This is a genomic window from Ensifer sp. ENS06 (assembly GCF_014852205.1).
Lineage (GTDB): Bacteria > Pseudomonadota > Alphaproteobacteria > Rhizobiales > Rhizobiaceae > Ensifer > Ensifer adhaerens.
Map to the genome: position 1 here is coordinate 173014 of NZ_JACVBC010000010.1, position 57443 is coordinate 230456.

The 57443-nt window shown below is 61.6% G+C and carries 49 protein-coding genes and 1 pseudogene (2 of these 50 only partly in view); 32 read left to right on the top strand and 18 right to left on the bottom strand.

What is annotated here, in order from left to right; translation table 11 throughout:
- Together IB279_RS27525 and IB279_RS27530 are read left to right on the top strand one after the other, a co-directional pair.
- Positions 1-1172 carry the 3' portion of an HlyD family type I secretion periplasmic adaptor subunit gene (locus tag IB279_RS27525; protein WP_090299846.1) on the top strand. 109 nt of this gene lie to the left of the window's left edge, so 1172 of the gene's 1281 nt are visible here — the last part of the coding sequence; the start codon falls outside the window, past its left edge; the stop codon is at positions 1170-1172.
- A 3-nt stretch (positions 1173-1175) separates the two neighbouring features.
- A complete protein-coding gene (locus IB279_RS27530) occupies positions 1176-1784 on the top strand; it encodes a ribbon-helix-helix domain-containing protein (RefSeq protein ID WP_034794673.1) in 609 nt (202 codons plus the stop codon).
- Between the two features lie 60 nt (positions 1785-1844).
- On the opposite strand, the gene IB279_RS27535 is transcribed toward IB279_RS27530, so the two are convergent.
- On the bottom strand, positions 1845-2771 hold the full coding sequence (locus IB279_RS27535) for a transglutaminase-like cysteine peptidase (RefSeq protein ID WP_244546834.1): 927 nt from the start codon (positions 2769-2771) through the stop codon (positions 1845-1847).
- 489 nt (positions 2772-3260) lie between these two features.
- On the opposite strand from IB279_RS27535, the gene IB279_RS27540 reads away from it, so the two are divergent.
- From IB279_RS27540 to IB279_RS27550, 3 genes are all read left to right on the top strand, one after another.
- Positions 3261-10388: a VCBS domain-containing protein gene (locus IB279_RS27540; RefSeq protein ID WP_192340052.1), complete on the top strand. Its 7128-nt coding sequence runs from the start codon at positions 3261-3263 to the stop codon at positions 10386-10388.
- Between the two features lie 71 nt (positions 10389-10459).
- A complete protein-coding gene (locus IB279_RS27545; protein ID WP_060607741.1) occupies positions 10460-10825 on the top strand; it encodes a hypothetical protein in 366 nt (121 codons plus the stop codon).
- Positions 10826-10835: 10 nt separating this feature from the next.
- The gene (locus IB279_RS27550) at positions 10836-12053 is read left to right on the top strand and encodes an ABC transporter substrate-binding protein (RefSeq protein ID WP_113504486.1); all 1218 of its coding nucleotides are present in this window, start codon (positions 10836-10838) and stop codon (positions 12051-12053) included.
- A gap of 87 nt (positions 12054-12140) precedes the next feature.
- On the opposite strand, the gene IB279_RS37415 is transcribed toward IB279_RS27550, so the two are convergent.
- On the bottom strand, positions 12141-12548 hold the full coding sequence (locus IB279_RS37415) for a GNAT family N-acetyltransferase (protein ID WP_234798823.1): 408 nt from the start codon (positions 12546-12548) through the stop codon (positions 12141-12143).
- On the opposite strand from IB279_RS37415, the gene IB279_RS37420 reads away from it, so the two are divergent.
- The 11 genes from IB279_RS37420 to IB279_RS27605 all read left to right on the top strand — a co-directional run bounded on the left by IB279_RS37420 (position 12529) and on the right by IB279_RS27605 (position 26695).
- On the top strand, positions 12529-12843 hold the full coding sequence (locus tag IB279_RS37420; protein ID WP_234798824.1) for a hypothetical protein: 315 nt from the start codon (positions 12529-12531) through the stop codon (positions 12841-12843). The genes IB279_RS37415 and IB279_RS37420 overlap by 20 nt on opposite strands.
- A 202-nt stretch (positions 12844-13045) precedes the next feature.
- Entirely contained in the window at positions 13046-14095 is a 1050-nt protein-coding gene (locus IB279_RS27560; RefSeq protein ID WP_034798087.1) for a LacI family DNA-binding transcriptional regulator, read from the top strand.
- A gap of 38 nt (positions 14096-14133) precedes the next feature.
- Positions 14134-15063: a sugar ABC transporter permease gene (locus IB279_RS27565; RefSeq protein WP_246802151.1), complete on the top strand. Its 930-nt coding sequence runs from the start codon at positions 14134-14136 to the stop codon at positions 15061-15063.
- Positions 15063-15965, top strand: a complete 903-nt coding sequence (locus tag IB279_RS27570) for a carbohydrate ABC transporter permease (protein ID WP_034798191.1) — start codon at positions 15063-15065, stop codon at positions 15963-15965. Before IB279_RS27565 ends, IB279_RS27570 begins: the two co-directional genes overlap by 1 nt.
- Before the next feature lie 49 nt (positions 15966-16014).
- On the top strand, positions 16015-17436 hold the full coding sequence (locus IB279_RS27575) for an extracellular solute-binding protein (RefSeq protein WP_113189164.1): 1422 nt from the start codon (positions 16015-16017) through the stop codon (positions 17434-17436).
- Positions 17426-18631 (top strand): ADP-ribosylglycohydrolase family protein, encoded by a 1206-nt coding sequence (locus IB279_RS27580; RefSeq protein WP_192340056.1) that lies wholly within the window; start codon positions 17426-17428, stop codon positions 18629-18631. Before IB279_RS27575 ends, IB279_RS27580 begins: the two co-directional genes overlap by 11 nt.
- A gap of 16 nt (positions 18632-18647) precedes the next feature.
- Positions 18648-20747 carry an ADP-ribosylglycohydrolase family protein gene (locus tag IB279_RS27585; protein ID WP_192340058.1) on the top strand — a complete coding sequence of 700 codons (2100 nt, stop codon included), beginning with the start codon at positions 18648-18650 and terminating at the stop codon, positions 20745-20747.
- Positions 20748-20777: 30 nt separating this feature from the next.
- Positions 20778-21827 (top strand): ABC transporter ATP-binding protein, encoded by a 1050-nt coding sequence (locus IB279_RS27590; RefSeq protein ID WP_034798094.1) that lies wholly within the window; start codon positions 20778-20780, stop codon positions 21825-21827.
- Positions 21824-23041, top strand: a complete 1218-nt coding sequence (locus IB279_RS27595) for a CaiB/BaiF CoA-transferase family protein (RefSeq protein WP_113189166.1) — start codon at positions 21824-21826, stop codon at positions 23039-23041. The genes IB279_RS27590 and IB279_RS27595 overlap by 4 nt, the downstream gene beginning before the upstream one ends.
- Positions 23038-23889, top strand: a complete 852-nt coding sequence (locus IB279_RS27600; RefSeq protein WP_060520307.1) for a CoA ester lyase — start codon at positions 23038-23040, stop codon at positions 23887-23889. Before IB279_RS27595 ends, IB279_RS27600 begins: the two co-directional genes overlap by 4 nt.
- A 235-nt stretch (positions 23890-24124) precedes the next feature.
- The gene (locus tag IB279_RS27605) at positions 24125-26695 is read left to right on the top strand and encodes an SH3 domain-containing protein (RefSeq protein ID WP_192340060.1); all 2571 of its coding nucleotides are present in this window, start codon (positions 24125-24127) and stop codon (positions 26693-26695) included.
- A 198-nt stretch (positions 26696-26893) separates the two neighbouring features.
- Here the strand turns inward: IB279_RS27605 and IB279_RS27610 are convergent, their stop codons facing one another.
- Positions 26894-28084 carry a DUF882 domain-containing protein gene (locus IB279_RS27610; protein ID WP_060530521.1) on the bottom strand — a complete coding sequence of 397 codons (1191 nt, stop codon included), beginning with the start codon at positions 28082-28084 and terminating at the stop codon, positions 26894-26896.
- Positions 28085-28493: 409 nt separating this feature from the next.
- Here IB279_RS27610 and IB279_RS27615 point away from each other — a divergent pair, with 409 nt between their 5' ends.
- On the top strand, positions 28494-28826 hold the full coding sequence (locus IB279_RS27615; protein ID WP_034798100.1) for a hypothetical protein: 333 nt from the start codon (positions 28494-28496) through the stop codon (positions 28824-28826).
- A 110-nt stretch (positions 28827-28936) separates the two neighbouring features.
- Here the strand turns inward: IB279_RS27615 and IB279_RS37725 are convergent, their stop codons facing one another.
- Positions 28937-29059: a hypothetical protein gene (locus tag IB279_RS37725; RefSeq protein WP_255382254.1), complete on the bottom strand. Its 123-nt coding sequence runs from the start codon at positions 29057-29059 to the stop codon at positions 28937-28939.
- A 262-nt stretch (positions 29060-29321) separates the two neighbouring features.
- Between IB279_RS37725 and IB279_RS27620 the strand changes: the two genes are divergently transcribed.
- The gene (locus IB279_RS27620; RefSeq protein WP_034798107.1) at positions 29322-29993 is read left to right on the top strand and encodes a response regulator transcription factor; all 672 of its coding nucleotides are present in this window, start codon (positions 29322-29324) and stop codon (positions 29991-29993) included.
- Between the two features lie 4 nt (positions 29994-29997).
- Here IB279_RS27620 and IB279_RS37425 read toward each other — a convergent pair whose 3' ends face one another.
- Positions 29998-30135, bottom strand: a complete 138-nt coding sequence (locus IB279_RS37425) for a hypothetical protein (protein WP_244496901.1) — start codon at positions 30133-30135, stop codon at positions 29998-30000.
- On the opposite strand from IB279_RS37425, the gene IB279_RS27625 reads away from it, so the two are divergent.
- Positions 30134-31330, top strand: a complete 1197-nt coding sequence (locus IB279_RS27625) for a HAMP domain-containing sensor histidine kinase (RefSeq protein WP_246802154.1) — start codon at positions 30134-30136, stop codon at positions 31328-31330. The genes IB279_RS37425 and IB279_RS27625 overlap by 2 nt on opposite strands.
- A 178-nt stretch (positions 31331-31508) precedes the next feature.
- Positions 31509-32396 (top strand): DUF3313 domain-containing protein, encoded by an 888-nt coding sequence (locus tag IB279_RS27630; protein ID WP_060643688.1) that lies wholly within the window; start codon positions 31509-31511, stop codon positions 32394-32396.
- 17 nt (positions 32397-32413) lie between these two features.
- Here IB279_RS27630 and IB279_RS27635 read toward each other — a convergent pair whose 3' ends face one another.
- From IB279_RS27635 to IB279_RS27655, 5 genes are all read right to left on the bottom strand, one after another.
- Positions 32414-33229, bottom strand: a complete 816-nt coding sequence (locus IB279_RS27635) for a carbohydrate ABC transporter permease (RefSeq protein WP_060643670.1) — start codon at positions 33227-33229, stop codon at positions 32414-32416.
- Complete coding sequence (locus tag IB279_RS27640) at positions 33226-34170, bottom strand: carbohydrate ABC transporter permease (RefSeq protein WP_034798110.1); 945 nt, start codon at positions 34168-34170, stop codon at positions 33226-33228. The genes IB279_RS27635 and IB279_RS27640 overlap by 4 nt, the downstream gene beginning before the upstream one ends.
- Complete coding sequence (locus IB279_RS27645; protein ID WP_192340062.1) at positions 34167-35198, bottom strand: aldo/keto reductase; 1032 nt, start codon at positions 35196-35198, stop codon at positions 34167-34169. The genes IB279_RS27640 and IB279_RS27645 overlap by 4 nt, the downstream gene beginning before the upstream one ends.
- A 67-nt stretch (positions 35199-35265) precedes the next feature.
- The gene (locus IB279_RS27650) at positions 35266-36606 is read right to left on the bottom strand and encodes a sugar ABC transporter substrate-binding protein (protein WP_034798115.1); all 1341 of its coding nucleotides are present in this window, start codon (positions 36604-36606) and stop codon (positions 35266-35268) included.
- Between the two features lie 291 nt (positions 36607-36897).
- Entirely contained in the window at positions 36898-38103 is a 1206-nt protein-coding gene (locus IB279_RS27655; protein ID WP_090427187.1) for an MFS transporter, read from the bottom strand.
- 166 nt (positions 38104-38269) lie between these two features.
- On the opposite strand from IB279_RS27655, the gene IB279_RS27660 reads away from it, so the two are divergent.
- Both IB279_RS27660 and IB279_RS27665 read left to right on the top strand, forming a co-directional pair.
- Positions 38270-39172: a LysR family transcriptional regulator gene (locus tag IB279_RS27660; RefSeq protein WP_060520301.1), complete on the top strand. Its 903-nt coding sequence runs from the start codon at positions 38270-38272 to the stop codon at positions 39170-39172.
- 116 nt (positions 39173-39288) lie between these two features.
- Positions 39289-39723, top strand: coding sequence for a helix-turn-helix domain-containing protein (locus IB279_RS27665; protein WP_113504509.1), 435 nt, complete (start codon positions 39289-39291; stop codon positions 39721-39723).
- A 30-nt stretch (positions 39724-39753) separates the two neighbouring features.
- On the opposite strand, the gene IB279_RS27670 is transcribed toward IB279_RS27665, so the two are convergent.
- A complete protein-coding gene (locus IB279_RS27670; protein ID WP_034798119.1) occupies positions 39754-40383 on the bottom strand; it encodes a flavodoxin family protein in 630 nt (209 codons plus the stop codon).
- A gap of 665 nt (positions 40384-41048) precedes the next feature.
- Between IB279_RS27670 and IB279_RS27675 the strand changes: the two genes are divergently transcribed.
- Positions 41049-41549, top strand: a complete 501-nt coding sequence (locus tag IB279_RS27675; RefSeq protein ID WP_034798121.1) for a DUF1801 domain-containing protein — start codon at positions 41049-41051, stop codon at positions 41547-41549.
- A gap of 102 nt (positions 41550-41651) precedes the next feature.
- Here IB279_RS27675 and IB279_RS27680 read toward each other — a convergent pair whose 3' ends face one another.
- Complete coding sequence (locus tag IB279_RS27680; RefSeq protein WP_192340064.1) at positions 41652-43130, bottom strand: hypothetical protein; 1479 nt, start codon at positions 43128-43130, stop codon at positions 41652-41654.
- A 200-nt stretch (positions 43131-43330) separates the two neighbouring features.
- Entirely contained in the window at positions 43331-44032 is a 702-nt protein-coding gene (locus IB279_RS27685) for a DUF899 domain-containing protein (protein ID WP_034798126.1), read from the bottom strand.
- A 175-nt stretch (positions 44033-44207) separates the two neighbouring features.
- On the opposite strand from IB279_RS27685, the pseudogene IB279_RS37430 reads away from it, so the two are divergent.
- From IB279_RS37430 to IB279_RS27710, 6 genes and pseudogenes are all read left to right on the top strand, one after another.
- Positions 44208-44474 (top strand): annotated as a pseudogene (locus tag IB279_RS37430) (ArsR/SmtB family transcription factor); the annotation flags it as partial.
- 63 nt (positions 44475-44537) lie between these two features.
- Complete coding sequence (locus tag IB279_RS37435) at positions 44538-44834, top strand: helix-turn-helix transcriptional regulator (RefSeq protein ID WP_234852832.1); 297 nt, start codon at positions 44538-44540, stop codon at positions 44832-44834.
- Positions 44835-44963: 129 nt separating this feature from the next.
- The gene (locus tag IB279_RS27695) at positions 44964-47081 is read left to right on the top strand and encodes a carboxy terminal-processing peptidase (RefSeq protein WP_034798128.1); all 2118 of its coding nucleotides are present in this window, start codon (positions 44964-44966) and stop codon (positions 47079-47081) included.
- A gap of 398 nt (positions 47082-47479) precedes the next feature.
- Complete coding sequence (locus tag IB279_RS27700) at positions 47480-48403, top strand: DUF3313 domain-containing protein (protein WP_192340075.1); 924 nt, start codon at positions 47480-47482, stop codon at positions 48401-48403.
- 436 nt (positions 48404-48839) lie between these two features.
- Positions 48840-49511 (top strand): response regulator transcription factor, encoded by a 672-nt coding sequence (locus tag IB279_RS27705; protein WP_034798131.1) that lies wholly within the window; start codon positions 48840-48842, stop codon positions 49509-49511.
- Positions 49511-50896, top strand: a complete 1386-nt coding sequence (locus tag IB279_RS27710; RefSeq protein ID WP_051659399.1) for a HAMP domain-containing sensor histidine kinase — start codon at positions 49511-49513, stop codon at positions 50894-50896. The genes IB279_RS27705 and IB279_RS27710 overlap by 1 nt, the downstream gene beginning before the upstream one ends.
- Before the next feature lie 52 nt (positions 50897-50948).
- Here IB279_RS27710 and IB279_RS27715 read toward each other — a convergent pair whose 3' ends face one another.
- Both IB279_RS27715 and IB279_RS27720 read right to left on the bottom strand, forming a co-directional pair.
- Positions 50949-51467 (bottom strand): RNA polymerase sigma factor, encoded by a 519-nt coding sequence (locus IB279_RS27715; protein WP_034798132.1) that lies wholly within the window; start codon positions 51465-51467, stop codon positions 50949-50951.
- Positions 51464-51673: a DUF2892 domain-containing protein gene (locus IB279_RS27720; RefSeq protein ID WP_034798134.1), complete on the bottom strand. Its 210-nt coding sequence runs from the start codon at positions 51671-51673 to the stop codon at positions 51464-51466. Before IB279_RS27720 ends, IB279_RS27715 begins: the two co-directional genes overlap by 4 nt.
- 314 nt (positions 51674-51987) lie before the next feature.
- On the opposite strand from IB279_RS27720, the gene IB279_RS27725 reads away from it, so the two are divergent.
- On the top strand, positions 51988-53238 hold the full coding sequence (locus IB279_RS27725) for a TolC family outer membrane protein (protein WP_256386708.1): 1251 nt from the start codon (positions 51988-51990) through the stop codon (positions 53236-53238).
- Positions 53239-53319: 81 nt separating this feature from the next.
- On the opposite strand, the gene IB279_RS27730 is transcribed toward IB279_RS27725, so the two are convergent.
- Positions 53320-53670 carry a GFA family protein gene (locus tag IB279_RS27730; RefSeq protein WP_244546865.1) on the bottom strand — a complete coding sequence of 117 codons (351 nt, stop codon included), beginning with the start codon at positions 53668-53670 and terminating at the stop codon, positions 53320-53322.
- A 337-nt stretch (positions 53671-54007) separates the two neighbouring features.
- Between IB279_RS27730 and IB279_RS27735 the strand changes: the two genes are divergently transcribed.
- Positions 54008-54370 (top strand): helix-turn-helix domain-containing protein, encoded by a 363-nt coding sequence (locus IB279_RS27735; protein WP_034798136.1) that lies wholly within the window; start codon positions 54008-54010, stop codon positions 54368-54370.
- Positions 54371-54537: 167 nt separating this feature from the next.
- Here IB279_RS27735 and IB279_RS27740 read toward each other — a convergent pair whose 3' ends face one another.
- The gene (locus IB279_RS27740) at positions 54538-54837 is read right to left on the bottom strand and encodes a PRC-barrel domain-containing protein (protein WP_034798138.1); all 300 of its coding nucleotides are present in this window, start codon (positions 54835-54837) and stop codon (positions 54538-54540) included.
- A 116-nt stretch (positions 54838-54953) separates the two neighbouring features.
- Positions 54954-55976 carry a LacI family DNA-binding transcriptional regulator gene (locus IB279_RS27745; protein ID WP_060530505.1) on the bottom strand — a complete coding sequence of 341 codons (1023 nt, stop codon included), beginning with the start codon at positions 55974-55976 and terminating at the stop codon, positions 54954-54956.
- Positions 55977-56138: 162 nt separating this feature from the next.
- Here IB279_RS27745 and IB279_RS27750 point away from each other — a divergent pair, with 162 nt between their 5' ends.
- Positions 56139-57443, top strand: partial view of a sugar ABC transporter ATP-binding protein gene (locus IB279_RS27750; RefSeq protein WP_034798142.1) — the 5' portion only. The gene runs 222 nt beyond the window's last position; the window shows 1305 of its 1527 coding nt (coding positions 1-1305); its start codon is at positions 56139-56141; its stop codon lies beyond the right edge, outside the window.

The following is a 57443-nucleotide window of genomic DNA, read 5'->3' on the forward strand; positions in this document are numbered from 1 at the left end:
GCGGCGAAGGCAAGGTCATTCCCGTCTCGAAAACGCAGATCATTCAATCGAGCGAGCCCGGTATCGTGCGCGAGATCGCCGTGCAGCCCGGCCAGGTCGTGCGCCGCGGCGACCTGATCCTTCGCCTCGATGATACGGCAAGCGGCTCGTCGCTCGGCGAGCTCGAAGCCAAGGCCCGCTCGCTGCGGGCGCAGATCGCACGGCTGGAACTCGAGGAGACCGGGGCCTACGACAGCAAGTACATCTGCCCCGAGGATATCGCCAAGGTTGCCCCGGCAATCTGCGCCAACGAGGAACAGTTGCTTCAGGCCAAGGCCGGAAACTTCAACAACAAGCTGTCGGTGATGCAGGCCCGTGAGGGACAGCGCCAGCAGGAATTGGCGGAAGCGGAGGCCAACATCACCCGGCTGAGCGAGAGCATGCAGGTGACCGAGCGCGAGCAGGAGCTGCTCGCGCCGATGGGCAAGCGCAAGCTCGTCGCGCAAACCGAACTGCTTCGGGTCGAGAAGGAACTGACCGACACCAGAGGACAGCTCGCACTCTGGAAAGAATCGGTCGGCAAACTCGAGGCGGCGCTCAGGGAGGCGTCGCTGCAGGTGACGGAGCTCTCGCTGCAACTGAAGCAGGAGGCGCTGGCCGAAAAAACCGAGGCGCTTTCGCAGCTTTCGGTGATCGATGAGACCATTCGCGGCGCCACAAGCCGGGTTGCCAATACCGACATTCGCTCGCCGGTCGATGGCATCATCAATACGCTCGATGTCAACACCGTCGGCGCCTATGTGACGCCCGGAGCGGTGATCGGCGGCGTCGTTCCGACGTCGGAGACGCTGCTTGTCGAGGCGCGGCTTTCTCCGCGGGATGTCGCCTTCGTTCGCACCGGACAGGCGGCGCTGATCAAGATTTCTGCCTATGATTTCTCGATCTATGGGGGGCTCGGCGGAATTGTCGAGACCGTCAGCGCTGACAGCCTCGTCGACCAGAGCAACGGTGAGACCTACTATCTCGTGCGCGTCAAAACCGACATGGCCGCCCTCGTGAAGGACGGGCGCGAATACGCGATCATGCCGGGCATGATTGCCTCGGTCGACATCATGACCGGCAAGAAGACGATTCTTGCCTACCTGATGAAGCCGATCAACAAGGCCCGCGAGGAAGCGCTGCGGGAGCGCTGACCGATGAACGAGACGCCGCCTCTGGCAGATGAAGAGGACATGAGTGCGCTTCGGTTCCGCGTCGTTACCGTCGGCGGTCAACGCCGCGGCATCAAGCTCGAGGAAATCTACTGGCACTGTCTGGGCGAGCTTGCCGCACGGAATGGCTGTCGGCTTGCCGATATCGTTGCGTCCTGCGAAAGGGAACTCGAAGGCGACGGCAATCTGACCGCACGTCTGCGCTATGTCGCGACCCGCCACCTTCGTGATCAGCTTGAGACGGCCAGAAAGCGCGGCAGCCTGGCGGCCGTCGCCAGCCAGGTACGCGCCAGCCCGTCGCCAGCTTTTGCGCTCACGGGCAGCAAGCACATCGTCGCCTACAACGCGGCCTTCCTCTCCTTCGTTCAGACGCGCGTATTGCGCTCCCAGCAGCCGCAGGCGGCGCGTGGCTTGAGGCTTTCGTTCGACGTTCAGTTCGTCGATCTGGTCCAGCGCTTGAAAGCGGCTCCGGGCGAGCCGCAGCCGGCGGGCTTCACCATCGGGGTGCAGGGGCAGGTTACGCGCGGCAAGCTCAATGCTGCACTCGCCCCGCTCGTGGATCAGGACGTGATCATCGGCTTCATTCTCGGTTGACTGAGTAGTGGTCGCTGCTAACCACAAGGCCGTCAGCCAAGTCGAGCCTGGCGGGCACAGTCAGCGAACGGCGATGCCTTCTCCGGGCATGACGTCGGCAAGCGGTGCGGTGGAGGCGACCTTGTCGCCGGTGCTCTTGATGCCGTGGATCCAGGAACGCTCGGCGCTGACCGAAAACAGCGGCTGATAGCTCGGCAAGGCGGTATCGAGCTTCACCTCGTCGCTGAGGTTATCGAGGATGAAGTGGCCCTGGCTCGTCGTGATCGCGAGGACCGCGTGATATAGGTTGCGCCTGACGTCACGCAGAACCACGATCGACATCGCCTCCGACGGCAGTCCCGCCGCCTTCAACGCGGCCATCTTCAAAATGGCATAGTCTTCGCAGTCGCCCTTGCCTCGGGCAAGAATTTCGTCCGGCGTCGCCCAATAATCCTTGGCCCCGTAGTTTTCCGCGTCCGGCTGGTAGCGAACGATCCGGTTCACAGTCCGGTTGATGCCGCTGATCTTCTGGCGAAAGGCAAGACCATCAGCGTTTTCGATCGCCTGGCCGAGAATGTCGCGGGCGGCGCAACCGCTCTTTTGTGCGCAATCGTTGAAGTCCGCAGCCACCACTGCCGGGTAGACGGTCTTCCACTTGCGGGCGACCGGGATCGCTGACACCCGGAACGCAACCGAGTGGAAAACGGCGGATGGTTCCGACTGTGCGGACGACTGGGGCCGGAGATCAGGGCGGGTCGCCAGCGCCACTTGCTGCACGTTCTGGCGCCGGAGGGCTTCGGAAGCCTGCTTTGACCAGGTGTCGATGGTCTGCGTTGCGATGGCGGCGAGCGGGCTTGCCAGGCTCACCATCTGATGCAACAGGCCGGGGCCGAGCACGGCCGGTTGGCCAGCCTGCGTAGGTGTCGTTGCGAAAAGCGACGCAAGGCCGATCGCGAAGACCGAAGTCTTCAGGTATTTCCTGCCGTGCTTCCAATGCGTCTTATTCATCGCCGTGTCTCTCGGTTTCTTGAGGACACTGTACGAACGAAAAGAAAAATGCCGGTAAAGCGGTATGTATTATTTAGAGTGTTTCGAAGAGATACGTTTTATCTAAAATTTTATTCAAATTTTATACTTGTGTATTCTTTCGGCTCAAGCCACTTCTATATCGGGGACGCCGTGGACTTGCTGACCTTGCTGATGAGGACGGTGGCCGATCACATTCGCCTGTCTCGGAAAAGGCTTGCGCTGGCACCTGGCGATATAGACGTCCACGTCATTGAATGACGCACGTTTTGCCGTGGCAGCATCGCGGCGCTGATCCAAAAGCAGGGTTGGTTTCCGAACGATGACCAGAAATACTAAATTTGTACTAACGTCACCAATTTTGGGTATTAGCATAATATAGTATGCTGTTTTAGGTGAGGCTCTTCAGTGCCGATTGCGCTCTCGCAGGGTTGATGTTTTCGTCGCCCGCAAAGGTCGAGGGGTATTTCCATGGCAACCGAAGGCACCGCAATTTCCAACGACGCCGCAGCTCTGTCGGCAGAGGCAATCGAATTCCGCAACGCGCCCGACGGCAAGGCTGACCGCCTGGTTGCGCAGGCCGCTCCCGCAGGCGAGCCGGAACTCATCGACCCCGCGACGGGCGCTCCCGTGAAAGGCGCCGAAACCGTGCCCCAGACAGCGCCCATGCCGACGGAAATCAGCGCCGATGCTTCGAATATCGTGCATTTGCCTGTGGGCGCGTCGATCGAAAAGATCAAGGTCGTTGGCAGCGATATCGTTTTGGAACAGCCTGACGGCTCCACGATCACCATTCACAACGCGGCATTGAAGGTCCCGACCTTCCTGATCGGTGACGCCGAAATCCCGCGCGAAACCCTCGTGGCGGTGCTCGGAGAAAACGGCATCAACGTCGCGGCCGGCCCGGACGGCAGCATCAGCGTCGTTTCGAACCAGAGCAGCGGCGGCGACTTCGCAGGGGCTAATGGCGATATCGGCGAGGCCGGACCGGTCATCAACTTGCTGGCGCCGACCGCGCTGCAGTTTCCGACGCTTGAGACGACCGAGCTTCTGCCGCCGACCCTCGATCCCAACGACGCACCGTCGATCATTCCCGACGGCAGCAGCGGCCCCGGCGGCATCTTTGTCAGCGACCGGCAGGTCGATGAAGCGGGCCTCGCCAGCGGTTCGCGCGCCGGTGACGGCAGCGCGTCGGTCAAGGGCATCTTCACCATTTCCGATCCGGATGGTGCCGGCGATATCGCCAGCCTGACGATCAACGGCCGGACCTTTCCCATCGGCGGCCTGGTCGGCCAGCCGGTTGCGGGCCAGTTCGGCGTGCTCACCATCACGGCCTACGATCCCGCGACCGGTGTCGCGCAGTATACCTATGAACTGACGAGCGCCATCACCAGTTCGGGCGTCAACCCTGGTGCCAATGTCGAGCAGGACCGGGATATCTTCACCCTTACGGTCACCGACGGTGACGGCGCGACCGGCACGGCCACGCTGCGCGTGGATGTCGTTGACGACATTCCTGTAATCGGCATCACGAATCCCGAGACGGCTCAAGTTGCCGAAGGGCAGACACTTTCCGGCAACTGGACGCTGACGGGAGGTGCCGACGGCGTCGGCACGGTGGACGTGACGGTTGGCGACACCACGCAGACGCTGACGTTGACCGCAGGCCAGAAGGTGGACTTCACGCTCGCCGAGGGTACGCTGACGGTCAATGCGGACAAGACCTGGTCGTTCACGGCAGCAAGCAATCTTAACAATGCCGGCGGTCTCGACGTGACGTTCTCGCTGTCGGCCAGGGACGGCGACAACGATGCAACGAGCGACAGCCAGACGATCAAGGTGGTGGACGGCGCAGGTCCGTCGGTTGATCCGCTTGCCGCGTCCGCAGCGCTGACGCTCGATGACCAGAACCTTGCCAATGGCTCGACGCCGGTCGGTGGCGCCGAGACGAGCAGCGGCACGATTGGCTTTGTCGCGGGTTCGGATGCGATCGCGACGATTGCGTTCGGTGACACCAGCGGGCTGACTGGCGTGCTGGTCTGGGACCGTGTTTCCGATACGCAGATCGTTGGCCGGGCCGGCGGTGCGACGCTTGTCACGCTCGACCTGGTTCGCGCAGGCGACAGCGCCACGGTAACGGCGACTTTGAACGGCAACTACGCCAGCCATCCCGGCATCAATTCCGACGACCTTGCGAATCTTGGCCAGGTCAAGGTGGTTGCGACCGATATCGACGGCGACAGGGCCGAAGGCACGGTGACGGTCGCGGTCTCTGACGACATGCCGGTCGCTGCCGCCGACACGGACAGCGTGTCCGAAGATGGCGCCGTCTTTGCAGATGGCAACGTGCTGACCGGTTCGGGAGGTGCGGATGAGAACGGCACGGACGGTGTCAAGGATATCGCAGGGGCAGACGGCGTATCGGTGACGTCCGTTTCATTCGGGAGCACAACAGGTCTGGTCGGCGGTTCGACGGCAGGTCAGTTCGGCACGTTGGTGCTGAATTCCGATGGCAGCTATACCTACACGCTCAACAACGCGACGGCCGGTGTGCAAAGTCTCGCCGCGGGCCAGATGGTGACGGATACGTTCACCTACGAGATCACTGACGGAGATGGTGATAGGTCGTCGACGACCGTCACAATCACAATCACCGGCACGAACGATGCCCCGGTCATCACGACGGGCCCGCAGAGCGGCAAGGTCGCGGAGATTGGCGACAATGCCGCTGGCGAGAACACGGTTACGCACACGCAGGGCGGCGCGGTCGGCTTTTCCGACGTCGATACGCTGGATCAGCACAGCGCCAGCTTCACGGCAGGTGGCGACGGCTATCTCGGCACCTTCTCGCTCGGGACGGTCGATCAGGCCGGTGACAAGGTTGGCTGGAATTTCGAGATTGCCGACAGCGTTCTCGACTCGCTTCAGGCCGGCCAGATCCTGACCCAGACCTATGACGTGACCGTCGATGATGGCAACGGGGGGACGGCGACCCAGACCGTGACGATCGTGATCACCGGCACCAACGACGCACCGGTCATCACTTCGGGCGTGCAGAGCGGTTCTGTGACGGAGATCACCGACAAGGCGACGGGTGAGAACACGGTCACACACACGCAGGGCGGTGCGGTTGGCTTTAGCGATGTCGATACGCTCGACACCCACAGCGCCAGCTTCAAGGCGAACGGCGAAGGCTATCTCGGCAAGTTCGCGCTCGACCCGGTCAGCCAGTCGGGCAACTCGGTCGGCTGGACCTTCAAGGTTGCTGACGGTGTCATCGACTCGCTGCAGGCCGGCCAGTCGCTGACGCAGACCTATGATGTGACCATCAGTGACGGTCATGGCGGCACGGCGACCCAGACCGTGACGATCGTGATCACCGGCACCAACGACGCACCGGTCATCACTTCGGGCGTGCAGAGCGGTTCTGTGACGGAGATCGCCGACAAGGCGACGGGTGAGAACACGGTCACGCACACGCAGGGCGGCACGATCGGCTTTTCCGACGTCGATACGCTGGATGAGCACAGCGCTAGCTTCACGGCGAACGGCAACGGCTATCTCGGCACCTTCGCGCTCGACCCGCTGAACCAGGCAACCGATCAGGTCGGCTGGAGCTTCAAGGTTGCCGACAGCGTGCTCGACTCGCTGCAGGCTGGCCAAAAGCTGACGCAGACCTATGACGTCACCGTCGATGACGGCCACGGCGGCACGGCGACCCAGACGGTGACGATCACGATCACCGGTACCAACGATGCCCCGGTCATCACCTCGGACGCCCAAGGCGGTGTGGTAACGGAGATCGCCGACAAGGCGACGGGCGAGAACACGGCCACGCACACGCAGGGCGGCACGATCGGCTTTTCCGACGTCGATACGCTGGATGAGCACAGCGCTAGCTTCACGGCGAACGGCAACGGCTATCTCGGTACCTTTGCGCTCGATCCGCTGAACCAGGCAACCGACAAGGTCGGCTGGAGCTTCAACGTCGCCGACAGCGTGCTCGACTCGCTGCAGGCTGGTCAGACCCTGACGCAGGCCTATGACGTCACCGTCGATGACGGCAAGGGCGGCACGGCAACCCAGACGGTCACGATCACGATCACCGGTACCAACGATGCGCCCATCATTACCTCGGGTACTCAGAGCGGCTCTGTGACGGAGATCGCCGACAAGGCGACGGGCGAGACCACGGCCACGCACACCCAGGGCGGCACGATCGGCTTTTCCGACGTCGATACGCTGGATGAGCACAACGTTAGCTTCACGGCGAACGACAACGGCTATCTCGGTACCTTCGCGCTCGATCCCGTCGATCAGGCGGGCGACAAGGTCGGCTGGACCTTCAAGGTTGCTGACGGTGTCATCGACTCGTTGCAGGCCGGCCAGTCGCTGACGCAGACCTATGATGTGACCATCGACGACGGTCATGGCGGCACGGCGACGCAAACTGTGACGATTACGATCACCGGTACCAACGATGCGCCCATCATTACCTCGGGTACCCAGAGCGGTTCTGTGACGGAGATCGCCGACAAGGCGACGGGCGAGAACACGGCCATGCACACACAGGGCGGCACGATCGGCTTTTCCGACGTCGACACGCTGGATACCCACAGCGCCAGTTTCACGGCGAACGGCAACGGCTACCTCGGGACCTTTGCGCTCGATCCGCTGAACCAGACAACCGACAAGGTCGGCTGGAGCTTCAACGTCGCCGACAGCGTGCTCGACTCGCTGCAGGCTGGTCAGACCCTGACGCAGGCCTATGACGTCACCGTCGATGACGGCAAGGGCGGCACGGCAACCCAGACCGTGACGATCACAATCACCGGTACCAACGACGTCCCGATCATCACCTCGGGCACCCAGAGCGGTTCTGTGACGGAGATCGCCGACAAGGCGACGGGCGAGAACACGGCCACGCACACGCACGGCGGCACGATCGGCTTTTCCGACGTCGACACGCTGGATGAGCACGGCGCCAGCTTCACGGCGAACGGCAACGGCTACCTCGGTACCTTTGCACTCGGGACGCTCGATCAGGCCGGCAACGCGGTTGGCTGGAGCTTCAACGTCGTCGACAGCGTGCTCGACTCGCTGCAGTCCGGCCAGAAGCTGACCCAGACCTATGACGTCACCGTCGATGACGGCAAGGGCGGCAAGGCGACCCAGACGGTGACCATCACGATCACCGGCACGAACGATGCTCCGGTAATCACCTCGGTCTCACAAGGCGGTGCGGTGACGGAGATCGCCGACGGAGCGACCGGTGAGAATACGGCCACGCACACGCACGGCGGCACGATCGGCTTTTCCGACGTCGACACGCTGGATACCCACAGCGCCAGTTTCACGGCGCAGGGCGGTGGCTATCTCGGCACTTTCTCGCTCGGCTCGCTGAACCAGTCGACCGACTCGGTTGGCTGGAGCTTCCAGGTGGCCGACAACGTGCTGGATTCGCTGAATGCTGGTGAGACGCTGACGCAGAAGTACGATGTGACGATCGATGACGGCCATGGCGGCACGGCGGTACAGACGGTAACGATCACGATCACTGGCACTGATGATGGCGTGAGCGTCAACGGGCTGTCGTCCAGCGCCGAAGAGACGGTTTACGAGAAAAATCTCTCGGATGGTTCTTCGCCGAATGTGGCTGCACTTACGCAGACCGGCAGCTTCTCCGTGACGACGCCGGACGGACTCGCCGGCCTGAAGATTAATGGTACTTCGGTCGTGACGGGGGGCGCCTACGCCGTAGGAACCACGGTGGACACGGCACTTGGACTTCTGACGATCACCGGCTACACGCCAACGACGGTCAACGGTACGGTGACGGGCGCAACCTTCACCTACAGCTATCTGCTGCAGGACAACAGCTTGGCGCATACTGCGGCTGGAGCCGATAGCGGGGTCTTCGATAACTTCGTCGTCGCCGTGACAGATGAAGATGGTTCGACGAGCAATGCCACGCTCAACATCCGGATCGTCGACGATGTCCCGACCGTCCAATCCATCAGCAGCGCCTACATGGGCAACGGTACCGGTGCGCTGGAAGGTGTCATCAATGCGACGCCAGGCGCCGACGGCATCAAAGTTTACAAGATCGACAGCGTGGGCGGGCTGCCTACTGGCTGGACCACAACGGGAACGGGCACCGGGCAGGTGCTCGTGAAGGACAACTTCGGTACCGACATCTATCGCCTGACAACGAACGCGGACGGGACCTATCAACTGGAACAGTTGAAGGAACGTCCTGGAACGCAGGTAACCATTGATGCGGCGAACGATTTCCCCAATAGCCCAACGAAGACCTACGATTTCGGCTTCGCCAAGTTTACAGCACTTGCATCCTCCTCGGGGCAAGTGACCTTCAATGCCAACACGGCGTCAGGCGGTGGAAACGAGTTCGGGATCGGCAATCCGGCCTTCTCTACTGGGGAGAAGTTCAAGATTGAATTCGATAAGGATGTATCGTCGGTTACCTTGCGTTTCGGGACGGTTAAAGATCCAGGATCGATTGAGTTCACGGTAAGGGATGGCAATTCCACGCCATACACCTTTTCCAAGACTGTCGTCGCGGGGCAGACGAGTGTTACAATTCTTCCGAGCGATGTCGGATTCAAGTTCGATTACATCGAAGTTCTTGGCAAGAACGGCATCAATGTCTCCTTCACGACGGTAGGTTACACCGAAACCGTCGCCGCTTCGGATTTGACGCTGACTTTTGGCGTCACCGGAGAAGACAGGGATGGCGATTTGTCGAATTCCTCGACGCTCACCTTCGTGTCCGACGGATCCACAACCACGGCAAATGAAATCAGCGGCAGTGCGGGGCATGATGTCATCCATGGCGGAGCTGGCGACGACACGCTCAACGGAGGTGACGGCAACGACATCATCTATGCGAGCGCGGGCGACGACGACATTAATGGCGGAGCAGGCGTGGACCTGCTCAACTTTTCAGATGCGACCGGTCCCGTCACGTTTACGCTGGTACAGAGCAGTTGGGAGGATGATGTAGATCTTTCCAGCGTCGGCCTGGGAGAGGAAGACTACAGGAATATAGAAGGTGTCATTGGCTCCGACTTCAATGACAAGCTTTACGGTAGCAGTTATGGCGACATTCTGGCCGGGGGCGAGGGCAACGATACGCTTTCGGGCAATGGCGGAGCCGACAAGCTCTACGGCGATGCCGGCAATGATACGCTGGTTGGCGGTTCCGGCAACGACACGCTGTATGGCGGGACGGGCGTCGACAAGCTGACTGGTGGCTCAGGCGACGACACCTTCGTTCTCGATGCGAAAGACCTGCAACTCGACATCGCCGACGTCATCACCGACTACGACGGCGACGACGACTCTGTCGACTTGTCGGCTTTGCTCGGTAACCTGCCTTCGGGAACGACGCTTGATGGCGACTATCTCCAGGTGGTTCAGGATGGGCAGAACGCCAACCTGCAAGTGGACACCGAAGGTAACGCCGGTAGTGGTGGCTGGCATACGGTTGCCGTGTTGGAGAACTTCAATGTCTCGACGGAAGTGGTGAAGGTGCTGTTCAACGAAAACGGGACGAAAACATCGCAGGACGTGCACTAACGCCGGGTTGATCTCGACAGTTCAGCGGTTCTCGGCAATCATCCGGGAACCGCATATTGAGGGGAACTTTCATGAACAGAAGCATGCTGGCGGGGGTGATGCTCGCACTGATGCCCATATCCAGTTTCGCGGCCGACCTTATCGGCGACTATGCGCCGGCGGCCCGGCAATGCACCGAGATCAGCCAGTCCGCGCTGACGGTCGATCAGGACGTGGCGACGCTGACCAAGGAAGTCGTGGCGCGCATGGACGAGGCGATTGCCGTTGCCGACGATCCGCGCTGGATCGCTTCGACGCGGCCGGCCTTCGTCTGGGCGTCCGAGACCAAGGTCGCCTGCGGCAAGGCCTATGGTTACCTGCAATCGAGCTGGCGTGACGAGGACTACATTGCCAAGTGCGATTGCTTCTACGCCAAAATGCGGCACTTCATGAATTGAGACAGCCGGTATGATCGACATGCCCCACGTTGTGGTTTCCCCGGCACGGCGCGTGTCGTCGTGCCGACAATGGCTGGCACTCGGCGTGCTCGCGCTTGGCGTTCTCGCCGGTTGTCAGGGCGCTCCCACCGCCCCTGAGGTGCTCGACGTCGAATCGCCGCAGGCAAGGCATGCCCGGCGCGCATCCGAGCATGCGGTGAAGTCGCAGGAGGCCTTCGGAACCGGCGCAACGCGTGTCGGGCTTATCACTGCACTGATGGCGCCGTCGGGCGAAACGGTGCGCGAACGCGACATCCGCGACGGGGCGTCGCTCGCCGTGGACGAGGTGGGTGGTGGCCAGCTTTCGCTTTTGGTCGAAAATACCGACGGTTCGCCGCAGCAAGTCCAGGACGCCGCCAAGCGTCTCGCGGGCCAGAACGCGGCGTTGATTGCGCTGTCGGTTGCGGACGTGCCTGTCAGCACCGTCCGCCAGGGACTTGGCTCTGCCCGCGCGCCACTTCTCGCGTTGCGCGGCAACGGCGCCGAGCGGCCGGCCGGCACCTTCGCCTTCGTTTCTGACCGCATCGATAGCGCTGTCGAGGGCGCTTCCTATGCTTTTGCCTCCGGCCGCAAGCGGCTGATCGTGCTTTTGCCCAGCGATGTCTCTGCCGCCGAACGGCAAAGGCTGGATCGCGGTCTTGCGGGCTATGGCATCAAGCCGGCGCTTGTCGCCGTGACCGGCATCACGACATTTTCCGGTGACGCGGCCGCCAAGGCAAAGCTAAAGGATATTGATGCGGTTCTCCTCATCGGATCGGAAGGGGGGGAGGTCGGTTCTCTGTCGCAACTCAAGGCCAACGGCTATCTGAAACCGAATGCAATGGTCGTCGGAACTTCCGGTTGGACGAATGCCGCCTACAAGCGACCCGAATTTTCCGGAAGCCACCTCTGTCTCTTCGGCCCGGAAAACGGCTCGCGGATGACGTCGCGCTTCCTCGATCGCTACGATCGTGCGGCAAGTGCGGACGCGGCTTATGGGTTCGACGTCATCGCCCTTGCGGCTGGTCTCGTGCGGTCCCAGGGGGAAGGCGCCATCAATCAGGAAAGCATCCGCGCGCCAAACGGTTTCGTCGGTGCGGCGGCCACCTTCCGGTTCACAAAGGACGGCTCGGTAGAGCGAACCTGCGCCATCTATCAGGTGACCGCCGGCAGCGTGAAGCTTCTGGATCCCGCGCCCCGCTCGTTCTGACCGAAGCGTTATTGACCAAAAACCGATGCGGCGAGCGACCGCGCTGCATTCGGTGTAGAGAAGCGGGCGAGGGCACGGCAGCTAAGCTCACGTTATCCGCAAGCTCGCGCCGTGATGCCGGAGGCCAAGGCGGGAGGCGACACGCTTCGACGAGGCGTTGTCTCGATCGGTACTGTAAAACAAGGTGCGAGAGCGAAGCGTCGGCAGCCGCGACCAACCAGCCGTCGCAGCAGCGCCGAAACCGCGTCCTCGAAACGCCTTGGCGGTCACAAGCCCGAGTTCGGCGCCGGAATCGGTGAGCCGCGCCGCACATGCCAGGGAGGCGACTTCACCGTCGACAATGGCAGCGCACCAGGGCGACCAGAAGTCGGCAACGCCGTGGAAGCCAAGATCGAACCAGGACTCCGGAACCCCATCCGTCGCCTTCTTCGGGGTCGTTGCGAACGAGCCGCGCATCGCCTTGGTGAGGAGTGTCGTGCTGCAACTCAAAGACAAGGCCGCAATCGTATTCGGCAGGCCCATCATCACCAAGCAGCGACAGATAGCACTCAAGGTTCACAGGCGTGCTGGGATGAACGAAGGGCGGTTCGGTTGCGGCAAGTCCTTCCAGCTCCGCGACCAGACCGCCCGGCAGGTCCGCGCGTGCTTCGCACAGGTTTCCCTCCGCGCATCCGGCGAGCCAGAAGCGCGGGCCCGGTGCCTGATCCGGATCGGCGCGTGTTCGAAACAATGTGTGGAAGTCTATTTTCAGCCAATGGCTTGCTGGTATCATGAGGCGATCGCTCAATAATATCCCCGCATCCGTCGAGTACGTTCCTGGCGTGAGGGGGCAAGATGCCCACGGCGAGATCGGTCGCGCGCAATCGGCGACAAAGGAGCCTTGCGTTAAGGCGGGATTTTCATGTCTTGCCAATGCGTGAACTCCCATGGTAACGTTCCCACGAGCTTGAGGCCTGTCACCTTTGATGATGGCTTCCGGCCCGGGAGGAAACATGAAGAACGGACCCCGGCAACGGGCCACCATTATCGACGTCGCGGAGCGGGCAGGGGTCTCGAAGAGCACGGTTGCACGTGTTCTGGCGGGTTCTGCCAGCATTTCCGACGAAGCCCGCGACCGCGTGCTGAAGGCCGTTGCAGCCACCGGCTACGAGCGCAATCATCTGGCCGTCGGCATGCGTTCGGGGCGCAGCGGCATGCTCGGCCTGGTCATTCCCGATATCACCAACCCCTTCTGGGCCGAAGTCGCCCGCGGCGCCCAGGATCGCGCCGCCAAGGACGACATTTCGCTTCTCGTCTTCTCGTCGGACTGGGATGCCGGCACGGAGGCGACGCATCTTCGCGCCCTGCGGCGCGCCCGTGTCGATGGCGCGATCATCAATCCGGTCGCCGACAATTTCGATGATCTCGATCGCTTCGGCTTACCCTTCGTTTTCATCGGATCGAGCGCCGAGCGTTTTCCGGATACCTTGAGCGTCGGATCGGATATCGCCCAGGCTGTCCGTCTCGGCATGGATATCCTCGTTGAGCGCGGACACCCGGCGCCGGCCCTGATGCTCGGCCCGCGGTCGCGTCTTGCGCGCGCCCGGTTCCTGCGCGCCGTGCACGAGCATTGCATCGCGCGCGACATCGACCCCGACATCTTGCTGGTGGAAGAATCCGACTACACGGTCGAGGGTGGCCGAAAGGCCATGGGGCGTTTGCTCGCCGGGCCGTGGAGAGGCAGTCGCGCCGTCTTCGTCGCCAACGACCTGATGGCACTCGGTGCCATGATCGCCGTGCGCGAGGCGGGGCTCCGGTGCCCGGAGGATATTTCCATTCTTGGCTTCGACGGCATTCCGGCGGGTGCTTTCTCCTGGCCCGGTCTGACGACGATCGAAAAACCTGGCCGGCAGATCGGCATTCGCGCGGTCGAATGCCTGCTCGATCAGATTGCCGGCCGCCCGGAGCACGGCCGGATATTTCTGCCGTGCCGACTGGTCGAGCGCGGTTCGCTTGCCGATGTCTCGGCCTCGGTAGCTGTGCGCACGGCGGCAGGGAGGTAACAATGAGCGTAAGCAACGATCTTGTAGCGGATGCAGCCATGCCTAGAAATGGGAACGTTCCCAACGTCCATCGGCGAAGCGTCACGAAAAACGTGCGGCAATGGTGGCCCTACTACCTGATGATGGCGCCTGGGCTGATCTTCTTCGTGATCTTTCACTATTTTCCGATCTGGGAAGCCAAGATCGCCTTCGAGCAGTTGCGCATCATCCCGCCGAACATCTGGGTCGGGATCAAGCATTTCCAGACGCTCTTCTCCTCGCCGATCTTCTGGCAGGTGCTGATAAACACGCTGATCATCTCGACAATGAAGATCATCTTCGTCTTCCCGGTCCCGATTATCGTTGCGCTGCTGCTCAACGAGATCCGGGGCGGCGCTTTCCGCAAGTTCATCCAGTCGGCGATCTACCTGCCGCATTTCCTTTCCTGGGTGGTCATCGCCGGCGTGTTCATCGCGGTGCTTTCGCCGAGCGACGGCGCGGTCAACGACATCATCGGTTTCTTCGGATTGCAGCCGGTCTCCTTCATGACCGACACGGGCTCGATCCGCTGGGTGCTGGTCTTCTCCGAGATCTGGCGATCGGCCGGCTGGGACAGCCTGCTTTACCTTGCCGCCATCATCGCCATCGACCAGGAACTCTATGATGCGGCCGAGATCGACGGAGCCAATCGCTGGCAGAAGATCCGCTACGTCACCATTCCCGGCATCGTGCCGACGATCGCGACGCTGTTCATCCTCAACGCCGGCATGTTCCTGAACGCCGACCTCAACCAGGTGATCAACTTCTCCAACGACGTGGTGCGCAGCAAGATCGATATCATCGACACCTATGTCTACCGCATCGGCCTGCAGACCGGCGAGTATTCGCTGGCAACGGCCGCCGGCCTCTTCAAGGCGGTTCTCGGCATGCTGATGATCGTCGCCGCCCACCTTCTTTCCAAACGTCTTACCGGCAAGGGGGTATGGTGATGGCCGCCCACAACGTTCGCAGAACGCCGCTCGAGCGGCTCGAATATGCGATCATCGTCTCGACGCTGATGTTCCTCGTCGTACTGACGGTCCAGCCGCTGCTCAACCTGCTCGCCATCTCCTTTTCGGATCCGGGCAAGGTTGCCGGCATGAGCGGCCTGACGGTGGTCCCCAACGGGTTTTCGACCGACGTCTGGAGCCTCCTGGTCAACAACCCGGCCGTCCAGCGCGGCCTCCTGAACTCGATCTTCATCACGCTGGTCAGCACCGTCCTTGGTGTCGTGCTGACGGCGCTGATGGCCTGGGCACTTTCCCGCCCGGGTTTGCCGGGGCGGCGCGCGATTTTCGTCTTCGTGCTGGTGACGATCGTCTTTGAGCCCGGCATCATTCCCGATTATTTCATCAACAAGCGCCTCGGCCTTCTCGACAGCTACTGGTCTCTGATCCTCTTCAAGGTTGTGAACGCCTGGTATCTGATCATTCTCGTCCGCTTCTTCGAGGAAGTGCCGAAGGAACTGATCGAGGCCTCGGAGCTCGACGGCGCCAACCCTTTCCAGATCTTCTGGTACGTGGCGCTGCCTCTGGCCAAATCGGCGCTCGCCACCATCGCGCTCTTCTACTTCGTCTTCCACTGGAACGAGTTCTTCCGGGCGATGATCTATCTCAACGACCAGTCAAAATGGCCGCTGCAGGTCGTGCTGCGCCAGTTCGTGGTCGAGGGCGACAAGCTCGCCATGGTCGGGGTCGTCGACAGCAACAACTACACCGGTGCGAGCCAGATCAACATTCGCGCGCTGAAGGCAGGCATGATCCTGCTTACGATCGCGCCGATCCTCGCAATCTACCCACTCATTCTGAAGTTCTTCACCAAGGGCACCATGAGCGGTGCGCTGAAGGGCTGACGATGCAGAACCGAACCATAAAAGCCATAGCATATTGGGAGGAACAAACATGCTTGGAAAACTGATCCTTGGCGCAACCACCGCCATGGCATTGATGGCGAGCGTCGCCATGCCCGCCTTCGCCGATCCGGTGACGATCCGCGTCGTCTCGAAGGATCTCACGACGAGCAATCCTGACGACGTGAAGCTGATGAAGGCCTATGAGGAGGCGCTGAAGGCCAAGGGCACCGACATCCATATCCAGGTCGTCGACCTGCCGTCCTCTGGCTATGCCGACAAGCTCAGCGCCATGCTTCTGTCCGGTGATATCCCCGATCTCATCTATTTCCAGGGCGGCGACGCCAAGATGGCCGAACAGGGCGTGCTGGAGGACTGGAACACCTGGCTGCCGAAGACGACCTATCTCAAGGACGCGCTCTTCCCGCACAATGTCGAGCGGCTGAAGAACTATCCCTACCTGCTCTATGTCTACCCGCCGCGCATACCGCAGCCGGTGATCCGCGCGGATTGGCTCGAGAAAGCGGGCGTCGAAGCACCGAAGACTACGGACGACTACGTCACCCTCTTCAAGGCGATCAAGGACGGCGATTTCGACGGCAACGGCAAGGCCGACAGCTACGGCGTTACCACCGCCGACAACACTCAAGAGCTCGACGCCGTCTTCAATCAGGCGTTTGGCGTCACCGGAACCTGGCTGAAGAACGATGCTGGCGAGTGGATCCATGCCCGCGTTTCGGCCGCGGAAAAGGCAAAGATCGCTTTCTACGCATCGCTCCGCGAGCAGGGTCTCTATGATCCGGAATTCATCACCACCAAGTGGGACGTGAAGGAAGACAAGTTCTATTCCGGCCGTGCCGGGGTGATCTTCGGTTCCTCCGCAGAGGTCATCGACATCTATGGCGGCAAGATGCGCCAGGCCCATCCCGGCGTGACCCTCAGCCTGCTTTCGCCGCCGAAGGGTCCGGGCGGCCAGGGCCTGATGGCGCTGGACGTCTCCAAGGAAGCGCGCGGTCTCGCGATCGCAACGACCTCGGAGCACAAGGAGGAGGTGGTCAAGTTGCTCGACTTCATCGCCAGCCCCGAGGGCCAGGCGATTGAACGGCTCGGCTTTGAGGGCGAGCAGTACACCAAGGACGGCGAAACCATCAAGCCGACCGACAAGCTCGCTACCTGGTATGCCCGCTTCCTCGTTGCCGCCAACTGGCAGCCGCCGGTTCAGTGGCTGAGCGATGCCGCGCAGCAATCGCTGAAGACGATCTCCGCCGACTTCAAGCCGGACAACGCCTTCGTCTGGCCTGCGGAATACGCCACCGACATCGACGCCACGGAGAACGTCTACCGGGCCTGGGTTTACAAGTTCGTCTCCGGCGAAGCCAAGCTGGACCAGTGGGACCAGTTCGTTTCCGAGTGGAACGCTGCCGGCGGCGAGAAAATGACCGAATATGCAAGGACGGTTCTCAATGACAAATGATGCTCAAGGGCTCTCCCTTAAGGGACGGGTTCGGGCGCTTCTCTTTGGCGTCGCCTACGGCGACGCCATCGGGGCGCCGGTCGAAAAGCTCTCCGCTGCGGAAATCCGCCAGCGCTATGGCCGGGTGACATCGCTCGACACAGAGTGGCACCGCATGAAGCAGAGTGAGGCGGCCCGCAACGGCCGTGTCCGCGGCAGCGGCATCGTCACCGACGACACGCTGATGACGCTCTGCGTGATGTCGATCTACGACGACGTGAAGCGCCATCTCGATGCCTGGGATATGGCCTCGGGCATGGTGCGGGAAATTGCCTGGACGCCGCGCTGGGTGCCGGAGCTGCAGCGCGAGACGATGCTGATCGAGCGGCTGTTCTATCCTGAGAAGTGGATCTTCCAGCGCCATCAACTTTCCGGCTGCGACCCGCGCCAGGGCGGCGTCGGCAACATGGTGAACTGTGGCGCGGCGATGTACATCGCGCCGATCGGCGTCGCCAACGCCTGTGATCCGAAGGCAGCCTATGATGAGGCCATCGCCTTTGCCTCCGGCCACCAGCAGAGCTTCGGCCTGGAAGCTGCCGGCGTACTCGCCGCCGCGGTCGCCGCCGCTTTCGTGCCGGGCACCACCCTCGACACCGTCATCAAAGAAACGCTGGCCGTTGCCAAGGACGGAACGCGTGATGCGATCGCCGATATCGTCGAGGCTGCTGGCTCATTGAAGGGCGCGGATCATGCGACAGTCGTCGCCGAATTCCACCGCATCATCGCGCGCTATTCTCCAATGGGCGACGACGTGCAGCACACGCCGCAGAAGGCCGGCATTGCGACCGACGCCTACCAGCCATCGCGTCTGCACGCGATCGAGGAACTGCCGCTGGCGCTCGGCTTTGCGGTCGTCAATGACGGTGATTTCTACAAGTCGATCATCGACGGCATCAACTCCGGCCGCGATACGGACTCGATCGGCGTCATGGCCGGCGCAATCCTCGGCGCCATGCAGGGCGAGAGCATCATCGACCGGGCGATGGTCTCCCAGCTCGACCGTGTCAACAAGCTCGATCTCCACCGATCGGCCGATGCGTTTACCGCAACCGTGACCGCAATCCGGGCGGCCGACCACAAACGCGAAATGGCGCGGGCCACGGCGCGCGCAGGCCTCTTTGCCGCTCCCGAGCTCACCCAGGTTTCCAGTCTCTAGAATTCGAAAGTATCCGATGCTCAGCACCACAGAAATCTTCGAGCGTATCTATTCCGGTTTTATCGGCAAGGCGATCGGCGTGCGCTTGGGCGCACCCGTCGAGCCGACGATCTGGAGCTATGAACGCATCCGGGACACCTATGGCGAGGTGACGGAATATCTGCGCGATTTCAAGAATTTCGCTGCCGATGACGACACCAACGGTCCGGTCTATTTCATCCGGGCGCTGCGCGACTACGGTCTCGGCGCCACCGCCGAAGAGGTCGGCAAGACCTGGCTGAACTATGCGGCCGAGGAACACGGCATGTATTGGTGGGGCGGCTTCGGCAATTCGACCGAGCATACCGCCTACCAGAACCTGCGCGCTGGCATTCCGGCGCCGCAATCCGGCTCGATCGCCCAGAACGGCACGACGGTTGCCGAGCAGATCGGCGGGCAGATTTTCATCGACAGCTGGGGCTGGGTGCATCCGGCCGACCCGAAGAAGGCAGCCGAAGCCTCAGCCCGTGCGGCAAGTGTCGCCCATGACGGCGAGGGCCTGCATGGCGCCCGCTTCTGCGCCGCGGCCATCGCCCAGGCTTTTGTTGCCAAGAACATCGAGGACGTGATCGAGACGGGTCTCGCGACAATCCCGGCCGACTCCCTCTATGCCAAGGTTTCGCGCGCGGTACTCCGCTTCCACGACAGCAACCGGAACGACTGGCGTGCCTGCCGCGACATGTTGACGGCGGATTGGGGCTATGACCGCTATCCCGGCGTCTGCCACATCATTCCGAATGCCGGCGTCTTGATCATGAGCCTGATCTACGGTCAGGGCGATCTGCCGCGCACCGTCGAGATCGCCACCATGGCCGGCTGGGACACGGACTGCAACGCCGGCAATGCCGGTGCGATCGTCGGCACGCTGCAAAAGGTGCAGCCGGGCTGGGACAAGTACCGCAAGCCGATCAACGATTTCGTCGTCGCTTCCGGCGTAGCCGGTACGGTCAACGTCGTCGACATCCCCTCCTTTGCCCGTGAACTGACGGTGCTGGCGCTCCGCCTGCAGGGACGGGAGGCTCCGGCGCTCTGGGTCGAGGATTTCGAGCGCCGCGGCGTTCGCTTCGATTTCGACGCACCCGGCGCCACCCATGGCTTCCGCACCGAGCCCTTCAACCAGATCGCCGTCAAGGCATCGGCGGAGCGTCATACGGATAACGCCAAGGGATCGCTGGAAATCCTGCTCGACCGTCTCGAGCGCGGGCATGGTGGACGCATTTTCTGGAAGCCCTTCTATCGCCGCTCCGACTTCGACGACGAGCGCTACCGCCCGATGTTCACGCCACTTGCCGATGACGGCCAAAGGGTGTCGTTCAAGCTCTGGCTCGACCCTTGGAACGGTGACGGCAACCTGCGCGTGGCGCCCTATGTCCGCCGCGCCATGACAGGCGCCATCCAGGAAACAGGCGCCTGGCACGTGCCGTCTGCGAGTGGCTGGCAGGACTACGCGTTCACCATCCCCGACGGCAACGGCGAGGCGGTCGACGAGATCGGCATCCTGGTCGAATATTTCGGGCGCCTGAAATTCCTCGGCCGGCTGTTCCTCGCGGACTTTTCCGTATCCGGCAAGGGTCGCGCCGTCATCGACCCGTCGAAGGAAGCGCATGAATGGGGCGGCATCACCCGCTTCACCTGGAACCGCGGCCATTGGAGCCTGCAGCAAGGCCGCATCCATGCCCATACCGCAACCGACGCGGACGCCTGGACGGGCAATGCCTATCTCCGCGACGTCAGTGTCAAGGCCGAGCTTCAGCCGCACTCGGGTGCCTCGCACCTGGTGGTGGCCCGGGCTCAGGGTACGAGCCGCTTTTATGCCGCCGGTTTCGAGAACGGCGAAGCCGTGATCCTTCTTGAAGACCACGGCACGAAGATCCTCGCGCGCGGCCCGTTCCGTACCGAATACGGCCGGAGCTACGCGGTCGATCTCACTGTCGAAGGTGGCAAGCTGACGCTTTCCGTCGATGGCGAGCGGCTGCTTCAGGCAGACGATGGGACGCTGCGCTACGGCATGGCTGGCCTTCGCATGGCGTCTGCCGGGCGCATGTCGATCGGCCGGCTTGAGGTCGCCGAGCGCTAACTGCGCGAGGCGGAAAGAAAGGGAGGAAACATGTCCGAGATAGAGCTTAGAAGCGTCGGCAAGAGCTATGGCAGTGTCGCCGTGCTCAACGACATCTCGCTGGAAATGGGCGACGGCGAATTCGTCGTGCTCGTCGGCCCTTCGGGCTGCGGCAAGTCTACGCTGTTGCGCATGATCGCCGGGCTGGAGGATATTTCAGCTGGCGAGATCACCATCGGTGGCAAGGTCGTCAACGACATGCCGGCCAAGGAGCGCGACATCGCCATGGTCTTCCAGTCCTATGCGCTCTATCCGCACATGAAGGTCGCGGAAAACATGAGCTTCGCCTTGAAGCTCGCCGGTGCGCCGAAGGCGGAGATCGAAAAGCGCGTTACCCAGGCGGCCGAAATCCTCGGCCTCGAAAAGCTGCTCGACCGCCTGCCGCGGGAACTTTCCGGCGGCCAGCGCCAGCGTGTCGCCATGGGTCGCGCCATCGTGCGCGACCCGCGTGCCTTCCTCTTCGACGAACCTCTGTCGAACCTCGATGCCAAGCTGCGCGTGAAGATGCGCAGCGAAATCAAGAAGCTGCATCAACGGCTTCGCCGCACGATGGTCTATGTCACCCACGACCAGACCGAGGCCATGACCATGGCCGACAAGATTGTGGTGATGAACGGCGGAAAGATCGAGCAGGCGGGCGCACCGCTCGATCTTTACAACGATCCTGCCAATCTCTTCGTCGCCGGCTTCATTGGCTCGCCGGAGATCAACCTGATCGAGGCGGTCACAGAGGGAGCGACGGCCTTGACCCGGGGCGGCGTATCCCTGCCGCTCGGGCGACAGGTGCAGGCTGGCAAGCGGGTCGTCTGCGGCATCCGCCCGCAGCACATCACGCTCGGAACAACGGGCGTGCCGGGGCGCATCAGCCTCGTCGAGCCGACCGGCGAGGACCAGGAAATCGTCGTCGACATGGGCGGCCAGGATATCTCGGTCGTCGTCCACGGCGGCAAGCTACTTTCGGCCGGGCAGGATGTGACGCTGACGATCGATGCCGACAAGGTTCTGCTCTTCGACAAGGATACCGGGGAGCGCCTTCGATGAGTGGATTTGCGAAGCGACAGTTCGATCCCGACGCCAAGGGACCGCTGGTCGGCACGAGGGTTCTGGATCTTTCCCGGCTCGTTGCCGGCAACATGTTGTCGCTGCAGCTGGCCGATGCCGGCGCCGATGTCATCAAGATCGAGCCGCCGGCGGGCGATCCGCTCAGAGACTGGAAGGATGATGGCCACTCGCTCTATTGGAAGACCTATAGCCGCAACAAGCGCTCCGTCGTTCTGAACCTCAGGCAAGAGGCGGCGATGACGGCGCTCTGGGCACTGATCGCTACGGCCGATGTCTTCATCGAGAATTTCCGGCCGGGAACGCTGGAGCGCATGGGGCTTTCGCCGGAAACGCTGCACGCCCGCAATCCCAACCTGATCATCGTGCGCATTTCCGGTTTCGGCCAGACGGGGCCTTACGCGCAGTTCCCGGGCTTTGGCACCATCATCGAAGGCATGAGCGGTTTTGCCTACAGAACCGGCTTTCCCGATCGCGAGCCCGTGCTGCCGCCGCTGGCGCTTGCCGACATGATCGCCGGTGTCTATGGCAGCTCGGCCACCGTGACAGCGTTGCTTGCGCGCGATCGCGGCTACGCAAAAGGACAGGTCATCGACCTGTCGCTGCTGGAACCGATGTTCTCGGTGCTCGGGCCAGAAGCGGCGATCTATCAGACGACCGGCAAGATCAAGGAGCGCGTGGGCAGCGCCTCCAATACGGCCGCCCCGCGCAATGTCTACCGCTGCCGCGACGGAAAGTACGTGGCGCTGTCGGGATCGACGCCGCAGGTCGCACGGAGGATCTTCGAGATCATCGGCCGTGCCGACATGAACCAGGACCCGCGCTTTGCCACCAATTCTGAACGCGTCAAAAATCGCGATCTGGTCGACGAGGCCGTTGGCGGCTGGTTTGCCCGGCACGACCATGACGAGGCGCTGAAGATCATGCGTGACGCCGGCGCGACGGTCGGGCCGATCTACAACATCGCAGATGCCGCGTCGGACCCGCATTTCGCCGAGCGCGAAATCATCGTCGATGTGGAGGATGACGAGTTCGGCAGCCTGCCGATGCACAACATCGTGCCGCGGCTTTCCCAGACGCCGGGCGTCTGGCGGCGGCCGGCACCAGCGCTTGGGGAACACACGGCGGAAGTTCTGGCCGAAGCGGGACTGGATCGCGGCGCGATCGAGACGATACTCCAGGGTAAAGCCGCATGAGGCTTCGCTCCCTACTCTACGTCCCGGCCTCGTCCGCAAAATTCATCGCCAAGGCGCACGAACGCGGAGCGGATGCGATCATCCTCGACCTGGAAGATTCAGTCGCCCCGGATCAGAAACAGGCCGCAAGGGATGGGTTGAAGGACGCCGTGGCGCAGGTGGCACGCGGTGGTGCGACCGTCTTTGTCCGCATCAATTCGGCGCCGGATCTGCGGATGGCGGATGCAGAGGCCGCCTGCCGTGCCGGCGCGTTCGGTCTCTATGTCGCGAAAACCCGGTCGCCGCAGGAGCTAGAGGATATTGCAGCGCATCTCGCACCAGTTGAGCGGCAGATCGGCAGGCCGCCGGTCGCCTTCGTGCCACTCCTCGAAGATGCCGGGGCAGTTCTCGATGCGCGCGCGATTGCCCGCGTCAGCCGCGTGGTCGGCCTTGCCGCTGGCGGCGAAGACATCGCGACCAGCATGGGCGCAGAACCGCTGCCAGACGTATTGCGACTTCCGAAACTGATGGTCCACCTTGCCGCCAAGGCGGAAGGCAAGCTGTCCTTCGGCATGCTTTTGACGGTTGCGGACTATAGGCGACTGGATGCCTTGAAGGCAGCCGCTCGTGAGGCGAAGGCCCACGGGTTTGATGGCGCGAGCTGTGTCCACCCGTCCGTGGTCCCGGTGCTGAATGCGTCTTACTCCCCGAGCCCAGAACGGATCGCCTGGGCAAAGTCCGTGATCGACGCAGCGAAGACGGCGCAGGCAGACGGCCGTGGCGCCTTCGTGCTGAACGGCACCATGGTGGATGCGCCGATCATCGAGCGCGCGCATGATGTTCTCGAACAGGCAGGCGACCTCGGCTGACGCTCAGCGCAGCTTGGCGGAAGAGTCCTCACGATCGCGAGGCGCGCCGGTGCGCGCCAGGATTTCGTGCTGCGCAGTTGCACCTATCACCGAATGTGCAATGATCCTGAAATTGAACGACTTTAACCGGCTGCGAACGCGGGCGACTTTGTCATGGCGGTCCGTTTTTTTTCAGTAGCACTCCAGCATGCAGGGACTTCGAACAGCTTAGACACCCCAGGAAGGGAATGTGATCATGCGTAGACTTCTTGCGTACCTGACGATCGCTTCGTTCTTCTCAACTTCAGCCTTTGCAGATCCCGCCATCTTGACTGCAAATGTGAACTTCAGGGTGGGCCCGGGAACCGGATTTGACGCCATGCGCGTGATCCCCCAGGGCGAGGAAGTCGACATCAAGGAATGCGACGCAGAAGCCTCCTGGTGTGCCGTGAGTTATGCCGGGGCAAATGGCTTTGTTGCCGGCAAGTATCTCAACCAGTCCGATGCCACCGCGCCGGCCTGGCCAAGGATGTTCAACACCGAAAAAGGCGCGACGATCACGCTCTTCCAGCCGCAGATCACGTCCTGGAAGGATTTCAAGGAGCTCGAAGCCCTTGTCGCGACCGAGCTCAAACCGTCCGCCGACGCCAAGCCGATCTATGGGATCATCGGGCTTTCGGCCAAGACTGTGGCCGACGAGGCGACGGAGAATGTTACGCTGACGGATGTTCGCACCACGCAGCTCGATTTCTCCGCACTGGACCGACAGCAGCTCGCTGACCTCGCGCTCGACATCGGCAAGCTTGTCCCGACCGATCCGATCGTCGTGTCGCAGCAACGCCTGGCGGCAAGCCTTGCGGACTTCCAACGCCTCGCCGATATCCCCGATATCAAGGCCGATCCGCCGCCGATCTTTGTCAGTGAGACGCCGGCCATCCTGGTGCAGACGGACGGCAAGCCGGTGACGGCTCCGGTCAAGGGCGTTGAGGGCCTCTCCTTCGTGGTCAATACGAATTGGGACCTCTTCAAGGTGGATCAGGCGGCAGACTACTATCTGCGGAGCGAAAAGAACTGGCTGACAACAAAGACCTTGGAGAGCGGTTGGGTTGAAGCGGCATCGGTGCCGGACGTCTTTTCCAAGCTACCGGAAATCGACAACTGGAAAGGGGTAAAGGCCTCTCTTCCGCCCACGCCCTTCAGCGATAACCAGGTTCCGAAAGTTTTCTATTCGGAGAAGCCGGCGGAGCTTCTGATCTTTGAAGGAAAACCGGCCCTCGAACCGATCGCGGGCACCGGGCTGGATTGGATTTCCAATACGAGCAGTTCGGTGTTTTTCCATCGGGCCAGCAAGACGTGGTACACACTTGTTTCCGGACGGTGGTTTTCTTCAACGTCACTCGAAGGTCCCTGGACCTTTGCCACGCCTGACCTGCCCGATGATTTCGTAAACCTGCCCGACGACGCCTCCTACTCGGCTGTGCGCGCGTCGATCCCCGGCACGTCCGAAAGCGCAATGGCGCGTCTGCGGGCGAGCATTCCGAAGCTCGCGCGGGTTTCGACGGATGGATCGCTGAAGGTGGACGTCCACTACAATGGCGAGCCGAAGTTCGAGCCGATCGAAGGCACGTCCATGTTCTATGCCGTCAATGCCAACGAGCAGGTCATCAAGGTCGCGGCCAAGTATTTCGTCTTGAAGGACGGCATCTGGTTCGTCGGCGATACGCCGACCGGGCCCTTCGCCGTTGCGCGCGCCGTTGCCGATGAGATCTACACGATCCCATCGTCGTCTCCGGTCTATAACGCGACCTATGTCCGCATCTACGATACGGAACCGGATGCCATCTGGTACGGCTATACGCTCGGCTATCTCTATACCTACCTTGCCTGGGATACAGTCGTCTGGGGCTCGGGATGGTATTATCCGCCCTATTGGGACTATTACGACGACGATTGGCCCTATTATCCGCCGCCGATCAGCTACGGGTTCGGCGCCTCGTACAACCCGGCCTATGGCACTTTCGGGCGCTATGGCTACGCCTATGGCCCGGAAAGGGGCCTGGTCTTCGGCGCAGCCTATAACCCCGTCACGGGGACACGGTTCCGCGGCGGCGCGGTGGCGGGTCCCGGTGGCGAGCGCGGTTTCATTTCTGCCTACAATCCACGCACGGGCAACGCGATGGTCGCGCGGGGCGGGCAGAATGTTTACGGCTCCTGGGGCAGTGTAGCCGTCAAGCACGGCGGAGAGTTCGCGCGCATCAGCGGCGGATCAACCGGGAGTGCCGGCGGCCTGCGCTGGCGCAACTCGGAAGGCGACAAGGGCTTTATCGCCGGCAGCAAGGGCGGTGACGTTTATGCCGGCCGCGATGGCAGCGTCTATCGCCGTCAGGACGGCCAATGGCAGAAGCATACGCCGGATGGCTGGCAACCGGTTCAGAGGCCGGACGGGGAGAACCTGCGCAATGCCGCCCAAGGCGCGGCATCCAACCGGCCCCAAGCCACGCAGCGTATCCAGAACCGTGCTGAAACGAGACCCGCACCGCGCCGCAACCAGCAGGTTCGCCAACGGGCGCCGGATCATCTGTCCTTCGATCGCGCCGGACGGCAATTCGGCAACCAGAACGAACTGAGCCGCAATTATGGGCGGCTTTACCAAGAGTCCGGCCGGAACTTCCAGAGCTTTGACCGTGGTCGCGGCGGCTACAGCGGCGGCGGCTTCCAGGGTGGCAACCGCGGCGGCTTCCACGGAGGTGGTGGTCGCGGCGGTGGAGCTGCTTTCCGCGGCGGCGGTGGCGGACGTGGTGGTGGTGGCGGCGGCCGCGGTCGCTGAGAAAACCGGGCCGCTCGGGCGAACTTTCCCGAGCGGCCGCGTTACAAGGCGTGGCAAAAGGTGTGCGGGGTCGCCGCTCCTTCGGCCGAAAAGCTTGGCGTGATCATCGGGCCGTCTGCCGCTGTGACGCCGGCCTTGGTGGCACGCCGGACCGGCCGGTCGAACCTTAAGCCGAGATGCTGACAGGTGCTTGCCGCATCAACCGTCCGACCAGAAGCGCTCCTTGTTGAAGCTTTTGTTTTCCTTACCGGCCTGGGACGCCCGCTTTAGAACGCGCGGTGTATCGTCGGCGCTTGCCACCGAGAGCTCCAGGTTCGCCGGAAGTGCCAGACGCTCAAGCTCCTTGGCCGGCGCAAGCGCCCACTTGAAGAGTGCGGCGTCGCGAATTGTCCACTCGGCATTTGTAGGCGACGGGCCGGTGAGGCTGCTTTCGCCTGCAGCTGGATGGCGCATCATGCCCACGCCAAGCGCAACCTTGAACGACGAGGAGGGAATGAAAGCCGAGACGTTTGTGGGTAGCGCCCGCTCGGGCGTGGGGACGGGCGTCACGGTCGCGGCGGTAGCCGTGGCGCGCAGCGTCGGCAGCGGCACGGCGATCGCCGCAAGGTCGAAGAACGGCGACTTTTCGGCTGCTTCCTTCCGCATGGTCTGAAGCTCGAGGGCTTCTTCACCGCGGCTCTTGCGCGTGGGAAGCATCGCGGTCAACAGCGTGTTGCCGGCCGGTTCTCCGCCCTTCAGTTTGGCTGGGCCGGCGCTGTTTGCAGCCACGATCGAGGTGGCCTTGACCCGTCGCTTGTAGTCGGCCATCGCCTGGTCATACCCCGGCAAAGCCCCGCCGCTTGCCGGAAGGTGGAGTGTCTGCCCCTTGGGGAAGATACGCGCGAGTTCCTGGCGCGACATGCGCGGCCACGCCCGTACGTTTCCGACGTCGAGATGTACGAAGGGAGATCCTGACGTCGGGTAGTATCCCACGCCGCCGACCTGCATCTGCATGGCGACTTCCCGCAGCCGGGTGAGCTTCACGCCCGGAATATAGAAGTCCATCGCCTTTCCCAGCATGTGCTGGCTGTTCTTGGCGACCCCGGTGCTGCGGGAGCGGCCGCGCAGCATGCTGTTGGTGGCGGGCGAGCGGTAAGCCGAGACGACGTTGATATAGTCCTTCCCACCGGCGCGCTGATAGACCTCCCAGACAAGATCGAGAAGACGCGGGTCCATACGGGCGGGCTCGTTCCTGCGCCAGTCGCGCAGGAAACGGTTGATCTGCGCGAGCCCCTTCTGGTCGTATTTGCCGTCCCGCTTGAAGGTGATCGTCGCGCGTTCACCGGTGTGCGTGAAGAACAGCTTCAGCGACCGGACTTCTGCCGACGACGCCGTGCTGGTGAAAGCCATGGCGGATGCTGCAAGGGCGGTGATTGCGGCCGCTCGAGCGGCCCACCGGGCGATACGCTTCACGCCTCTGACGATGGCACGCGAGGCAGGCTCTGGATACGCAGTTACAGGATACTCAGACACAGCGGCTTCCGATTCAATCGAGGTACAATCCACCGGCGGCAATGACCGGCGGCTCGGCTCTTCGACGGAGATTATGGTCAACAAAGGATTAAGAAGCGGTTGATGCCATCGGACGTGCTTCCCCGGTGATGAATTTCCGCGATGTGCATGGATTTCAGGGCCTCGGCTTTCCCTTGCCAGATCGGTCCCGTGGAGGTGTTGGCTCTTGTTTTCCTCAATCTATACATTAGTTACCATGAATGGATTGGTCGGTTGCACCGCGGTACTTGCATAGCCAAGGTGTCCCATGAAAAGCACGAAAGACGTCATCGCCGAACTGACCCGCGCCGCGCGCGACGTTCACATGCTGACGGAGGGCGAAAAGCTCCGTCTTGTCTCCCGGGCCTATGTCGCGATCAAGGAAGGTTGGGAGCTGCTCGGGCAGCCCAATCGCCTCAGCGAGTCTGCCGAAACGATGGACATCATCCGCGCCGGCGGCATGCCGGTATATCTCTATGACGATGAGATGCGGGCAATCCTCCAGGAGGCCGTCAAGGTCATCCGGCAGATCGAAGCGGCGATGGAAGCGAAGAACACCCCGGCACCCACATCCGGCGAAGATGGCAACCAAGGGTCGTGAATGGGCCCGAAGCAGTTCGAACAATGTTGTCCGCCGTCAATCCGCGCGGCGACGTTTTGACTGGCTGGATCGACCAGATCGCCACGTCGGGGATCTGATCCGTTGGCGCGCTACATCGCAATTCGATCGGACGTCAGGATCAGAATGATCGCCGGGCCAGCCAGGAAGGCTGCGAGGAAAAGTGCCGACAGGATCGAGCGTATGAGGAAGCGCAGCAGGGGGCCGCGGGTCATCGAGCGGCCCTATGCTCATGGCGCGAACTAACAGTTTTCAATCCCGACCCGGGAGGGCACTCCACTTGTGACGTCGTCATGCTCCCTGCCTTTCCGGTTCGTTGAAGGCCGCGCCTATCACTGCTGATACGAGCGAGGTCGGCTCGATGCGTGTGCTAGCTCTGAACGATTGCAGCAGTGTTACGTTCGACTGCCCCGTGGTTTCCGTAATGCTGCTGTAATTCTTGCGGCAGATTCGAAAGGTCGAAGCCATGGGGTGCCGATGCGGATACTGCTGATCGAAGATGAGAGGGAGCTGGCGGCGGCACTGGCTGTGGCGCTCAGCAAATATGGCATCGTCATCGACCATACGACCCATCTCGCCGATGCAGCCGAACTTGCGCGTCAGAATGACTACGGCGCTATTCTTCTCGACCGCCGCCTGCCCGACGGTGAAGGGCTGAGCTTCATCCCGCAATTGCGCCGCATTGGCCAAGACGCGCCGATCATCGTCCTGACGGCACGCAACGAGCCGATGGAACGGGTTGAAGGTCTCGACACCGGGGCGGACGACTATCTCGGCAAACCCTTTCTCGTCGAAGAACTGATGGCGCGCCTGCGCGCCGTGTTGCGCCGTCCGGCTGCGCTTGCTGAGCTTCAGATCAAGGTGGGACGAATGGCGCTCGATCCGCTGAACCTCACCGTGACCGTCGATGACGTGAAGCTTGACGTCCCAAGGCGCGAACTCTTCGTGCTCCAGGCCCTTGCGAGGCGCCGGGACAAAACCGTTCTCCGCTCGACGCTCGAAGCAGCGGTCTACAACTACGAAGAAGAGATCCAGTCGAACGCGATCGACGCCCACATTTCAAGGCTGCGCAAGCGGCTGGCGGATGCTGGGGCCGGAGTTTCGATTCACAACATCCGTGGGGTCGGTTACCTCCTGAAGGAAGAGTGATGGGTCAGACGACGGGACGCAATCCGTCGCTCTGGTGGCGGCTCAGCTGGCAATTGAGCCTCGTCATCATCGCCGTCGTTGCCTCGGTGATCATCGGGCTCTGCATCTGGGCAACCACGATCATGTCGCCGAACACGGCCATGGAGGGGACGGTCGTCTCGGTCGTGTCCCGTGCCGTAGGCCGCGGAAGAGATGGTCAACTGCAGCTTTTTGAGACCCATGACCTGACGACGCTCAAGGCGCAAAACAGCGCATTGTGGTTCGTAGTTGCCACCACCAGCGGTGCCTTCGCGTCCTATGGATCCGTTCCGCCCGCCTATGCCGCGCTGCCCTCGGTAATCCACCTGTTCGACGAAGCGGATATCAGGGGGGCCGCAACCACTGGCGAGATTGCGACGATCGAAAACGCGAAGACGCCGGCTGGCGAAGTCCGGATTCTGTTTGGCGGCGTGGCGGACAAGGGTTGGGGTGCCCTGGCTCTCTTGGCGAAGGCCTATCCAATCTACCTGTCTTTGATCGCCAGTGCTCTCCCGGCGATTTTTCTTGCCGTTCCTCACATCGTCGGGCGTGCTCTCGCGACGGTGAGCGAGGTTGCCGACGAAGCATCGCGGATCGATCCGCGCCGCCACGGGACGCGCCTTCCGCTCGCGGGAATCCCGAACGAAGTCGCCCCGGTTCTGATCGCATTCAACGGCGCACTTGAGCGTCTCGAGGACGAGTCCAGAAAGCGGCGGCGCTTCCTGATCGATGCGGCCCACGAACTGCGAACCCCCATTGCGATCATGCAGACGCGCATCGATGGCATGCCTGATGGCCGGGAGAGAACGCGCCTGATGGATGATGTCGCCCGGCTCGCAGAAGCGGCAGAGCAGCTTCTGGACTTCGAGCGCAACGACCAGGCGCTCGTTCTGGACGAGCCAATGGATCTGGTTGACATCGCGCGATCGGCGGTTGCCGATCTCGCTCCGTTGGCGATAGGGGGTGGCTATCAGGTGTCTTTCCACAGTGACGTGGAGACGCTTGCGCGAAAGGGCAATCCACCTGCCGTGTTGCGCGCGGTCACGAACCTCGTCCGAAATGCGATCGATCACGGCGGCAATTCGGGCATGATTGCCGTCTTGGTCTCAAGCGATGGGCGCGTGGAAGTTTCCGACGAAGGACCGGGCATACCTGCCGAGCATCAGGAACTCGTCTTTGAACCCTTTTACAGGGTTTCTCCCAAGGACACGGGCGCGGGTCTTGGTTTGAGCCTTGTAAAACAGGTGGCTTCAAACCACGGGGGGCGTGTCAGTCTCACGAGTTCAGCGAGCGGAACCAAGGTGGTCGTCCACCTCTGACCGCGAGAGGCGTGGGATTTAGGTCGCGGTCACCGCCGCGCCCATGCTTGAAGGGTTTTCGAGACACCATCCCTTCGGTGTCAGCTCTAACCTGCTTGTAATTCTGTAGCAATTGTCCATCCCCAAGGTCGCCGTTGCATGTCAACGGAGATCATGAAACGTGCTAAAAGAATATTTTATTCAATCGCTTGCCTGGGTTTCTTCATCGCTCGTCCCGGCCGGCGCGGTGGCGCTGGCAGGGCTACTCTCGGCAACCCTGGTCGGATGCCAATCGGTTCCATTGAAGGAGGCGGGGACTTTGACCTCCTATGGCAAGCTCGGTCCGTCGAAAGGCATGGTGGCCAAGAAACGCCTCTACGTTGATGGACAACGTCTGGTCGACGTGAAAACCGTCCGCATCGCGCCAACGACGTTTTCCTTTGCAGCCGCCTCCAAGATCAAGTCCGATGCCGATCGCGATTTGGTTTCGAACGCTCTCGATCGGGCGCTCTGCGTCGCGCTCAGCGACAGGTACCAGATGGTTCCTGCCAATCAGCCTGCTGATCTGACGGTTCGCTCCGTGATCGCCGATATTGTCCCGACAGACAAGGCGCTCGCAGGGGTTTCCACGGCCATCACCATTGGTACGGGGTTCGTCCTGCCCGTCAGCGTGCCGCGATTGCCTGTCGGCCTGGGAGGCTTGGCTGTAGAGGCCGAAGCGGTCGATGCCAGCGGTCTGCAAAGTGCCGCCATGCTTTGGGCGCGTGGTGCAAATTCGATCCTCGACAAGCCCCGTGTTTCGGAAGTCGGCGACGCCTATAGCTTTTCGACGAAATTCGCCGACGCGTTTTCGCAGGTGCTGATTTCCGGCAAGGAGCCGAAGGCATTGGATATCTCGCTGCCGACCCGGCAACGCATGCAGTCCTGGTTGGGTGGCAAACCCAAATATGCCGCATGCGATGCCTTCGGTCGGGCACCGGGCCTGGTCGGCGCGATAGCAGCCAAATACGGCGCGCCGCCTCAATGGACCGACAAGAAACCAAAAGCTGCGGCGCAACAAGCGTTCAACTCTCCTATTGCGCGATAGCTTGCGGTTGGCGATCCTTATTTCACCCCGCCATGGGCAAGCCCGCTCACGAGGTAGCGTTGCATGAACAGCGCGACCAGATAAACCGGCGCGATGCCTGCCAGGGAGGCGGCTGCCATCTGGCCGAAATTCACGAGACGGTCGCCCTGGAAGAGCGAGATGCCCACCGGCAAGGTCCGCGTGGCGTCGGAGAAGGTGAAGGCGGAAGCAAACAGGAACTCGTTGTAGGACAAGACCGTGACGATGATGAAGGTCGCGACGATGCCGGGCGCGATGATCGGCACGACGATCTGCAGCAGCGTGCGAAATGGACCGGCGCCGTCCATCGCCGCTGCCTGTTCGATCTCGATCGGCATCCGGCGCAGGAACGGCATCAGCAGCCAGAAGGCGACCGGCACGTTGGCGAAACCATAAATGAGAATCAGGCCGGCGCGCGTATCGAGCAGTCCGGTTGTCTTCAGCAGAAAAAACAGCGGGATCAGCGCTACGATCGGCGGCGCCATGTAGCTCGACAGCGTCACGTCCGACAGCCATTTGCCACCGATCTTCAGCCGCAGGACGGCATAGGCCGACGGCAGCGCCAGCGCGATGGTGACGAGGCCCGAAACCAGCGACACGATCACGGAATTCAGGATGAAACCGAGGATGTTGGCCGCGTCGAAGGCCGCCGGCCAGTTGGCGAGCGTCGGTATCGTCGGCCAGAAGCGTCCGTTGAGCACGTCGTCCTTCGTCTTGAAGGAAACCGCGATGAGATAGAGGAAAGGCAAGGCAAAGAAGCTGACGACCGGCGCTGTCGCAAGGCCGAGCCACAGATGTCGCGCGGCAGGTCTCACAGCTCTCGCCTTTCGAAGTGCTGGTGCAGCCGTACGACGGGCAAGGTCACAAGCCCGATGACAAGCGCATAGATCATCGTTTCGGCCGCGGCGCGGCCGACGTCGAACTGTTCGATCGCCCGCCGATAGATGGCAAAGCCGGCCGATGTCGTCGCAAAGCCCGGTCCGCCGAAGGTCAGTATGTAGATGAGGTCGAAGAGCTTGAACGACAAAATGAGCTTCAGCAGATAGATCGACGAAAGCGGTGCTGCGACCAGCGGAAGTGTGATGTGCCAGAAGCGCTGCCAGCCATTGGCCCCGTCCACCAGCGCTGCCTCGTGAACGCTGTCGGGTACCGTGGAAAGAGCCGCAAAGCAGAGAATGACGATGAATGGCGTCCATTGCCAGAGGTCGGCGGCGCCGATCGCCAGCCAGGCGAGCGTCGGGTGACCAAGAAAGGAAATCGGCTCGGAGATAAAGCCATAGGTGATCAGGGTACCGTTCAGGAGCCCGCCGGCCGGCGCGAAGATCAGCTTCCAAGCGATGCCGACCATGACCGGCGGGGTCATCAGTGGCAGCAGAACGAGGCTCATCAAAAAGCGGCCGGCCTTCAACAGGGAAGTGAAAAGCAGCGCGATCAGGAAGCCGAGCGCAAGCTGCACCAGCGAGGTGGCAAGTGCATAGGCGACGCTTCTGCCGATGGCCGCGAGGAAGATCGGATCCTGAAGCGCCGTTGCGAAGTGCTTGATGCCGACGAAGCCGCGGAACGGCTTTCCAAGCGTGCTCTTGCTGAAGGCAAGCGCCAGCAGAAAGACAGTCGGGTAGAGCGTCGTGACGATCAGCGCGACGAGGACCGGTGCGATCCAGGCCAACCGTGCGAGACGCGCCCAAAAGGCGTGGCCGCGCCCGGCAACACCCGCCGCGCCGGCGGGTTCCAGCACCTCGACGGCAAAGGTGGTCATGCGGCCTCGGCCAGATCCGGGCGTGTCGGCCCGCTGCCGGCCCGGGTGGCCAGCAACACGTCCTCGATATCGTCGAGGTCGCTGGGCGTGAGCGCAAGGGTTGCGGCATCGATCCAACCGTCGATCTGCAGCGGTTCGCGCGCGCCGATGATGGCACCGGTGACGCCGGGCCAGGAAATCGCCCAGGCCGCAGCGATCGCAGCGACGGTCGTTTTGTGTCGCGCGGCAATCGGCCTCAAGCCTTCGGCAAAGGCCAGGTTGCGGTGAAGCGCTTCGCCCGAAAATTCCTCGTCGCGCGATCGCCAATCGTCGTGCGGAAGGGCCCGGGCGCGCGCCGGCGTAAAGGCGCCGGTGAGCAGGCCTGATTGCAGTGGGCTGTAGGCGATGACGCCGCTGCCATGCGCCTGCACCCACGGCAGGTCTGCTCTAGCGAACTGGCGCTTGATTGCCGAAAAGGGCGGTTGCACCACATCGACGGGCGCCACCGTTGCCGCGCGCTCCAGAAGCGCCCGATCGTGGTTCGAAAGCCCGATGGCCCGTACCTTACCCTCTTTCTTCAACTCCGCAAAAGTCGCCCAGTATTCCTCGACCGGCGTGCCGTCATTGGCAGGCCAGTGCACCTGGTAGAGGTCGATGACATCAACGCCGAGCCGCTTCAGGGAAGCCTCCAGCTCGCGGCGAATGGATTGGGCATTGCCGATGCGGGCGGGAAGGGCGTTGCGGTTGTCCGGGTCCCAGATCAGCCCGGCCTTGGTGAAGATCAACGGACGTTGGGAGCGTGGGATGGTCGAAAGCGCCTCGCGCACGATCTGTTCGGAATGGCCGAGACCATAGACGGGCGCCGTGTCGATCCAGTTGATGCCGCGCTCGACCGCATGACGGATGGCGGCGATCGACCGGGTATCGTCCTGACTTCCCCATCCCCAGCCCCAATCGGGGCCACCGATGGCCCAGGCGCCGAAGCCAACGGGGGTGATGTCGAAATCGGTTCGGCCGAGCCTGCGTTTCGGCAAGGATCTTGCGCTCATGGTCTTTTGCCTCGTTTCAAAAAAAGTGGCGGGGCGGCGCCGGGAGGAAGCGCCACCCCGCAAGCAATCAGCCGTTGGTCTCGATGATTTCGGTCCAGGCCTGGTGGGCATCGGCGATCGCCTGTTCCGCGCTTTTGGTGCCGGCGAGCGCCAGGGCCAGTTCGTCGGTCAGCGCATTTTCGAGTTTTGGCGCATAGACGGCGGTCGGCCAGGCCAGGCTGTTTTCCAATGCGCCATCATCGAGCAGCGGTTGCACCAACGGCTGGAAGTCTCTGAAATTCTTAGATTTCAAGCCAGACTGGCGGTCCGGGTCGATGCCCGAGCCGGTGAGCGCCAGAAGCTCCTGGTGGTAGTCCTTGCCGGTCGCAAGCTTGATCAGGTCCCAGGCGACGTCCTTGTTTTTCGATCCGCTGGTGATCGCAAAACCGAAGCCGGCATTGAAGGCGAGGCGGGGTGTTTTGTTGCTGCCGCCGACGGGAATGCGCGTCACCCCCCACTTGTCGACGATCTTCGAGCCCTTGGGGTCCTGTGCATAGCCGCCGAGATCGGTCCAGAAGTCGATCTGTGCAGCCTTGCCGTTGAGAAACGCGGGCAGCCCTTCTTCGAAGCGGGTTTCAAGTGGGGTCGGCAGCGCATGGGGAGCCGACGCAAGCAGCGACTTCAGGGCTTCGACGGCCTCGGTGCTGTCGAGCGCCGAGGTGCCGTCCGCCTTCAAGAAGTTGCCGCCGAAGCCGGTGAGCCGGTTGGCATAGGTGGAAAGAATGATGACCGGGATCTTCGCGCCCAGAACCGCAGCACCATAGATGCCGTTCTTCTTTTCCGCCTCGGTGATCACCCTGGCGTTCTCGTTGTATTCGTCCCAGGTTGCCGGCGCCTTCAGGCCGTAGCGATCAAACAGCTCGCGGTTATAGAACAACAGATGGCTGTCGCCGTCATAGGGCAAGCCATAGCGACGGCCGTCATGCAGCGTGTACTGGTCGTAGATGGTCTGGATGAAGTCTTCCGGCTGGATCTCGGCCTTGTCGCGCTCGATGAGATCGGTCACGTCCTCGATCACGCCATCTTCGGCGAGCTGGCCCTTGTAGGTATAGAAATAGTCGATGACGTCGAACTGGTTGGCGCCCGACTGCACGTCCAGCGTCGCCTTGACGCTGACCTGGTCGTAGGGCACCGCCGTGACGTTGACCTTGGCTCCGGTCAGCCTTTCGAAATCCTCGGCAATTTTCTTGCCGGTGACGACATGCGGCTGGATGATCAGAAGATTGACCGTGCGGCCGGCATATTTGTTGCCGGACGCAAGGGCCGTCGAGGAGGCAAGCGGGGCGATGAAGGGCAGGGCGCCGGCAGCGGCGAGCGATTTCAGCACGCTGCGGCGGCGATAGGCCTGGCCGAAAATGGAACTGGACATGAGATCCTCCGTCGAAATCTGGGCTGGCCAGCGTTGTCATTCGTTGTGGGCGGAACGGGTCCGGCGCACGCGTTGTTGCCAGCATCATGCGTGAGAAACCTCGGCTTATACACATTTAGTCTATGTATTTTATGTAGTATTGCGGAATGATTTTGCTGCTCTCCTCCCGGCCGGAGTAGGAATTTCCTCAAGCGATTGTTCCTGATCCGCCGGAGCCGGGACGAAAGCCGTCCCGGTCCATCCGGTTGCGCGCAGATGGTAAGTGCGATCCGCTCGATATATGTCCGATGATCAGTCAACCTTAGCAGTGGCCAGACGTTGCGCTTTCAATCCGAGCAGAATTCCGAGGGAAGGCAGGATGCCCGCTACGAGCAGGTTGGTGCCGAGATCGAACTGATCGACAATACAACCGCCGGCAAAGGATCCGGCGGCAATGGCGATATTAAAGATTGCGACGAACAGCGCCGTTGCGACTTCGATGTCGGAGGGTGCCGACTTCATCATCCAGGTTTGCAATGAGACCGAGACGCCACCATAGGCGATGCCCCACAAGATGAGGACGACCGCACCGCCAAGAGCGGAGTTTCCGAAGAGAGCAAAGCCGAAGAGGACAGCAGCAAGGGCACCGGCAATGCACAGCAAGGTCGCGCCGGTACGCCTGGCGGCCCCAGGGCCAGCAACAAAGTTTCCGCCAATACCAGCGGCTCCATAGGCAAACAGCATGAGCCCGACCCATTGTGTGCCGATGCCCGAAACAACTTCCAGGAGCGGACGTATGAAGGTGTAGGCCATGAAATGCCCCGCAACGAACAGGAACGTGATCGCCAAACCAAGCTGGATCCGGCGGTTCAAGAGCTGATGGCCAAACTGGCTGAGCCGGACGGACTGGTGGACGGGCAGCGCAGGCAACGCGCAGAGATTGACCACAAGCACGATCGCACAAAAGACCGCCATCGCGGCAAACGCGAAGCGCCAGCCCGCCGCGTCACCGATCATGGCTCCGACCGGAACGCCAAGAACCGAAGCTGCTGCAACGCCGCCGAAAATGATCGCCGTTGCGACACCGATCGATCGGCCCGGAACCAGCCGTAGCGCAAGGCCTCCGGCAACGGCCCAGATGCCGCCCATGCAAAGGCCGACAATGATACGCGCCGCCAGGAGCAAACCGATCGTACTGGCCAGCGCCGAAATGATGTTTGCAACAACCAGCAGCAAGAGAAGGGTGGTCAGGATGCGCCTTCTGTCGATCCTGCCGGCCAAGAGTACCACGGTGGGCGCAAAGAGCGCGGCAAGCAACGCCGGCAGCGAGAGCGTCAAACCGGCGGTCCCCATCGACGTTTGAAGGTCGTCTGCGATCGGCGTCATTAACCCAACGGGCAGCATCTCCGTCGTCACGACGCAAAAGGTCGACAGGCCGGCGGCATAGACCGGTAGCCAATTCTCCCGGTCAGGGCCTCCCTTCCTTTGGAGTCCGTCGGTTTCTTCCTGGAGTTTCATCTAATTGCCTCTTTCATTCTGGGGCGAGGCACGTTGTGGCGCCCAGCCAATCCTTCATGTCCCGTTGCCGGGACGTTGCAAGGCATTCTTTACTGTTTCCGATATTCAGATAAACTTCGGCCTTATGGAAACAAAAGGGACGAATCGTCCCCAATAGGATCTTGCGATGCTGGACCATCTCGGCGATGTGCGCGCCTTTGTTCGTGTCGCCGATGACCAGAGCTTCACCCTGGCGGCGGAACGGCTCGGCCTCTCCCGTTCCGCGGTCGGGAAATGTGTCGCACGTCTTGAAGACAATATGGCAACGCGGCTGATCCATAGAACAACGCGTAGCGTCAGCCTCACCGAGGAGGGCCAGCTCTTCTACGAGCATGCGATCAGGATCCTGTCAGAAGTGGACGACGCGGAGTTCGCCTTGGCACAACGGCACCAGGCCCCAAGAGGGCGCCTTCGCATCGATGTGCCGATCGCCCTCGGTAGGCTGCACATTCTGCCCGTTCTCCAGCGCTTCCTGAACCGTTGGCCCGAGGTGGAAGCGGAGGTTTCGTTTTCGGATGAGTATCGCGACATCGTCGGCGACGGCATCGACGTTGCCGTTCGTATCGGCGGGCCCACCGACAGTCGCCTCGTGCGGCGGGTCCTGGCCTCTCATCGGCTCATAACCTGCGCTGCGCCGGAGTATTTAAAGCGGCGCGGAACGCCGCGCACCATCGACGAACTGACGCGCCACGACAGGATCGGGTTCAAGCACGCAGGCGGACCGGTACCGTGGCATTACAGGGTCGGCGGCGGAGACCGGGACGTCGGTGTTCAGGGAAACTTGCGTCTCGGAAACACCGAGGCCATTCGCGACGCTTGCCTCGCCGGAACGGGCCTTGCGCAACTCGGCGCCTTCCTGGTGGGCCGCGACATCAGGGAAGGCAGGCTTGTCCCCCTGCTCGAAGAATTCGAACGCGACGAGCCGCCTGTTTGCGTCGTCTATCCGACACGAAAGCACGTTTCTCCAAAGGTCCGCCTTTTTATTGAGGCCATCCGAGCGGAATGGGCGGCCGGTGCGCCCTGGGCGTAGCCCGGCGCGCCCTCATGCCTTCGGCTGTGCTACTCGCAACTTGTGGGGCGCGATCACGCGCACTACCTGTGAGGCGTGAAGAGCGGCGGCCGCAACGGCATGTCCTTGAGGTGATGATGAAACTGCCCCCGCAAGCTGGAGCCCCGCCTGCGAGCAATCCCGACGTGTTCGACGCATCCTGCTCGGCTCGGCATGCGCTCGAACTGATATCGACGAAATGGGCGATCCTCATCATGTCGGCGCTCGCGGCGGGCCCGATGCGCAATGGCGCGTTGCTGCGCAAGATCGAGGGCATTACGCAAAAGATGCTGACCCAGACGTTGAAGGACCTCGAGCGCAACGGGTTGGTGCAGCGTCACGATCACCAGACGAACCCGCCCCATGTCGAGTACAGTCTGAGCTCGGTCGGCCTGTCTCTCAGCGAAACGCTCATCAGCCTCGACCGATGGGCGGAGCGGAACTTTCCGGAGCTTGATTACTTCAGGGAGCAATACGATGCGGCCGCGAGCGAGGCAAAGGCGGCCAGGCGGCGGAAGGTCCGCCTGGCCTAGCCGAAAGATATTGCGCGCACGCAAGACGGCTCACGCCCAGACGCGACCTGATCGCGGCGTGTCGATCTGGTAGTCGGAGGTGTGAGCGCTGAAGAAATTCCGACCGAACACGCGTGCCCGTCCGATCGGGTCACTCGGATCGCGGCAAATATCTGTGCGTGCGTTGCCATGGCCATGAACGACGCCGACGAAGGTCGAACGCGTATAGCGGCTGAATTCCTGGAACTGATGCTGCGGGCTGGACGAAACGGTGGGGTAGGTCTCTTCTGAGCTGAGGACGAGGCCGATCCGTTTTCCAGTCATCTGCGCGACAACGGACGCCGATTGTGGATGCGACGCGGCGACGTAGCAGAACATTCGATCGAAGAACGCCTTCAACTGCGCAGAGACGCCATACCAGTAGATCGGGCTTGCGGCGACAAAGCCGTCAGCGGGAAGGTAGGAACCAAAGAACGCCCGCCGGAAACCGTCGTCGATCGCGCATTCGCCATCGGGCATACGACATTGGCGACAGTCTCTAAGCAGCGCCGACAGGACGTCGTCGACGTGAACGGTCTCGACCTCGTGGCCCGCCTCAAGCAGGCCATCGGCCACGGCATTCGCCATCGTCGTCGAGTTTCCATCGCGCCGCGGGCTGGAGCAGAGAACCATTGCCTTCATCGATATCTTCCTCAAGCAGCGGACAACCTGGAAAGGGAAACTCCAGGGCTTGGTTGCAGGCCTATCGGGCGCAAGGGCCACCTACAAGTACGCACCTTGGGGTGCCTATGTTGCGGGTGCTTTCGCTCTTTCGCTATTCGGTTCGGGCCGCGACGGCCAGTTCGGCACATGCCGGGTAGAGGCGCATGCTGGTGGCAAGGGATCGCGGCCGTGGCCTTGGGCCCACGTGGCAAATCGACCGGAGCAGGCTGCAACAGCGCGCGCAGTCGTGTCGGCAGAGCGTCTTTTCAGTTCAGCAGGTCTACAGCCGTTTGGGCATGGGTGTTGTCCGGCGGTCAAGGTGTTGGTGGAGAGCACGCTCGAGATCCCGAATGATGGCTCGTCACGAGAGCCGCTGCTGCACAGGTCGGGATCGCAAGGGGATCCGGACCGTTTGCATGCCATGACCCTACGGCTGTGGAGGGATGCCGTGCCGATGGCCAATACTTGGCGAAGCGGCTTTCTGATCGAGTTGCGGCCCGCAATGCAGCTGACACCGGAGGTTTATTCTTGACCGATGCATAGCTGGATGGCTATGTATCGTGCTTAGCCATTTGGCATGGGGCTCCGCGCCCATCACGGTGGATCCGACCCTGAACGAACTGACGGAACAGTCGAGGTCCGGGATGTCTGAGAAGAAAGTCGGAAAGAACGCACCGAAAGCCGCTTCCCCTGCGCCACGCTCAAAGATCGGACGCAAGACGCCGCCGACAAAATCGGCCGATGGCGTCGTCCTTCTAACCGGCGGCAATCCGCAGATCGCAAAGGGCTACGGAAATGCGCCGGTGCAGCAGTACATCGCTGCGATGCCGGGGTGGAAAAGCGATCTAGGCAAGCGGCTGGACCGGCTGGTCGTCAAGACCGTTCCCGGCGTCGAAAAAGCGGTCAAGTGGAACTCTCCCTTTTATGGCGTGGAAAAGGATGTCTGGTTCCTCAGTTTTCATTGCATGACGAAATACGTGAAGGTCGCTTTCTTCCGCGGGGCGCAATTCAGCCCCTTACCTCCCGGCACGTCAAAACAGCCGGATGTTCGTTATCTCGACATCTATGAGACGGACGAACTCGACGAGGCGCAGTTCATGGATTGGGTCAAGCAGGCCAGCGAACTGCCGGGCGAGAAGATGTAAAGCGTCGCCGCAGATCCTTCGCCGCCGGGAATGGCCGAGCCAACGGATGTCAGCGGCCACGGCGGCGTACGGCCGCGGCCCTGCCTCCCCACAAGCTGCTTCTCAATCGGCATTGCCCACCATGAGTATCTTCATGACGGCGGCCATTGCCGGGTCGGTGCCAGCGGCATAGTCGGCAAAGTTAGTGGAGCGCGCGACGTCTGGCTGAAGGGGACCTGCCGGGACGTCGTAGACGTAATTCAGCAGGAAACAGGTCCTGATCTCCGACAGGCTGCAACCGTGTTCCCAGTCGTGATAGGCCGTCGAGTAACGGATGGTGATCTTCGAGTTCGGCAGAGCCGTGCGGCCGCCTTCGCCCCAAAACTGCAGCCGGTCTCCTATCGGCTCGCCGACAAGTACCGTGCGCGGGCCGCCGAAGTACTTCAGTCGCGCCGCCGTGCTGATCGCGGCCGAAAACGTGTTCGCGCTGGTCAGCACAAACAGCCGTCCCTCCGGCGGCAGGATGGCCGGGAGCCTTCGCGAGAAATCGGCGGTCAGTTCGTAATTGCCGCCATTGTTGAACCGCAGGTCGACGACTGCATTGCGTATCGGTTTTTTCTCAGCTTCGTCCAGCACCTTGGCGAGCCCCTGCGACAGGCCCTCCGGCGTCGCATCCCTGATGCGGTTGATCTGGATGTAGAGAAGATCGGGCAAGGGATAGTGGTGCCAGACATTGGCGTCGGGGCGCGTGAGATAGGCCGGTAGCGTGACATCGTCGAGCACGTGCCGCCACCCGGCGCCGCGACCGGTCTGTGACAAGGGACTGAAATCGCGTCGTGGCCAGACATGGGCGTTCAAGGGTTCCGGCGCACCGGACGTGGCGACAAGAGCGATCTGCGCAGCGCTTCCATCCTCGCGACGGATGAAATAGGCGCTTTCCTGCGGGCTTTTGGCAAGGCCGGCGGCATGGAGCAATTCCGGCGAAATCGCGACATTCGGGACGAATTCCTTGGCGAGATTGGCGGGGCCGCCGAAATAGGGCCGAAGCGCATCGACAAAGGCCTCCGTCGCTCTTCCATTTACCTCAAGGATCTCTCCGCCCAAAAGGTGCGATTGCTCGCCTGTCGTGGCGATCACAAACAGGCCGTCGGCAAACCAGCCAAGCCGGATGGGAACCGCATTGAAGCTGTGGCCGCCGACGAGGCCGACCACGCTGGTGTGCCCATTGTCGGCGAGCGCGACCGCTTTTGCAGCCGCGATCGCCAGACCGGCGCGGTCGAGATCACCGGCCCGTTGTTCGATCACTTCGAGGGCGGCGGCAAACGCGGCCTGGGCGGTCGGCGAGAAGCTGCGGTCGACCTCGATCAGGCGCCGCAGATGGGCAAGGTCCTGCCTGTTGCGCTCCAGTTGCAAGGTCGCGGCCGGAAAGTCGCTTCGGGGATAGCTCTTCAGCGTCGGATAGAGAATAGCCGCAAGCGGCGCGACCAGCAGGAAAAGCAAGGCGGCAAGCGCGATCGATGCAATCCGAACGCCGCGCCGCCGCCAAAACCTCTTGCCTCTCGGCGCCGGACCTTCCTTGCCGATTTGAGTCTCGTTTCCCATCGATTGACGGCCCCCAACAGCGCCCCTCTTCAAGGCGCGATCCATCCACAAATTCGGCGCTCCAGCCAGGGCCGGCGATATTCCTTCAGCATCGCGCCCGAGCCCTGTTCCGGCCCGCAGCAATGACGGAGGTCGGACGATCGGCAAGACAAGACGTAGGAACGGCAGCACGACAATTCCATGCTCGCCGCCGGGGAAAATCAGAAGGCCGGTTCGGTCCCGTATTCGTCGTGGCGCCGGTTCCAAACGTAGGGTTCGGTCTGTGGCCATCCCGCGGGAGACACTTCCCATGTTTCCTGGCGACCGTAGGGCGTCAGGTCCAGATACGTCCACATGCTGCCGAGATACTCCACGCCACGCGCACCGTTGAAATAGGTGCGGTAGATATCGTCGCCGTCCCTGAGGAAAACGCTGACGCCATGACGCTCGCTGGTCCTGGTCGGGTCATCCGGGTCGGCGACCGTGGCCCCCATGTCGTGGTTGAAGTCGCTCGCCATGGACGAGTACCAGACCGGGTGCTGCCACTGCATCCGGGCCTGATATTTCTGCAGCTTCTCGAGCGGCGCGCGCGAGATCAGCACGATGGACGTATCGCGTGCGTTGAGATGCGCCGGGTGGGTCATCGCGTCCACGACCCAGGAACAGCCGTCGCATCCCGCCTTCCATCCGGGCGCGAACATGAAGTGATAGACGATCAGTTGCCGCCGACCATCGAAGAGGTCGGCAAGGCTTAAAGTACCCGTGGGGCCTTCGAACGAATAGTCCTTGTCGATCCTGACCATCGGCAAGCGCCGTCGCTCGGCGCTCAAGTCATCGCGTGCGCGGGTGAGGGCTTTCTCCCTGGCAATCTGTTGTTCGATTGCGGCTTGCCACTCATCCATTGAAACGATCTTAGGCAACATTCTCAATGATCTCCCTTTTTGGGCAACTTGCGTGGGGGCATCGTTGCAACGCTGAACTCCGGTCGGCGACGTCCAGCCAACCGGCTCGGTTCGATTGCTCCCGAAAAGCTCTCAATCCGATCTTACCGGCGCGGTCTCCGTCGCATCTGGCTGCAATATGTTGTAAAACCATAACATGTCAAGCAAGCGGGAAGAAGTCTCGGTTTTCTGGGCATTGGTCCAGGCGCAGACCACCGACATGCTCTGCGCCGCCTTTTCAGACATGGATCGCTGTACCGTCATGCAGCATCTGAAGGTGCTGGAAGAGGCCGACCTGATCATCGTCAGCCGGGCAGGACGCGAGCGCTGGAACTATCTCAATGCGCTGCCGATCAAGCGCATTCACGGCCGCTGGATCAGTGAACATGCCGCCCACCCGGTGACCATTCTTGACAGACTGAAACCCGGCATGCCCGAAGTGCGTGCGGCCCTTCGTTCGGGCCTGCGCTATGCCGCCGAAGAGATCATGGCGCGCGACAAATACCAGCAGAAACTGACGCCGGCAAAGGTCGCGCTCGAGCTCGGTATTTCCGTGCGCCAGCTGCATGTCCTGTTCGAACACGCGGAATTGACCTTCGCTCGCACGCTGGCATCGATGCGGACTTCGCAGGCGCGGCGGCTTCTCGTCGAGCGGCCCGCCTTGCCCGTCACCGAGGTCGCCTATGCCTGCGGATTCGATAGTCTTGCAAGGTTTTACCGACTTTTCACGGGCGCTTACGGGATGGCGCCGGGCGAATTCCGGGCGGCAGGCTCGCTCCATTAGTCCCGGGCGGATGCCTGCCTTGACGTAAGGCCGGCCTCGGCGTCGGATCAATCCGGTTGCCAAAAAGCCATAATTGCTTCACCTAGATCCCTCTTCGACACTCGGCATTAAGAATTGGGTCAACGCTGAATGCGCATTTCATACGTCTTCCTTGGTGCATTTCTTGCAATCGCGCCGTCCGCCTATGCCGACGTTGCCTCGCCTCCTGTTCTGGAGCCGCTGAAGCAGCAGGCACAGGCCGCACAGTTGAGCGCAAAATTTCTGACGCGCTACAGCTACAAGCCCGTTCCGCTAGATGACGCCTTGTCGGCCAAGATCATGGACAGCTTCATCGAGTCCCTCGATCCGGATCGTGGGCTCTTCCTGCAGGCCGACATCGACAGTTTCAAACCTGACCGCAACGAGATCGACGACGCCATCAAGAAGAAGGACCTGAAGATCCCGTTTGCGATCTTCAACGTCTATGGAAAGCGTGTCGTCGACCGCATGAACTACGCGCGCGAACTGCTGAAGCAGGACTTCGATTTCACGAAGCAGGAAGATTATTCCCTGTCGCGCGAGAAGGCGCCCTGGCCGCAGTCGGAAGCCGAGAGCAACGAGCTGTGGCGCAAGCGTGTGAAAAGCGACTGGCTACGCTTGAAGCTCAGTGGCAAGACTGATGCGGCCATTCGCGAAACGCTCGACAAGCGCTATGCAAACGCGCTCGAGCGTGCCTCCAAGTACAAGAGTGACGACGTCTTCCAGTCGTTCATGAACGCCTACACGACGTCGGTCGATCCGCACACGGATTACTTTGGCGCCCGGGCTTCGGCCGACTTCGATATCGCCATGAAGCTCTCGCTGGTTGGAATCGGCGCGGTGCTGCAGGAGCGCGACGACTACACGACGATCCGCGAGCTCGTGCCTGGTGGGCCGGCGCAGCTGTCCGGCAAGCTTGCGGTCGGAGACCGCATCACCGGCGTTGGGCAGGGTCACGACGGCCCGATAAAGGAAGTGGTCGGCACGCGCATCGATGAAGTCGTGCAGTTGATCCGCGGGAAGAAGGGGTCGGTCGTGCGCCTCGACGTTCTGCCGGCCGATGCGGGAGCAGACGCCGCCCATCGCATCGTCACCCTCGTGCGCGACAAGATCAGCCTCGAAAAGCAGGCGGCGCAGAAGAGCGTTCTGTCTGTGAAGGCGGGCGATACCACCCGCAAGATCGGGGTGATCACTCTTCCGGCCTTCTATGAGGATTTCGAAGCCCGGCGCAAAAGAGAGCAGGATTATCGCAGCGCGAGCCGCGACGTCGCAAAGCTTCTCGAAGAGCTGAAGCAGGAACAGGTCGACAGCGTTCTGATCGACGTTCGCAACAATGGCGGCGGTTCGCTGGACCAGGCGATTGCCCTGACCGGCCTGTTCATCGGCTCCGGACCGGTCGTTCAGCAACGCAGTGGCGACGGCAAGGTCGTGGTGACAAGCTCGGAGTTTCCTGAGCCTCTCTGGTCAGGACCCGTCGGTGTTTTGATCAATCGCGGCTCGGCTTCGGCCTCTGAGATTTTTGCTGCGGCCATCCAGGACTACGGCCGCGGTGTCGTCATCGGCGAGCCCAGCTTCGGCAAGGGCACGGTTCAAACCGTCGTCGACCTCGACCAGATGGTCCGCAACAGCAAGCCTGCGTTTGGCGAACTCAAGGTGACGATCGCCCAGTTCTTCCGGGTCAATGGCGGCACTACGCAGCTGCATGGCGTAACGCCCGATATCAGTCTGCCGGGGCTTTCCGACCCGACGCGCTTTGGCGAAACGAGCTATGATAACGCCCTGCCGTGGTCAGAGATCAAGCCTGCGGATTATATGCCGGCCGATACCGTCACGGCGCTGCTGCCGGCACTGCAGGACCGCCATAATGCGCGCATTGCAAGCGACCCCGATTTCCAGCGCCTCCTCGAAGACATCGCCGACATCAAGGCGCAACGCGAAAAAGGCGTTGTCTCCCTCAACGAAGCCGAACGTCGCAAGGAAATGAAGGATCGCGAAAATCGTCTTAAGGCTCGAGCTCAGGGAAGCGATGGCGAGGATACCGGTGAGGACGATGGATTGAATGCGGACGAACGCAGCCTGAGTGCCGATATCGCAATGGAAAACGCCCGCAAGAACGCAAAGGACGTTCTCCTTGCTGAGGCGACCGCCATTCTGGCCGATGAGGCGGATTTGCAGGAAGGTGGGTTGAAGGCGGCCACGCAGCCACCGGCAAGTGCCACCAGAAAGTAGTCTGCTCGGCCGATGCGCGGGTACTTGAGGAAAGGTCGACAAAGCACTCTTTTGTCGACCTTTTTTGTTTCCCGCGCTCAGCGCAGACGTACAAGCCTATAAAATATCGTTGGCGTCGCTGAGCTGCGAGTAAATGGAGTATGCGCTCAGGAACAGAATGCTGAATACGATTATCGCGCTAAAAAACATAAAAAGGTACATCAATGTGCTCCGAGTAAAATCACCGTACATCCTTGTCCTATTGTTCTTTTGCAGGAACATTACGCTGCAAGAGACCTGATTTTTCCCGGATATTGAATTCAAATGGTAGTCAGCGCGTTTGAGCTGAATTCGTAATGTTTTCACAAGGTGCAGGACCCCAATCGGCGCTCGTCTTTGACAACGAGGGTTCTGGGCGAATGACATGCAATGAGAAGACGAACAACCATAGAAGGGGCGTGGCAGGGGGTCGGGGAATCGCAAGAATAGTGCCGATCATGCTCACTCTTGGGGGATGTACGACCGTTCCCTTGAAGGAAGCAGGAACGCTTACCTCCTACAGCAACCTCAGTGCTCCGAAGGGGAAGTTCGAGAAGAAGAGAGTCTATTTCAGCAAGGATGGCCTGAAGGACGTCAAAACGGTGAGCATCGCGCCGACGTCTCTGACCCCGCCTGCTCTGCAGCGTGTCGAGAAGCAGAAGGACCGCCTGCTGGTAACGAACGCGATTGACCGCGCGATCTGCATCACCATGAGCGAAAAATATCGGATCGTCCGGTTCGGTACGCCCGCAGATCTGACGGTCCGAACGGTTGTTACGGACATTGTCCCGACCGAGCCGTCCGTCGCTGGTGCCGCCAAGGCGATTTCCATCGGCAGTTCGCTTGCCTTGCCGGTCGGCATACCACGACTGCCCTTCGGGCTCGGCGGGCTGGCCGTCGAAGCGGAGGCCGTCGATCGAACCGGCAAACAAACGGCGGCGATCGTTTGGTCGAAGGGCGCGAACTCGTTTACGAGTGAAGCGCGCGTTTCGCAGGTTGGTGACGCCTATGACCTGGCCGCGGCTTTCGGCAAGGATTTCTCAAGAATGGTCGTCGCCGGCAAAGAACCTGGAGATTTCGATCTGTACTTGCCGTCCGTTTATGACATTCGCACGTCGCTTGGTGGGAAACCCGGTTCTGCGATCTGTGAGGACTTCGGGCGTGCGCCGGGTGTGGTCGGCATGATCGGCGCCTCCATCGGAGCGCCGCCGTCCTGGACGGACAGGGGAGGCAAGCTCGCCGTCGCGGCAACCGGAACAGCCGTTTCTGCCGAAAAAACAATCCCTTCCATTGGCAGCCGCTGAGGCGGACTACGCTTGTGTCTCGTAACATTGTCGCAAGGTGGCAATGGGATCCAGGTATCGACAAAACGAGAAATAAACCGAGGTCATTTTATGCGTCTTTTCATTGCAGCGGGCCTGCTGATCGTGCTGGCGGGATGCGAAACGGTAGAATACAGAAACCGTTGTGCCGAGTACGGATTCGTGCCGGGAACCGATGCTTATGCTAATTGCGTACAACGTCTTGATATGTCCGATGAACGCCGTAGAGGACGCGATTACGATCCTCCCGTGTATTCTTACGAGTAATTCCGCAGGGATGACGGATGTTTTAGCGAGGGCTGTTTCGATTAGGATGATTGCGACCTGACTTACGTCGCGTTGTTTAGAATCCTCTTTTGTTTCCTTCATGAATATTCGCATCTTCAAAACTCAATTCTAGTCGACACTGGCAGGCAACATGCGAATTCTGATCGTAGAAGATGATCGTGAGCTGGCGTCTTCGCTCAAGACCATGCTGGAAGCCGCGATCGGCGTTGCGGATGTATTCGAAACGCTTGCGGATGCCGAGGCGGCACTGCTTGCCTTCAAGTTCGATCTCGTGGTCATCGACCGCAACCTACCTGATGGTGACGGCCTGTCGCTGCTGCCGACGCTGCGGCAACTCCGCCCGAGGCCGGCAACGCTCGTTCTGACGGCATTGGACGATCCGACCGATATCGTGTCTGCGCTCGACAAGGGCGCAGACGAATATGTCGGCAAACCATTCGAGCCCATGGAGCTTATTGCACGGGCGCGCGCGGTTCTTCGTCGCTACAGCCTGGACGAGACCGGCTGCACGCAATTCGGCAATCTATCGTTTGATCTCATCAATCGATCCGCCATGATCGGTGCGAACGCGCTGAGCGTTCCGAGACGCGAACTCGCCGTTCTGGAAGCGTTGATCCGGCGGGCAGGGCGCGTCGTGCAGCGCGACAATCTTGAAGCTGCCGTCTATAATATCGACGAGGAGATCGAGTCCAACGTGCTCGATTCCCATGTCTCGCGGCTACGCAAGCGTCTGCGCGAGGGCAATTGCAGCGCAACGATCCGGACCATTCGCGGCATCGGCTACATGCTGGTGCAAGAGTAATGAGGCGTCCGAATTCAATCGCGTTTCCGGTGGCCATTGTGCTCATCTTGGGCATGGCGCTGATGATGGTGATCAGCACCGTCCTCACCGTCGCGGTGTTCCTGTTGACGGATGGGCAGAGCAGGAAAAAAATCGCAGTCGAAAGTGTCGTCGAACTTCTCCAGGATGGTGTGAGCTACGATCACACCGGCAAGTTTGTGCTCGAGGTCGAAGGCGTAATTGCGGAAAAGATTATCAGGCTTTCCGAAGAGCAGTCCGAATTCTGGTACTTTGTCAGTGACGGAACCCAAGCCATCATACACGGTGCCGTGCCGGCATCGGTCCAACACATCATCGATACGACCTCTCCCCAGGTATTCTCCTCTGAGTTTTCTTACATGGCGGGCCAGCAGCAGTTTCTCGGGCTCCGAAAACTGAACGCGGAGGATCCACCCAAACTGGTTGTGGTCGGCGGAGTGACATTTTCGAATGCTGAAACGCTGCTCGTGGTCCTGCGCGAAATTTGGCCGCAGGGGCTTTACCATCTTCTGGGTATTGTTCTTGTTGCCACGGCCACGATCGCTGTCGTTGCTGTCAAGCGCACGATCGCAACCCCTGTAAGAAGGGTTGTCGATTCAGCCGAGCAGATCGACGGGCTTCCCAATGGTCGCCGGATATCGGATCGCGACACTCCGATAGAACTGAAGCCGATGGTTGCCGCGTTCAACACGGCGCTCGGTTGTATCGACAACGCGTTCGAAGCGCAGCGAAACTTTCTTGCCAACGCATCCCACGAATTGCGGACGCCGCTGACCAAATTGCGGTTGAAGCTCGACCTTGTTCAGGACCCGGACGTGCGGGAGATCCTTGTTCGCGACACGGCGCGGCTTGCATCAATCGTCACGACATCGTTGCAGTTGGCGCGTTTGTCAGGCCAGGCGCTGACCTTCACCATGGTAGATCTCGCAGCCATCGCGCGCGCGGCCATTGCCGAGCATGTGCCATCCGTGATGAAGCAGGGCATGGACATCGAGTTCAAAGCAGAGGGGCGGGTCATTGTCCCCGGTTCCGAACCGGCCATTCGCCTGGCCTTGGACAACTTGATCATCAATGCGATGCGACACGCACGCGGAACGGAAGTGCTTGTAGTCGAGGTTCTGCAAGCCCGGATCGTGCGGGTCAGCGATGAGGGCCCAGGAATCCCGGCCGCGGAGCGCGAGAAAATGCTGAGGCCGTTTGTGCGGGGCAATACCAGCGCGAGTGAGGGAACAGGCATGGGACTGGCCATCGTTGCCCAGATTATGACGGCACACAACGGCTCCGTGGCGCTCGGAGAAGCAGCGAACGGCGGTTTGGTCGTCGATCTGGCGTTTCCGAAAACTGCGAAGGAATCCGCGTTTTCGTGATAGCCGCGCCATTGTTCCTTGAAGCCGCTCGCGCACAATCTCTTCGGCTCGCTCACTCCGCCAAATATTCGCGCAACAGCAGGCGTGCACGGTGCAGCCGCGCTTTCACTGCCTGTCGCGAAAGATCGAGAGCCGCGGCGATCTCGTCGATCGTCATCTCCTGGAGGTCGCGCATCAGAGCCACGTCGCGATAGTGCGGCGGCAGAGCCTCGAAGGCCGCTGCCAGATCAAGCCGCAACACATGTTCGGGCCGCTGCACCAGACTTGTTTCAAGTGCGTCCTCGTCTACGGCGGCGATCATGCCGGTACGTCGGGCGAGCCTCAGGCACTCCCGCCGCACCACGCTGAACAACCAGTTCGACAGGGTCGCGAGTGCCCGGATCGCGCCGACATGGCGCGACAGAAGCCAAAGCGTTTCTTGTGTCGCATCGTCGACATCGGCGGTCCGGCAGGTTGCTCGGGCATATCGGCGAATATCCGGCTGCGTCCGCTCGAGCAGCCGGACGATCGCATTGCGATCGCCGTGGCGGGCGGCTTCGAAAGTTTCAGTCGTCACCGCCTTTGTGTTCATGGCTTGATCCGATCATGGATCCCGGCAACGGCGCAGGCCGGGCAATAGCCGATGAGGCCGGTGAGGACGAAGGTGAGGGCCGATACGCCCACCAAGAGGGCGATCCACCCGCTCAGGAAACTGTATGCCATCACAGCCGCGCCAACCCCAAGGCCAATCCGCACGATCTGCTGCCCCTTACCTATATTCTTGCGAAAAAATGCCATGCAACACCTCCGGTGCAAACCGAGACCCATCGTCTCAGTCACAAGAGGCGCGGAACCCGGAAAAGGATTCGCGACGGCACGACTTTTTTCGTGACGGCGGATCCATCGGTACCAAATTTGGGCCGCTGTACTTCTGCCATGGCGCCGGCCAAGTGCTGTTCGGCCGTTGGCCGTCCCTTGACGCCGTCCGCCGAGCGTCTCCGTGCCCTCGATCCGGATTATCTCGCTTGCGAGCCATCCGGGTTCCCAACGGAGATTCCTGTTCGATGAAACGAATACTGGTGACCCTGGTTGCAATGATTGCTCCGATTGCCATGGCTGAGGCTCATGCCGAGCCGCTTTCAAGTGCCTTGGCGAAGGCCTACCACAACAACCCGACGCTCAATGCAGCGCGGGCCGGAGTGCGCGCGAGCGCGTACGACATCGACATCGCACGGTCGGCGATGCATCCGAAAATCACCTGGCGCAGCGGGATCGGGTACAATTCCAGTGCGGCGACCAATCGCGGCACGTTTGGTATCGTTCTCGATCAGACCCTCTTCGACGGCCTGCAGACGACCAACAATGTCGAGGTCAATAAGGCGCGACAGCGCGCCGCCGAGGAAAACACCCGCAACACCGAGCAGAACATCCTGTTCGAGGCGACCGAGGCATATATGGACGTGGTGCTGACGCGCCGCATCGTCGTGCTACGCAAACAGGATCTGGATTTCCTCAAGGAGCTCACGCGATCCGAGATCGCCCGCCACCAAGCAGGCGAACGGACCCGAACAAACATCGCTCAGGCCGAGGCGCGCCGCGCTGCGGCGCAGGCGGAACTGAGCCTCGCCCATGCCGAAGCCAAGCGTGCCCAAGCGACCTACAGGCAGGTCATCGGCGACGAACCGGGCAATTTAACCGGTGGAAAAGTTCCCGTGAAAATGCTGCCCGCCAACATCGATAAGGCGCTGGCGATTGCCGCCAAGCAGCATCCCGCTCTTCTGGCGAAACGGCACCTCGCCGAAGGCGCCATGTTCAATGTTGCCGTCAGCGAGGGAAAGCTCCTGCCGACCGTGAAGGGGGCGATCGGGATTGGCAGAGGTGAGCGCGTGAGCGCGATCGACGCAATGGCGTTCGACGGATCGGCGACGGAGCAAAAGGCGGGCAACGAGCTCAAGGTACCCATCTATCAGGGAGGAAAGGCGGCGGCCGAGGTACGGCGCTCGAAGGAGGACCTCGGGAAATCGAACTTCACCGTCGACGTTCAGCACGCCGAAGTTCAGTCGAAGGCGGCCTCTGCCTGGGCGCAATACCAGGGAGCGCTCGCAACCGCGTCCGCCAACCGGGCCGCCGTCAAGGCGGCAAAAATGGCCAAGGACGGCATGATGGCAGAACAAGCGATCGGCCAGCGCACGCTACTCAACGTACTGGAAGCCCAGGCCGACGTGGTGAAGGCGCAGGTGAAGCTCGCCACCGCTGAGCGGGAGACCGTCGTCGGAGGCTACCGCATCCTGTCGGCCATCGGCAGGCTCGGGGCCAAGGACCTGGGCCTCGTGGCCCGACGGGCGGATACCGAGACACGATGAGCGGACAAGCTCCCTAATGTTGCGCCGTGGCCCTCGCCGCGGTGGATTGCGACATGTTGCGTCTGAGGGGAAATCGGCCACCTATCCAAATGTCTCGATGCCTTCCGTCAGGTCGTACCAGGTATGTCGGCGCGAGGCCCAGAACACGGCGGCGGGCGGCGGGAAGTCCGGGTCGGCAAAGCAGCCCGCGGAGATCATGACCGCGTCCGTCAGCGCCTCCGCCTCCATGTAGACCAGCGTTCCGCATTTCGGGCAGAAGGTCTGGTCCACCCAGGGGCCGGCGTCGCTGCCGCGTCGCCACACCCGGCGTTCCCCTTCGATGCCGATGACGGACGCTCTGGAAAATCGGGCGCGATAGCCGAAGCCCGATCCCGTTGCGCGTTGGCATTCCAGACAGGCGCAGGCGTAGACACGGGCAGGGGGTCCGTTCACGGTAATCTTCAGGCCACCGCAGGCACAGCTTGCCGTTCGCTTTCCGGCGCACTCTAGGGTCTGCGGCCGTCCATTGTCTTTCAGGCGATCGCTTGTGGTCATGGCACGGACCTGGCCAGGGCCGCGCGTTCACGCGACAGATATCTTGCCGCAAACGTGCCAGGCTTCAGAAATATCCGGGCGCGCGCGGGGCCAATGCGCCCGCCGCCGGCAACACCTATATTGGTCATGAACGACAACTCCGGTTGAAAGCTGCCGTCTAATAGGAGCGGTTTTCGGAGCCTGTAAATTACGCACTTTAAAGTAAGCGGTAACTCGAAAGTAGGGAGCGGGGCGCGTGAAACGGTTGCAGCAGGACGATTGTGGCTTCGCATCGGCGCTGAACGCGATCGGCGGCAAATGGAAGACCCTGATATTGTGGGAGGTCAACATCGAACCGCGTCGCTTCGGCGAATTGCGACGTCTTCTGCCGGGGATCAGCGAAAAGGTCCTGGCACAACAACTTCGCGAAATGGAAGCCGATCGTCTGGTTCGCCGCGAGGTTTTTCCGGCCGCCGTTCAAAGGGTCGAGTATTCGGTGACGGAGTTCGGCAAGACCCTGAACGAGGCGGTCACGGTCCTGTCGACTTGGGGCAAGGAACATCAGGCAAGGCTTGCCGCGAAGGGCGAAGGATGTGGCGCCGATCCCGGCCGAAACTGAAACTGCAGTCCTTGGGTGATGGGGAATGGCTGGCATTCGCTCCAGGAGTGATGGCGCAGCGAGACGGGATGTTCAGCCGTATGCGGCGGCCGGATATGTTTTGGCCGCCGCCGCAATCCCGATGTGAGCCTGGGTGCTGGAAGCCTCAGGCCTTTATGTCGGACAAGCTACGAGTCGTAATGCTCGGGCATTTCCTTGAGTTGATCCTTGGTCCACGTCGTCACGGCGTGGACGTCGCCGTCTTCGTCACGCATGAAATCGAGATCGGCAAGCGGCACGGCAACGGGTTTTGCGCCGATGCCCAAAAACCCGCCGACGTCGATGACGACGGTGCTCGCTGTGCCGACGCCGTGGACGTGGTCGACCGTGCCGACCTTATCGTCGTCCGCTCCGTAAACCGTTGCCCCTTCCAAAATCGCCGGTGTCAGTTCCGTGGCTGCAAGGCGTACGTGACCAGTGTGATCCATCTTCGTTGCTCCTTTGACTTCACAGTGGGAGAACCGACTTGAGAGCAAACGGTTCCATCACCGTGTCACAGGTTCAAGCACGGGCAGGAGTTTCCAGAAGGGCTGCGAATGTCGCGTCATCGCCGTGCCGGCGGGGGACCAACGGAGTTGCGGATGACGAGGTCAGGCCGCAGCAGGATTTCGGTTTCGGAGGGCGCGCGGTCTGAAAGCAACTCCAAAAGCAGCGCCATCGCGTGTTTGCCGATGGCGGTTCGAGGCTGGCGGATGGTCGTCAGCGAAGGCGTCATGAAACTCGCCTGCGGGACATCATCGAAGCCGGTGACGGAAAAATCGTCAGGGATGTCGTAGCCGCGGGCGCGCAGGCCAAGCGTCACGCCAAGCGCGGTCTGGTCGTTGACGCACATGAAGGCGGTCGGCAGGTCGTCACGCATGAAGAGTTGTTCGAGCGCCAGCCTGCCGCTTTCCACCGTGCCGTCGCCTTCCATGATCAGACGGCGATTGATGGCAATATCGGCCGCTGCAAGCCCCGCTTCATATCCCTGTCGCCGGCGACCATAGGCAAGGCGGGTGTTGGAATCGCCGATGAAGGCGATGCGCCGGTGCCCTTCGGAAATCAGGAGATCGACGACTTTGCGAGCGCCCTCGACGTCATCGACCCCGACATAGGGGATGCCGCCGTTAAAGACCGGCTCGAAAACGCCGACGGTCGGCGGCAGCCGCGCCGTTAGCGTCTGATGGCCGAAGGGAAGGATGCCCGTAAACAGGATCATGCCCGCCGCCTGGTTGGAATTGAAGAACTTCAAATATTCCAGGCCACGCTGGGCGTCGTTCTGCGTATGGCCGATCAGGACGCCGTAACCATGCGCGCGCGCTTCGTTTTCGAGACCCACAAGAATGCTGGAAAAGTTCGGATCACCGATATCCGGTGCGACAACGAGGATCATGTTCGACCGCCCGAGCCGCAGGCTGCGCGCCATCGCATTGGGCGTGTAGCCGGTAATCGCGATCGCCTGGTTTACCTTGAGGCGCGTCGATTTGGCTACCTTTTCCGGCATGTGAATGGCCCGCGATACGGTCGCGATCGACACTTCGGCGATCCGTGCGACGTCTTCAATGGTTGCGGGCTGGGAATTGGACACACTTGGCCTCGGGATTTGCTGCGAGGACGTTACACAGGTTCGCCCGACGGTCAAACGAAGAAGCCAAAAAAATTGTCGAGCAATCACGATGTAAACCTTTACATCGGCGAGTGTAAAGGTTTACATCATTGAAATAGCGGTGGAGGCCGCAGGGAGGGGATAATGACCACGGAGCATGTCGACGGGGCTCCCGTCGTGCTGTCGGCGCGCCGCATCAGCAAATCGTTCAGCGGCGTGCAGGTCCTGTTCAGCGTCGATTTCGAGCTTCGCCAGGGCGAAATCCATGCGCTCATGGGCGAGAACGGGGCTGGAAAATCCACGCTGGTGAAGATCCTGTCGGGCTTCGAGCAGCCGACATCGGGCGAGATCCTGCTTGACGGGAAGTCGACGAAGCTGCCGGCCAATGGCGCTGCGGAAGCGCTCGGCATCGTCATCATCCACCAGGAATTCAATCTTGCCGAACATCTGACCGTTACCGAGAGCCTGTTTCTCGGCCGCGAGGTAACCCGTTTCGGCGTGCTCGACCGCAAGTTCATGCGCGCCGAGACCCGTCGTGTGCTCGATCTCCTCGGTTCGCATGTCGATGAGAGCGCGATGATCGGATCGCTCTCGATTGCCGAAAAGCAGATGGTCGAGATCGCCAAGGCCATCAGCCGCGATGCGCGCGTCGTGTTCATGGACGAGCCGACGGCTGTGCTGTCGCGCGAGGAGACGAACTTCCTGTTCCGGCTGGTGCGCAAGCTGCGCGACAAGGGAACGAGCTTCGTCTTCGTGTCGCACAAGCTCGACGAGGTGATGGAACTGACCGACCGCGTGACGGTGCTGCGCGACGGCCAGTGGATCAAGACGTCGCCGACCTCCATTCTCGACGGCGAGGCGATCGCCCAGCTGATGGTCGGGCGCGAACTGTCGAGCCTTTATCCCGCAAAGAACGAGCCGGATGTCGACGAAGACGTGGTTCTGCGCGTCGATGCGGTATCGACCGGCTATGTCCGCGACGCGAGCTTCGAGGTGCGCCGCGGCGAAGTCCTCGGCTTTTCCGGCATGATCGGCTCAGGCCGGACGGAGCTGATGGAGGCGATCGTCGGCTTGCGCGCGCGCACGGCCGGCGAGGTGCTGGTGCGTGGCGAGCCGGTGCCATCCGGCGACGTGCATGCGGCCAACAAGGCTGGCCTTGCCTATATGACCAAGGACCGCAAGGCCAAGGGGCTCCTGCTCAATGCCGGCATGATGGCGAACCTGACGCTGCAATCGCTCGGCCGCCACAGCCGCCTCGGCTATCTCGATCCCGGCAGCGAAGAGGCGGCCCTGGTCAAGGCGCGGCGTCGCTTCGACATTCGCGTACGGGACGACAGGATCGTAGCCGGGCGCATGTCCGGCGGCAATCAGCAGAAGCTGCTTCTCGCCAAGGTCATGGAAACCGACCCCAGCATCATCATCATCGATGAGCCGACGCGGGGCATCGAC

What these genes read in the sequence shown, in the direction of transcription:
- IB279_RS27600 (WP_060520307.1), top strand. Translation starts at nt 23,038, where the DNA reads ATGAGGCTTCGCTCCCTACTCTACGTCCCGGCCTCGTCCGCAAAATTC.
- IB279_RS27680 (WP_192340064.1), bottom strand. Translation starts at nt 43,130, where the DNA reads ATGGGAAACGAGACTCAAATCGGCAAGGAAGGTCCGGCGCCGAGAGGC.
- IB279_RS27655 (WP_090427187.1), bottom strand. Translation starts at nt 38,103, where the DNA reads ATGAAACTCCAGGAAGAAACCGACGGACTCCAAAGGAAGGGAGGCCCT.
- IB279_RS27720 (WP_034798134.1), bottom strand. Translation starts at nt 51,673, where the DNA reads ATGGCATTTTTTCGCAAGAATATAGGTAAGGGGCAGCAGATCGTGCGG.
- IB279_RS27530 (WP_034794673.1), top strand. Translation starts at nt 1,176, where the DNA reads ATGAACGAGACGCCGCCTCTGGCAGATGAAGAGGACATGAGTGCGCTT.
- IB279_RS27660 (WP_060520301.1), top strand. Translation starts at nt 38,270, where the DNA reads ATGCTGGACCATCTCGGCGATGTGCGCGCCTTTGTTCGTGTCGCCGAT.
- IB279_RS27650 (WP_034798115.1), bottom strand. Translation starts at nt 36,606, where the DNA reads ATGTCCAGTTCCATTTTCGGCCAGGCCTATCGCCGCCGCAGCGTGCTG.
- IB279_RS27615 (WP_034798100.1), top strand. Translation starts at nt 28,494, where the DNA reads ATGAAAAGCACGAAAGACGTCATCGCCGAACTGACCCGCGCCGCGCGC.
- IB279_RS27700 (WP_192340075.1), top strand. Translation starts at nt 47,480, where the DNA reads ATGACATGCAATGAGAAGACGAACAACCATAGAAGGGGCGTGGCAGGG.
- IB279_RS27595 (WP_113189166.1), top strand. Translation starts at nt 21,824, where the DNA reads ATGAGTGGATTTGCGAAGCGACAGTTCGATCCCGACGCCAAGGGACCG.
- IB279_RS27670 (WP_034798119.1), bottom strand. Translation starts at nt 40,383, where the DNA reads ATGAAGGCAATGGTTCTCTGCTCCAGCCCGCGGCGCGATGGAAACTCG.
- IB279_RS27570 (WP_034798191.1), top strand. Translation starts at nt 15,063, where the DNA reads ATGGCCGCCCACAACGTTCGCAGAACGCCGCTCGAGCGGCTCGAATAT.
- IB279_RS27565 (WP_246802151.1), top strand. Translation starts at nt 14,134, where the DNA reads ATGCCTAGAAATGGGAACGTTCCCAACGTCCATCGGCGAAGCGTCACG.
- IB279_RS27640 (WP_034798110.1), bottom strand. Translation starts at nt 34,170, where the DNA reads ATGACCACCTTTGCCGTCGAGGTGCTGGAACCCGCCGGCGCGGCGGGT.
- IB279_RS27645 (WP_192340062.1), bottom strand. Translation starts at nt 35,198, where the DNA reads ATGAGCGCAAGATCCTTGCCGAAACGCAGGCTCGGCCGAACCGATTTC.
- IB279_RS27705 (WP_034798131.1), top strand. Translation starts at nt 48,840, where the DNA reads ATGCGAATTCTGATCGTAGAAGATGATCGTGAGCTGGCGTCTTCGCTC.
- IB279_RS27590 (WP_034798094.1), top strand. Translation starts at nt 20,778, where the DNA reads ATGTCCGAGATAGAGCTTAGAAGCGTCGGCAAGAGCTATGGCAGTGTC.
- IB279_RS37425 (WP_244496901.1), bottom strand. Translation starts at nt 30,135, where the DNA reads ATGGCCGTGTTCGGCGACATGATCGTGGTTGCCCAGATGCAGAGCCCG.
- IB279_RS27695 (WP_034798128.1), top strand. Translation starts at nt 44,964, where the DNA reads ATGCGCATTTCATACGTCTTCCTTGGTGCATTTCTTGCAATCGCGCCG.
- IB279_RS27585 (WP_192340058.1), top strand. Translation starts at nt 18,648, where the DNA reads ATGCTCAGCACCACAGAAATCTTCGAGCGTATCTATTCCGGTTTTATC.
- IB279_RS27625 (WP_246802154.1), top strand. Translation starts at nt 30,134, where the DNA reads ATGGAGGGGACGGTCGTCTCGGTCGTGTCCCGTGCCGTAGGCCGCGGA.
- IB279_RS37725 (WP_255382254.1), bottom strand. Translation starts at nt 29,059, where the DNA reads ATGACCCGCGGCCCCCTGCTGCGCTTCCTCATACGCTCGATCCTGTCG.
- IB279_RS27665 (WP_113504509.1), top strand. Translation starts at nt 39,289, where the DNA reads ATGAAACTGCCCCCGCAAGCTGGAGCCCCGCCTGCGAGCAATCCCGAC.
- IB279_RS27575 (WP_113189164.1), top strand. Translation starts at nt 16,015, where the DNA reads ATGCTTGGAAAACTGATCCTTGGCGCAACCACCGCCATGGCATTGATG.
- IB279_RS27685 (WP_034798126.1), bottom strand. Translation starts at nt 44,032, where the DNA reads ATGTTGCCTAAGATCGTTTCAATGGATGAGTGGCAAGCCGCAATCGAA.
- IB279_RS27620 (WP_034798107.1), top strand. Translation starts at nt 29,322, where the DNA reads ATGCGGATACTGCTGATCGAAGATGAGAGGGAGCTGGCGGCGGCACTG.
- IB279_RS27675 (WP_034798121.1), top strand. Translation starts at nt 41,049, where the DNA reads ATGTCTGAGAAGAAAGTCGGAAAGAACGCACCGAAAGCCGCTTCCCCT.
- IB279_RS37435 (WP_234852832.1), top strand. Translation starts at nt 44,538, where the DNA reads ATGGCGCGCGACAAATACCAGCAGAAACTGACGCCGGCAAAGGTCGCG.
- IB279_RS27715 (WP_034798132.1), bottom strand. Translation starts at nt 51,467, where the DNA reads ATGAACACAAAGGCGGTGACGACTGAAACTTTCGAAGCCGCCCGCCAC.
- IB279_RS27710 (WP_051659399.1), top strand. Translation starts at nt 49,511, where the DNA reads ATGAGGCGTCCGAATTCAATCGCGTTTCCGGTGGCCATTGTGCTCATC.
- IB279_RS27610 (WP_060530521.1), bottom strand. Translation starts at nt 28,084, where the DNA reads ATGGCTTTCACCAGCACGGCGTCGTCGGCAGAAGTCCGGTCGCTGAAG.
- IB279_RS27540 (WP_192340052.1), top strand. Translation starts at nt 3,261, where the DNA reads ATGGCAACCGAAGGCACCGCAATTTCCAACGACGCCGCAGCTCTGTCG.
- IB279_RS27605 (WP_192340060.1), top strand. Translation starts at nt 24,125, where the DNA reads ATGCGTAGACTTCTTGCGTACCTGACGATCGCTTCGTTCTTCTCAACT.
- IB279_RS27535 (WP_244546834.1), bottom strand. Translation starts at nt 2,771, where the DNA reads ATGAATAAGACGCATTGGAAGCACGGCAGGAAATACCTGAAGACTTCG.
- IB279_RS27740 (WP_034798138.1), bottom strand. Translation starts at nt 54,837, where the DNA reads ATGGATCACACTGGTCACGTACGCCTTGCAGCCACGGAACTGACACCG.
- IB279_RS27725 (WP_256386708.1), top strand. Translation starts at nt 51,988, where the DNA reads ATGGCTGAGGCTCATGCCGAGCCGCTTTCAAGTGCCTTGGCGAAGGCC.
- IB279_RS27560 (WP_034798087.1), top strand. Translation starts at nt 13,046, where the DNA reads ATGAAGAACGGACCCCGGCAACGGGCCACCATTATCGACGTCGCGGAG.
- IB279_RS27550 (WP_113504486.1), top strand. Translation starts at nt 10,836, where the DNA reads ATGATCGACATGCCCCACGTTGTGGTTTCCCCGGCACGGCGCGTGTCG.
- IB279_RS27545 (WP_060607741.1), top strand. Translation starts at nt 10,460, where the DNA reads ATGAACAGAAGCATGCTGGCGGGGGTGATGCTCGCACTGATGCCCATA.
- IB279_RS27580 (WP_192340056.1), top strand. Translation starts at nt 17,426, where the DNA reads ATGACAAATGATGCTCAAGGGCTCTCCCTTAAGGGACGGGTTCGGGCG.